Annotated in this window: 35 protein-coding genes and 1 pseudogene; 14 read left to right on the plus strand and 22 right to left on the minus strand. The window is 42.8% G+C overall.

All coding sequences use genetic code 11. The annotated features are described in order from the left end of the window. Positions 1–248: 248 nt before the first annotated feature. The 5 genes from F8S12_RS09765 to F8S12_RS09785 all read right to left on the minus strand — a co-directional run bounded on the left by F8S12_RS09765 (position 249) and on the right by F8S12_RS09785 (position 6,935). Complete coding sequence (locus F8S12_RS09765) at positions 249–2,360, minus strand: xanthine dehydrogenase family protein molybdopterin-binding subunit (protein ID WP_196516104.1); 2,112 nt, start codon at positions 2,358–2,360, stop codon at positions 249–251. Continuing rightward, entirely contained in the window at positions 2,357–3,352 is a 996-nt protein-coding gene (locus tag F8S12_RS09770; RefSeq protein WP_196516105.1) for an FAD binding domain-containing protein, read from the minus strand. The genes F8S12_RS09765 and F8S12_RS09770 overlap by 4 nt, the downstream gene beginning before the upstream one ends. Then, a complete protein-coding gene (locus F8S12_RS09775) occupies positions 3,349–4,065 on the minus strand; it encodes a 2Fe-2S iron-sulfur cluster-binding protein (protein ID WP_196516106.1) in 717 nt (238 codons plus the stop codon). The genes F8S12_RS09770 and F8S12_RS09775 overlap by 4 nt, the downstream gene beginning before the upstream one ends. A 470-nt stretch (positions 4,066–4,535) precedes the next feature. After that, entirely contained in the window at positions 4,536–5,588 is a 1,053-nt protein-coding gene (locus F8S12_RS09780; protein ID WP_196516107.1) for an aromatic ring-hydroxylating oxygenase subunit alpha, read from the minus strand. 174 nt (positions 5,589–5,762) lie between these two features. Then, positions 5,763–6,935 (minus strand): pyridoxal phosphate-dependent aminotransferase, encoded by a 1,173-nt coding sequence (locus F8S12_RS09785; RefSeq protein WP_196516108.1) that lies wholly within the window; start codon positions 6,933–6,935, stop codon positions 5,763–5,765. Between the two features lie 481 nt (positions 6,936–7,416). Here F8S12_RS09785 and F8S12_RS09790 point away from each other — a divergent pair, with 481 nt between their 5' ends. Next, positions 7,417–7,932 (plus strand): hypothetical protein, encoded by a 516-nt coding sequence (locus F8S12_RS09790; protein WP_196516109.1) that lies wholly within the window; start codon positions 7,417–7,419, stop codon positions 7,930–7,932. A gap of 233 nt (positions 7,933–8,165) precedes the next feature. Here F8S12_RS09790 and F8S12_RS09795 read toward each other — a convergent pair whose 3' ends face one another. Both F8S12_RS09795 and nrdJ read right to left on the minus strand, forming a co-directional pair. Continuing rightward, a complete protein-coding gene (locus F8S12_RS09795) occupies positions 8,166–8,384 on the minus strand; it encodes a hypothetical protein (protein WP_196516110.1) in 219 nt (72 codons plus the stop codon). A 138-nt stretch (positions 8,385–8,522) separates the two neighbouring features. Beyond that, positions 8,523–13,013: a ribonucleoside-triphosphate reductase, adenosylcobalamin-dependent gene (gene nrdJ, locus F8S12_RS09800; RefSeq protein ID WP_196516111.1), complete on the minus strand. Its 4,491-nt coding sequence runs from the start codon at positions 13,011–13,013 to the stop codon at positions 8,523–8,525. Positions 13,014–13,365: 352 nt separating this feature from the next. On the opposite strand from nrdJ, the gene F8S12_RS09805 reads away from it, so the two are divergent. The 3 genes and pseudogenes from F8S12_RS09805 to F8S12_RS09815 form a co-directional block, all read left to right on the plus strand. Then, entirely contained in the window at positions 13,366–14,145 is a 780-nt protein-coding gene (locus F8S12_RS09805) for a Uma2 family endonuclease (RefSeq protein WP_196516112.1), read from the plus strand. A gap of 52 nt (positions 14,146–14,197) precedes the next feature. Then, positions 14,198–14,401, plus strand: a complete 204-nt coding sequence (locus F8S12_RS09810; RefSeq protein WP_196516113.1) for a type II toxin-antitoxin system HicB family antitoxin — start codon at positions 14,198–14,200, stop codon at positions 14,399–14,401. 62 nt (positions 14,402–14,463) lie between these two features. Next, positions 14,464–14,625: pseudogene (locus F8S12_RS09815) on the plus strand (type II toxin-antitoxin system HicA family toxin); the annotation flags it as partial. 11 nt (positions 14,626–14,636) lie between these two features. Here the strand turns inward: F8S12_RS09815 and F8S12_RS40465 are convergent. The 3 genes from F8S12_RS40465 to F8S12_RS09830 all read right to left on the minus strand — a co-directional run bounded on the left by F8S12_RS40465 (position 14,637) and on the right by F8S12_RS09830 (position 18,300). After that, on the minus strand, positions 14,637–14,966 hold the full coding sequence (locus F8S12_RS40465) for a hypothetical protein (protein WP_331001378.1): 330 nt from the start codon (positions 14,964–14,966) through the stop codon (positions 14,637–14,639). A gap of 102 nt (positions 14,967–15,068) precedes the next feature. Beyond that, a complete protein-coding gene (locus F8S12_RS09825) occupies positions 15,069–16,991 on the minus strand; it encodes a tetratricopeptide repeat protein (protein WP_230967915.1) in 1,923 nt (640 codons plus the stop codon). Further along, the gene (locus F8S12_RS09830; protein WP_196516115.1) at positions 16,948–18,300 is read right to left on the minus strand and encodes an ATP-binding protein; all 1,353 of its coding nucleotides are present in this window, start codon (positions 18,298–18,300) and stop codon (positions 16,948–16,950) included. The genes F8S12_RS09825 and F8S12_RS09830 overlap by 44 nt, the downstream gene beginning before the upstream one ends. Before the next feature lie 168 nt (positions 18,301–18,468). Here F8S12_RS09830 and F8S12_RS09835 point away from each other — a divergent pair, with 168 nt between their 5' ends. Continuing rightward, entirely contained in the window at positions 18,469–19,053 is a 585-nt protein-coding gene (locus F8S12_RS09835; protein ID WP_196516116.1) for an Npun_F5749 family FMN-dependent PPOX-type flavoprotein, read from the plus strand. A gap of 54 nt (positions 19,054–19,107) precedes the next feature. Here the strand turns inward: F8S12_RS09835 and cysE are convergent, their stop codons facing one another. From cysE to F8S12_RS09875, 8 genes are all read right to left on the minus strand, one after another. After that, positions 19,108–19,872, minus strand: coding sequence for a serine O-acetyltransferase (gene cysE / locus F8S12_RS09840; RefSeq protein ID WP_196516117.1), 765 nt, complete (start codon positions 19,870–19,872; stop codon positions 19,108–19,110). 124 nt (positions 19,873–19,996) lie between these two features. Continuing rightward, a complete protein-coding gene (locus tag F8S12_RS09845) occupies positions 19,997–20,488 on the minus strand; it encodes a hypothetical protein (RefSeq protein WP_196516118.1) in 492 nt (163 codons plus the stop codon). Between the two features lie 164 nt (positions 20,489–20,652). Beyond that, the gene (locus F8S12_RS09850; RefSeq protein WP_196516119.1) at positions 20,653–21,138 is read right to left on the minus strand and encodes a nucleotide exchange factor GrpE; all 486 of its coding nucleotides are present in this window, start codon (positions 21,136–21,138) and stop codon (positions 20,653–20,655) included. After that, positions 21,131–21,745: a molecular chaperone DnaJ gene (locus F8S12_RS09855; RefSeq protein WP_196516120.1), complete on the minus strand. Its 615-nt coding sequence runs from the start codon at positions 21,743–21,745 to the stop codon at positions 21,131–21,133. The genes F8S12_RS09850 and F8S12_RS09855 overlap by 8 nt, the downstream gene beginning before the upstream one ends. 13 nt (positions 21,746–21,758) lie before the next feature. Next, entirely contained in the window at positions 21,759–24,491 is a 2,733-nt protein-coding gene (locus F8S12_RS09860) for a peptidase M, neutral zinc metallopeptidase site (protein WP_196516121.1), read from the minus strand. Continuing rightward, the gene (locus F8S12_RS09865; protein ID WP_196516122.1) at positions 24,491–24,985 is read right to left on the minus strand and encodes a LysM peptidoglycan-binding domain-containing protein; all 495 of its coding nucleotides are present in this window, start codon (positions 24,983–24,985) and stop codon (positions 24,491–24,493) included. The genes F8S12_RS09860 and F8S12_RS09865 overlap by 1 nt, the downstream gene beginning before the upstream one ends. Next, entirely contained in the window at positions 24,982–27,198 is a 2,217-nt protein-coding gene (locus F8S12_RS09870) for an Hsp70 family protein (protein ID WP_196516123.1), read from the minus strand. The genes F8S12_RS09865 and F8S12_RS09870 overlap by 4 nt, the downstream gene beginning before the upstream one ends. A gap of 220 nt (positions 27,199–27,418) precedes the next feature. Beyond that, positions 27,419–29,080, minus strand: coding sequence for a DUF3352 domain-containing protein (locus tag F8S12_RS09875; protein ID WP_196516124.1), 1,662 nt, complete (start codon positions 29,078–29,080; stop codon positions 27,419–27,421). Positions 29,081–29,225: 145 nt separating this feature from the next. Here F8S12_RS09875 and F8S12_RS09880 point away from each other — a divergent pair, with 145 nt between their 5' ends. The 5 genes from F8S12_RS09880 to F8S12_RS09900 all read left to right on the plus strand — a co-directional run bounded on the left by F8S12_RS09880 (position 29,226) and on the right by F8S12_RS09900 (position 35,061). Further along, positions 29,226–29,585 (plus strand): rhodanese-like domain-containing protein, encoded by a 360-nt coding sequence (locus tag F8S12_RS09880; RefSeq protein ID WP_196516125.1) that lies wholly within the window; start codon positions 29,226–29,228, stop codon positions 29,583–29,585. 449 nt (positions 29,586–30,034) lie between these two features. Continuing rightward, positions 30,035–31,195: an HrcA family transcriptional regulator gene (locus tag F8S12_RS09885; protein ID WP_196516126.1), complete on the plus strand. Its 1,161-nt coding sequence runs from the start codon at positions 30,035–30,037 to the stop codon at positions 31,193–31,195. 12 nt (positions 31,196–31,207) lie between these two features. Next, on the plus strand, positions 31,208–31,882 hold the full coding sequence (locus F8S12_RS09890; RefSeq protein WP_196516127.1) for a DUF2834 domain-containing protein: 675 nt from the start codon (positions 31,208–31,210) through the stop codon (positions 31,880–31,882). Between the two features lie 293 nt (positions 31,883–32,175). Beyond that, a complete protein-coding gene (gene psbA / locus F8S12_RS09895; protein WP_196516128.1) occupies positions 32,176–33,258 on the plus strand; it encodes a photosystem II q(b) protein in 1,083 nt (360 codons plus the stop codon). A 429-nt stretch (positions 33,259–33,687) separates the two neighbouring features. Next, positions 33,688–35,061 (plus strand): DUF2252 domain-containing protein, encoded by a 1,374-nt coding sequence (locus tag F8S12_RS09900; protein WP_196516129.1) that lies wholly within the window; start codon positions 33,688–33,690, stop codon positions 35,059–35,061. 156 nt (positions 35,062–35,217) lie between these two features. On the opposite strand, the gene F8S12_RS09905 is transcribed toward F8S12_RS09900, so the two are convergent. Then, positions 35,218–35,541: a threonine dehydratase gene (locus F8S12_RS09905; RefSeq protein ID WP_196516130.1), complete on the minus strand. Its 324-nt coding sequence runs from the start codon at positions 35,539–35,541 to the stop codon at positions 35,218–35,220. 306 nt (positions 35,542–35,847) lie between these two features. On the opposite strand from F8S12_RS09905, the gene F8S12_RS09910 reads away from it, so the two are divergent. Both F8S12_RS09910 and F8S12_RS09915 read left to right on the plus strand, forming a co-directional pair. Further along, on the plus strand, positions 35,848–36,588 hold the full coding sequence (locus F8S12_RS09910) for a dienelactone hydrolase family protein (RefSeq protein WP_196516131.1): 741 nt from the start codon (positions 35,848–35,850) through the stop codon (positions 36,586–36,588). Positions 36,589–36,762: 174 nt separating this feature from the next. Continuing rightward, positions 36,763–38,121 (plus strand): TIGR03985 family CRISPR-associated protein, encoded by a 1,359-nt coding sequence (locus tag F8S12_RS09915; protein ID WP_331001379.1) that lies wholly within the window; start codon positions 36,763–36,765, stop codon positions 38,119–38,121. 482 nt (positions 38,122–38,603) lie between these two features. Here the strand turns inward: F8S12_RS09915 and F8S12_RS09920 are convergent, their stop codons facing one another. Beyond that, the gene (locus F8S12_RS09920; protein ID WP_196516132.1) at positions 38,604–39,281 is read right to left on the minus strand and encodes a hypothetical protein; all 678 of its coding nucleotides are present in this window, start codon (positions 39,279–39,281) and stop codon (positions 38,604–38,606) included. Positions 39,282–39,715: 434 nt separating this feature from the next. After that, entirely contained in the window at positions 39,716–41,674 is a 1,959-nt protein-coding gene (locus tag F8S12_RS09925) for a heavy metal translocating P-type ATPase (protein ID WP_196516133.1), read from the minus strand. Between the two features lie 248 nt (positions 41,675–41,922). On the opposite strand from F8S12_RS09925, the gene F8S12_RS09930 reads away from it, so the two are divergent. Next, positions 41,923–43,260 (plus strand): Nramp family divalent metal transporter, encoded by a 1,338-nt coding sequence (locus F8S12_RS09930; RefSeq protein WP_196516138.1) that lies wholly within the window; start codon positions 41,923–41,925, stop codon positions 43,258–43,260. A gap of 488 nt (positions 43,261–43,748) precedes the next feature. Next, positions 43,749–44,123, plus strand: a complete 375-nt coding sequence (locus F8S12_RS09935; protein ID WP_196516134.1) for a hypothetical protein — start codon at positions 43,749–43,751, stop codon at positions 44,121–44,123. A 244-nt stretch (positions 44,124–44,367) separates the two neighbouring features. On the opposite strand, the gene F8S12_RS09940 is transcribed toward F8S12_RS09935, so the two are convergent. Further along, positions 44,368–47,043, minus strand: coding sequence for a DEAD/DEAH box helicase (locus tag F8S12_RS09940; RefSeq protein WP_196516135.1), 2,676 nt, complete (start codon positions 47,041–47,043; stop codon positions 44,368–44,370). Between the last annotated feature and the right edge of the window lie 115 nt (positions 47,044–47,158).

Below are 47,158 nucleotides of genomic sequence, written 5' to 3' on the forward strand. Positions count from 1 at the left end.
TCCGAGTTCAAAGGTCGAAGTTCCGAGTTCAGAGCTAGTAATGAATAGAAATTGCAACTTCATGCAGACTCACCTTGACATCGCTACTCCTAATACAGTTCGGTTAACGTACTTATTCCTCGAAGATCCCCCCAACCCCCCTTAAAAAAGGGGGGATAATATCTCTTTTACCCCCTTTTTAAGGGGGTCGCCGTAAGCGGGGGGATCTTATCCGAACAGTATTGACAGCGCTACTCCTAATTTTCCAATTACAACAACTTGTCAGGTGTAATGGGTAAATCACGGATGCGCTTACCTGTGGCATGATAAACCGCATTAGCGATCGCTGCTGAAACACCTGTAATCCCAATCTCGCCTACACCTCTTACACCTGCTGGGTTGAAGTTTAGGTCAGGTTCGCCGACGAAGAACACCTCAATGCGAGGAATGTCTGCATGGGTTGGGAAGTGATAGGTAGCAAGGTCATAAACCACGGGATAGCCAATGTTTGGATCAAGATGGCACTCCTCCATTAAGGCTTGCCCGATACCCATGATCACACCACCACGGACTTGACTCGCTGCTGTCTTAGAGTTAATGACTCGTCCGATATCCATCACTGACACCCAGCGCGTCACTCGTAAACGTCCGATTTCTTCATCCACACTGACTTCGCAAAAATGTGCGCCCCAAGACTGAAACGCCCATTTCTTCGCTTCATCATCGGGGGCAGAAGATGCTGTGGCTTCAATTGCTGCCCGGCCAGACTCACCCAGAGTTACAAACGCCTCCTTTGCAGTCTTAGCATTAGCAGTTTTCAAAACTTGCTCACAAGCTGCCATCACCGCCGGGACAAGGGATGCTGTCATCTTGGAACCACCTGCTAAACCCCCATCTGGTAGTAACGAGTCGCCCAACTCTACGTGTATTCCTTCGACAGGTAGCCCCAATGCCTCTGCTGCTGTGGCTGCAACAACTGTATACGCGCCAGTGCCCATGTCATTCCCGGCTGTGAGCAGATGGGCAGTACCGTCTGATAGCAGCCGTACCTTGACTGATGCTTTACCCCGCAAGCCGGGGAAGGTTGATGCTGCCATTCCCCAGCCGACAAGTTTACCATCGCGTGTTAAAGAACGTGGCTGTTTTGGTCTATCTTTCCAGCCAAATTGCTCCGCACCAACTCGCAAACAGTCAGCAAAATGTTTGGCTGAGAACGGCAGATCCTTACGCTGGTGTTCTTTAGCTTCGTTTTTTAAGCGCAGTTCTACTGGGTCGATTTTTAACATCCAGGACAGTTCATCCATTGCCGACTCTAACGCCCACATCCCAGGATTTTCTCCAGGGCCGCGCATGAATGTTGGTGTACCGATGTTCAGCACCGCTAGCTCCTGCTTCAGTTGCAGATTTGGCGCTGTGTACATAACTGGCGTGACCCCAGTACAGGGTTCTGCGTAGACTTCCACTGGTGAGGTACAGGATTTGGCCTCGTGGGCGATCGCAGTTAAAATACCATCAGCAGTTGCTCCTAAACGCATAGTTTGCTCGGTTTCGGAGCGGTGTCCTGAGTTCGCTGTCATTTGTCTGCGGCTAAGGACGACTCTGAGAGGACGCTGGAGTTTACGGGCAGCCGCAGCACAGAGAATACCGTGAGGCCAGGGTAAGGCTTTGCAGCCAAAAGCTCCACCCAGGAAGGGCGTGACGATGCGAACCCGCTCAGATGGCAGTCCGAAGAGTTCCGCATAAGTGCGTTGGCTTCCCAACACCCACTGCGACGGTTCGTAAACAGTGAGTGAATTTGCATCTTGCCAGTGGGCAATGATGGCATGGGGTTCCATCGGCGCGTGCATTTCGGTGGAAGTCTTGTAGGTAGCTGTAAGTTTCGTTGTTGCACTTGCCACCCCTGTCGCAAAATTCCCCTTTTCAAACTTTGACTCCTCACCCATCTGCGGTGGCTCTTTGAAGGTAGCTTTTGCAGCTTCCACCACTGGCTTTTGAGTTGCGTATTCCACCTTGACTAAATGCGCCGCGTCACGTGCCCGCTCAAAGGTGTCTGCCACTACCAAACCGATAATTTGCCCCGCATAGTGAATTTTGTCATCCGACAACGGCAGACGAGCCTCGTAGATTTTCGAGGATACAAAGTCGTTGGTTGGCATAAACACCTTGGGCAAGTTTTTATGCGTGAAAACATCTATTACACCTACTGCCTTTTCTGCCGCACCAGTGTCGATGCTTTTAATTTGCCCATTAGCAATGCTGGCGGTGACAAGATAACCGTGAACTAGACCCGGAATTTGATGCTCTGCGGCGTAGGTTGCCGTGCCTGTAACCTTTGCCCGTCCATCCTTGCGGCTGACGTCAGTCCCAATTACTTTATTCAAGCTACGCCTCCTCCTTGAGCTGAAACCGTGAGTGCGCGACGAATTGCCCGCCTTGCCAAGTCAACTTTGAAACTGTTGTGAGTTAATGGCTTGGCTCCTTGAAGTGCAATTTCTGCCGCTTGTTGAAACGTTGCAGTATTAGCAGTCTTGCCGATTAAAAACTTTTCTGCTTCTGTTGGCCGCCAAGGTTTATGAGCTACGCCACCCAAAGCCAAGCGGACATCCTTAATGCGATCGCCTGCTAAATCAAGAGCAGCCGCTACAGAGATTAACGCAAAAGCATAAGAAGTGCGATCGCGTAACTTTAGATAAACCCCTGATTTGGCAAAGGGCATTGGGGGAATAATCACCGAGGTAATCAACTCACCTGGCTCTAAGTTTGTGTCTCGCTGGGGTGTGTTTTCTGGTAGTCGGTGAAAGTCTGTAAATGGAATCTGCCGCCTACCTTTAGTGCCTTCCACAACAACAACAGCATCCAGAGCCGCAAGCGGGACACACATATCCGAGGGTTGAACTGCCACACATTGGTCACTAGCCCCCAGGATGGCGTGCATTCGGTTGATGCCCGTTGCTGCCGGACAGCCGCTTCCCGGTTGCCGTTTGTTGCAAGCAAAGGCAGTATCGTAATAGTAGGGACAGCGAGTGCGTTGTAGTAGGTTGCCGCCTACGGTTGCCATATTGCGGATTTGCTGAGACGCACCAGCCAGAATCGCCCGGGACAATATTGGATAATCGCGGCGAACATCTTCATGGTCTGCCACTGCTGTGTTACTTACCATCGCTCCAATGCTCAAACCACCCGCGCTTGTCCGTTCAATGCGCTTCATCTCTAATCGAGAGATGTCAATCAGTTGCGATGGCTCATCAAGGAAAACTTTCAAACGGTCAACCAAATTTGTACCGCCTGCAATCAACATTGCATTTTGGTCAGTAGTTGCCCGTTGAACGGCATCTTTCACAGAAGTAGCACGGATGTAAGTGAAGTTCTTCATGTGACCATCTCCTGGGGTTCATTGACCATCACAGTTGCCGCAGGAGAGGGCGGTTTTTGTCCCATTACCTGCTGGACTGCTGCCACAATGCCGTTGTAAGCGCTACATCGACAGAGATTACCACTTAGTCGCTCCTTAATTTCAGCTTCCGAGAGTTCGGCCAACTGTGGAGGACGAGTTAAATCTGGTGTGACGACGCTGGCACAGCCGCGTTTAACTTCATCAAGTAAGGCAACAGAAGCACAAATTTGTCCTGGGGTACAATAGCCGCACTGTAAGCCATCGTTATCAATGAATGCTGCCTGCATTGGATGCAGAGTATCGCCCTTTGCTAGCCCTTCAATGGTGACGATCGCTTTGCCTTCCTGCATCACCGCCAGAGTCAGGCAAGAATAAACTCGCTGACCATCGATCAAAACAGTACAGGCCCCACACTGCCCATGATCGCACCCTTTTTTGCTGCCCACTAGCCCCAGGCGATCGCGCAGGGCGTCTAAGAGTGTGACACGCGGCTCAAGGTCGAGTGTTTGCTGCTCACCGTTAACAGTAAGTTTCACGTTTATCTCACCTGGGTTACTCTGAATAGCGTCTTTTGCTACGGTTGTCTGATTAAGTAATGAGGGAGCGGCTATAGCCGTTCCGGCAGCAGTAAGTGCCCGTCCCAAAAAACCGCGTCGGGATGTTTTTTCTACCCCTTTTTTCTTGTGTTGCATGATTCGTACTTCTAGATTGAATAATGCGGTAATTCTGAGAACTTAGGGATATGCCTAGCTATTTAGTATTGTGTACATAATTAAGTCCGAGTGCAGGTAATAGTCTATGGAAATAAGGAAAAATCAGACAAATATACCTTTTTGAATAGCCGGATTATCTTCTCATGTGTAGATTTAGGATAATATTCATCTTTGCTATTTCATTGACTAGAGCGATCGTTCACTAAAATATATTGACGAAAACGAAATATTGTGTAGTTGGTTCAAATCTTCATCCAAGTATGTTCAGTTTAATTCCCCTACCTCTACAGGCAGTAAGTTTTGCGGTAGGGTTCAAATCCCCAGACGCTTTAGGATGAGCTAACGCTACGTTCGCGGAGCGCGCTGCCCTGAGCTTGCCGTTCGCGGAGCGTCTCGTAGAGAAGGGTCTCGTCGAGAGCCGTCATTACGAATTACGAATTACGAATTATTTAGGCACGCCAACGGAGTATCTGACCCTTAACAGGGTTTACAAATGGTCTTCCTTCAGCCACAGACTTAGCATACTCCCGCTTTAACTGGTAGTACCACTGCGCCTGCATATCTGAGTCCTTAATCAATCGCAGCACAGGATTATATTTAAGTCCAATCTGCTGCTTTTCCACTACAGTTCGATCTTGTCCAATAAAAGTTTGCGCCAATATATGCATCAGTGGCTTGAAAAATCCCACCCAACGCAGTGTCCAGTAAAGAGCAAAAGTTACCTCAGTTTCTGTGTCCGAAATGGGTGTAACTGCCGTTAAATTACAGACTCGATGGTTTCCAATGGTGGTTTCTTCGATTCTGACTCCAGGTAAACGAAAAGAAATCTCCGTTTCCGGCAGACCACCGCCAATTAGCCAGTATAATCGACCCCCATTCTCTGGTAATCGGTGTCGTCGCATTGTAAAACCGTAGGGTGAAGCGTCAAATTGCTTTACTTCTTCGTGCAGTTGCTCATTTCGCCACCACCAAGCGCGATGAACATAGGGAGAATGGGCAGGGTCCATCAGACCTACCACTGCATGATCGATAAAACAAGGGAACCTGACGATTTTTACAAACTGTGGCGATCGCTCGTAAAATCCAGGAATTACTGGAATCTCCATCTCAGAAGCAGGTTGAGCGTTATCTGGATCAGTCATATATATCCAGATATTCCCTTGAGCTTCCCGAACTTCATAGAATTGTACATCAAAACGACTCAAATCAATCTCCTGATCTTCTACAAGAGATGGAATTGCAGTGCAGCGTCCAGCCTGATTAAAGCGCCAACCGTGGTAACAGCATTCCACTTCCTGTCCATTGAATCGACCACAACTCAAGGGCACACCACGATGGGGACAAATATCCCGCATCGCAGAGATTTTGCCATCCTGGCCGCGGATTAACAGCACCGGTTCTCCTAAAAAGATGCGGCTGATCATCATACCTGGCTTGATCTGATAGCTAGGCAAAGCATAGTACCAAGTATTACGTAATACAAAATTGTCATTATTTTTCATAACTAACTGCGTCTGCCTTTGACACAACGAAAGTCATGGTTGATGAAATGGAAGGTTATGCTGGGAAACATTCTTTCAGGTTTTTAATAGCTGTAGGTAAATTCAACTGATGCACTTTTTAGTCATTCTCTCAGATTTGGGATAATCTGCGATCGCTCCGGGTGTGAAGTTGGATTATTCATAACTCCTAACTATATTTTGTAACCCTTGCACTAATCTTTCTATACCTTCTTTTGCCGTCTCTTTTTGCAGTGCCCCATAAGCAACACGTAGATAGCATCCATTATCCATACCAAAGGTTGTACCTGGAATGACTGCTACTTTATATTCTTGAATTAGTCTTTTAACTAACTCAAAAGCATCAATTTGGGTATGAACTTTGAGGAAAAAATAGAACGCGCCATTGGCAGGGGTAATGCTACATAAGCCTTGTAGGCGGTTGAGAGAGTCGAGTACTAGTTGCCGTACTTCGGCGAGCGCTCCTATATTACTCTTCAAATACTCCTGTTTTGCCTGCAATGCTCCTAAAGCTGCATATTGAGAAATTACTGGCGGACAAATCAAAATTGTATCCTGAACTTTTTTGACGGACACAAATAAGTGTTTAGGAATCACCATGTAGCCAATACGCCAACTGGCAAAACCGTATGCTTTAGAAAGGCTATAGAGGGAAATAGTGTACTGATTACTACCAAATGCACCAGGTGAAACGTGTTTTACCCCATTATAGGTAAAGTATTCATAAGCTTCATCGCTGATGTGGTAAATGCCGCGAGTGCCACATATTTGATTTACTTGATACAATGCCGCTTTTGAATAAACAACCCCAGTCGGATTATTTGGTGAAATTGTCACTACAGCCCGTGTTTTGGCAGTAATTGCTTGAGCGATCGCCTCAGGACGCAGTTGATAATTTTCATCCGTTTCCACTAATACTGCACGACAACCAGCCATTGCGATCGCCATTTCGTGGTTGAAATAGTAGGGCGTATTCAAAATAATTTCATCGCCTGGGTTAGTGATAGCAAGAATGGCATTCATAAATCCCATGTTGCTTCCCGCCGTCACGACAATGCAGTTTTCCTCGTTAATTTCAATGCCGTTGAAAGCTTGCAATTTTCCTGCAAGTGCTGTCAGCAAGGGGGGAATTCCTTCAACTGATTTGTATAGATTATTAGTGGGTTCGACTAAGAATTTGGGTAAAAATTCTATGGCTTCCGGTGGTGGACTGTAAGAAACAACACCCTGTCCCAGAGAGATTGTTCCAGGAGAGTTTTTAATTAGTTCCCCAACTATAGGAATAATTGGCGACTGTACCACCTGCATACGAGACGTTAGGGATTCCATGTTTCGATGCTTATACACCTAGCTTTAGTATCTTTAGTAAATATAGGACTATGATTTGATTTCTGAAAAAACTCCGTACAGATCAAAGAGCATTCTTTCCCGTTGCCTCTTGCCTCTTGCCTGTTGCCTGCCTACCCAGATAAGTTCAAAAATCAAATCGGATTGCTATAGTATTTAGATTTACACAGTGCTGTACTAGTATTTTGTCTGATCAGTATGATAAGGTGGTAAAATACGATACGCTAATAGACGCTTTTAGCAGATGGAAAATAAATTCTTTCCCTCTGCTCTCTGGTTTTCTTCGGTAAAGGTTTTATCCGTGATTCGGAGTTACTGATACCATTTCTTCGTGAAGTTGCATATATTTACTCACGACTACGTTCCCCTTACCAAGGAGGGACTAGATAAGGGTCTTGTTATGTGCATCTTCACACAGAATTAGTATGAATCGGGAACAATATAAAACCAAAGGAATAAGAGAATGCGTTTGAGAAAGCTAGTCAGCTTTGGAATTTTTGTGCTGGTGTTAGTCATCGGAGTCGGTTTCACGTCAATTGCCCGTGGTTATGATTATCCTCCCCCACCTCAGCAGGTTGCGATCGCCCAACAAACAAGCGATCTCATGCTCAACACGTTGTTCGCGGCGCTGACACAGGAGTTCGACGAGACAACGCCGGATAATGTGGAGCAGGGTAAGCAGTCTATTTCGCTGATATTTAACGATCATAACAAAGATATGCGGTTGGTCGGCACCATTAATCCGCTACGGGAAAATGATCGCCCCAGGGACAACTTCGAGCGTCAGGCAAACGCGTTGGCGCTGGCGGGGCAGGCATACACGTCCGTCCAGCAGGTGGACGATAAATGGTACTATCGACGCTCGATCCCCCTCAGCAACTTCAGGGCGGAGTGTGCACTCTGCCACGTCAATTTACCAACTGGCCCCACGTCGGACTGGGTGGGCGCGCTCATGCTTAGGGTGCCGGTCAAAAGGTAGGAGTCAATGAGAGGAAAAGGGGCAGGGAACAGGGGGAGAACATAAATAAATTTATTTGCTCTAAAACTCTTGAATCTTAAATCCTCCCCCTGCCCCCCTGTCCCCTTTGGAGTTTAGGAAGCAAGCTACAAATTCTGCGGTGGGGCATTGCGTGAAATTAAAAGTGAGCTTCAGTTAATATTCGACGGAATACCGAAAGCCCCTGAGAGAGCTTACACTACATGGGGAGTATGTCACTCAATCGAAATCTGTTGAGGGCGAGTGGTTTTGCCATTATGTGCGTCCGTTCTGGTGCCAGTGTAACTATTTGAGCGGATCTGTTGGTCTAGCCAGCTTTTAACGGGATCGTCTGCAAGATTGAGCCGAAGCACTCCAGAAAATAATCCACCCACAAATGAGACTGGATGCTGGGTAAATTCTTTGAATATAGGTGACAATTCACTAATGAACATTAAGAGTCTCCTGGCGCTGCCGTAAAAAATTATCACATCTTAATTGATCGTAACCTGTCGAGGGATGTTGGGCATTGGGGAGAGGGGAAAGAGCCTAAGAAAGTTCTCCTCTGCTTCCCAGTCCCTAGTCATTTCGCCTTATAAGCTTGGTTGCTGATCGGGAAACATACACTTATCAGAGTCACAACCACTAGGGCCAGCCTCTGTCATTTCGCCTGAATCGTAGCGGCTTAGAACTGCACAGAAATCATCTGTTTTGCGCCGTGCTTTCACCTCTTGACTTAAGCGATCGCAGGTTGGTTTGTCTATTGGTTCAAACGGCAAACGTGGGAATGATTGCAGATCGTCAAAACGAGCTAAAAGAGCTGCTGAAATATATCCTTCATCATTCTGGATAGTTTCGTAGATGCGCTGTCCAAGGGTTTCTATTTCCTCAGAGCGAAGCTCCAAAGTTGCTGATGTGTTGTGAGTCACATACCAGCGTTGAACCTGGAGGACAAAATCAAATTGGGCTAAGACTGAAAACTTAGAAATATCAATTTCATCAGCTCCAGGTAAATCAGCCCAAGATACAGAAACCGGGATTTCTACTAACCATTCACTTACCCGTGAATCAAAGGGATCGTTAAGCAAATTGCCCTGTTCATCTTTGTCTGATTGAGAGGGAATAACATTGTAGCCATAGTCAATACAAGCTAAGGCTACTGGGTCATTTTTGCCAAAGGTAATGCGGCGAATAAATCTTTGCGCTTTCGGGGGATGCCATCCTGAACTAGCATTAGTTAATAAAGCCTTAGTGCCGCTAGGTTGGACTGTAGTACAGCGATTTGGACGTTTGAGATTGTGGCGATCGCAATAATCCCAAACAACCCGATGTACAATATCTTTCCAATAACTTAAGTATTTCTTTTCCTCACGTTTGAAAGCTAATCCTTGTGCAGTTGCCGGTCTTCCTTGTTCCCACCAGCGCAGCCAATCAACACCAAAAGCATGGACAAAGAAATCAAATAAACCTGTAAAAGAAACTCCCACAATCGGATCTAATTCACGGCTGTATTGATAGCGTGGTTCGAGGAATTTGTGATTTAAAAGTGCTGCTACAGATAAAGCCCCAGCAGTGAAAGCCTCCTCTTGTTCTTTGTAATTATGTGGGTCGATTTGATTCAGGTGAACCTCAGACAAATTGCAGTTACCAGTTAGAGTATTACCAAATACTCCTTTATGATATTCTGGTTCGTTGAAGCAATAAGTATCGTGCAAACTTGGCAATTCTTCCACACTTCTGACTATTTGCCATTTACCTTTGTATTTGGCGTCACACCCTTTGCTCACATCCAAACACTGGCAAGGAATTTGCCTACAGTTAGTAATTTGCAGGTAGTACAAATCTTGGCTGCGAACACCATAATTAGTTACTGAACCTTGATGAGCGCAAAGATTTAAAGAAGAACGGATACCGCATTTAGCTAGTAATAACTGCACTCGATATGCACGTTCGTAATCAGAGATATAAATCCTAATGCCATTGTTATGTGTATTCGAGCCATCTGTATCCGCTAAACCAGCAATAAAGTGCAAAATGGCTTGGCGATTCCAACTAGCAATTACGTTCAGTGACTCTGGATTTGTTTTTAAACTCTTTAAAAATTCTCCAGAAAAACCTAAGTCTGTTACATCTGTAAAAGTCGGTAGGTAGTCATAGTTTCTTTCAGGAGACTTTCTTCCGATTACAGATAAAGCGGCTTTCTGTTCATAGAGTCTAACTTTGGCATTCCCATTTTTATCTGTAGTTCCATCTCCTACAGCTATCCCCAAAGTATAGGCATAACTTGGATCGATATTTAATCCATCTTCATAGTGAATAGTAAAAGGCTCAGTATGAATGGCATATCTACTAACATCCATCAAATCCTTAGTTTGCACTTCTTTGTATTCTTGGTCAAATCTATCTTTCACAAAGAAGCGATGATATGCGGTTACATCCAAGTAAGTACCATCTGCAAATTTGACTCGATATAAATGGCGATCGCTACCAGTTTTAAATGGTGTTACTTGACTCCATTTTTGACCATTCCAAATCTCAGTTTCACACCCAATAACATCTTTGATTTTATGCATTCCATCTCTAGTGATGAGCAAAGTATCACCACTCACACAGTGGAAGTTAGCGCCTATGATTTCTCCACACGGATTTAAAGCATATCGCTGCAAACGATGTTCTAGCTCATTAGCATCAAGATTTGGATAACGTTCTTTTAACCACTGTTTTGCTGTTCCTTGTTCGTAAGCTTTCAAGAAATCAATTTTTAACTTAGGAGTTGGCAGCAAATCAATGTTTGATCGCGCCACAGCTTCACCAGCCCATTGAATCGCTCCTTCGCCACTGTAATATTGTTTGCGGACAGCATCAATACATTCTTCTAATGTTGGCTTGCGGTGAAAAACTCTGGTGTGGTTTGCCATCCTCAGAGCATCGCGCTCTGGATCAATTCGCCAGTTGCCACTTTCATCCTGCTGCCATAAATTATCTTTGGCATCGGCGAACAAACTATCTTCGCTAGAACCTTGCCTCATGCCAGCACTATTATGTGTCAGATAGCCATCACAATAGAAACAATGAGCTTCTTCGACTTCGATATCGTAAGTGTGGACATGATCATAACTGCCCAGTCCTTTAACACTGACTGGAATATCTAACGAGATATCAGCTTCAACGATATAGCGTTCATAATTGGCATCAACAGTGCGAGATCCTTGGAATCCCATATCTCGCATCTCGCTATAGGTGTAAGCTTCCCGCATGATGCTAGCAGGAACAGTGAAACCATACATTTTCAGTCCTTGTTTCACACACCCTTTAACTGAGTGTGGTGCAATGAGTGCGTTGTAACGCTCTTTAAAGGCTGGTATTGTGAGGCTGTATTTAACTTGCCATGTTTTCTGTTGTGGATGGATAATGCTAATTCTGCCAGCGATCGCCAAACTGGATAAAACTGCACTAACTTGTCTAATAAATGACCGATAGACTGAGGTAACTAAGTGAGGGGGTCGGTTATTCACAGCACCGTCACTGTCCATTAATCCAGCTAGGTAAGCCGCCCTGATATCTACTGAACCCTGCAAAATAAAACTAGGAATTGCTAGGGGAATATTTGGCTGCTTGATATAGCGATGGAAGTACTCAGCTAATCGAATAGATGAGCAGATTGATTTAGCAGTATTTTCGCCTTTGATAATGCCATGAGTAGCAGTCAATCCAAATAAAGCTAAAGCAGCATCTATTTTGGCTTGAACTCTAGCTGTGAGTTCCCTATCTAAGCTATTCATTGCCCATTCAACCCGGCCATAAGGCTTATTATACTTATTTCGACCGAGAGCAATATAGCCGTCACCGTGGCTTAACCCAATTAGCCAAGCAACCTCAGATGTCAATTCGGGAATTACAAACGATTTAGCTGTGCGACTGTTTGAGGGTCGAGATTCAGTAAAATCAGGGGGTAGATGGGTAACTGTGCCAGGTAGAACTTGTGTGTTGTGCAGTAGCCGATCGCCCTCAACTAGACTTGCGATCGCCTTCCAGGTAATTCTCCCTTGAGCATCTGCAAGAACTGCTTGTCTGTGGTTTAAAGTTGCTCTAGGGTAAGTTGCATTAGTTTCAATTTCATAAACATCCTGAAATCCTTGGTCGAATTTATCAACAACTCGCCGAAATCCTAAAGGAGTTTGTACTAAATCACCCACTTGGACATCGCAAATGGGAACAAGACCTTTGGAAGTATGAACTAAAGCATCTTCAGGGAGACAGCGCCGAATGTTGCCAGCAACAATTGTGACAGCCGCTTGATCGATTAACAAACAGCATTCAATTGAACTTAATTGTCGTCCTAGAGCTTTATTGAGAATAGAGGCACAACGCTGATAAAGTCCGGGCAATTTCACCGGATTAGCAACTCCTCCAAAGCCGTTGAGAGTTTCTCCGGCTTTTCGGACATCGCTGATATCAACTAATACTTCAACTTCTGTTGAAAATTGTTCATTAGTGGAGAGTTCTAACAGGGTTTGATATGATTCAACCCAACCTTCACGGCTATCTCCAACGTGAATAGTGACGCTGTTGCCTTCTATATTTGTTTCAGTATATTCACGTCGCAGTTGTTGAAGAGTGCTGCCAATTTCACCTTGTACAGTGACATTCAAATGATTACGGATGGGGGGCAACTGATTGATAAATTGTGGTTCTAGAACGGCTCCAGTTCCACAACCCATCATTGCCAAATCCATCATTAATCCGAAGGCACTCCAGTCTTCTAGATTGGTAGAGGTGCAATTATAAGCGCCGGAAAAATTCTTTGGCTTGGTTATCCAGTCTGTACCACCAACCCATAGCCAGCGTCCACTGGGCATAGCTTTCAAGTTGCGCTGCATCTGATCGAGGATGTCGGCTTCTTCTTGAGTTAGCTTCCCCAGCTTAATTAAGCCTAGTAGAGTGCGATCGCATACGTCATCCCATGTTTCCCTTAGTCCCGCCTTGGTACGGCGGCTATAAGTTCTAAAAAATACGGGATTAGCAGCCGGTGCAGTTTCGGGAAACTTTGCACTCTGGCGTTTTCTTTCGAGTTCTCGAACCATATATTAGGTGTCTTGCGTTCTGGTTGCGTGCGGACAGATTATGACTATACGCCAAGTAGTTTTAGGATTAAAGATTGTCAAATTGCCCACTTTGCGCTACCTCTACGCCGTATAGATTTCAACAAAAATTTATAATGTATAATGTCGATTCCCCTCTGACATAGCTAAGTACTACGTTGCGATTAGAACATAAATTAATGCAAATGCGATCGCCTTTGGCGTTGCCCCTTGGGCGATCGCTGGTGGAGAGACAGGATTTAACAACTGATCGCTAGTGCGTAACTTTTGCTAACACTCATAACAGTTAATTACGTCTACGATCTGAAATTAAGAGATAATCACTGAAGCCATCATGCTAGAGTACAATCCCTTGGCTTGCTTGCCCTCATCTGAGGAACTACCAGACTCTGACGATACCCCAGTGGATAATGAATTACAAGATTTGATTCCCGGTTTGCTCAAAGCGATTCTGGCAATGGCTTGGCCAGAACGCATGGATTGGTATTTTGGCGTAGATATGGGTATTTATTATGACCCAGATTTACCAGCAATAGTCCCAGATGGGTTTTTGAGTTTGGGCGTAGAGCGATTTTATGATGAAAACCTCCGTCCCAGTTATGTGCTTTGGGAAGAGAGGAAATTACCGATATTAGTGTTGGAGGTAGTATCTAAAACGTACCGTGGTGAGTACTCGACCAAAAAAGCAGAGTATGCAAGATTGGGAATTTTGTATTATGTAGTTTACAACCCCTTTCGTCGCCGCAAGCCACGTTTAGAAGTTTACAAATTAGTTAACAATGCTTATGAATTACATGATGGGAATCTAGTTTGGTTGCCAGAAATAGATTTAGGAATTGGCATCGAACGAGGAACTTATCTAGGCATACCACGGGAGTGGATGTATTGGTATAACCAACAAGGACAACGGTTTTTAACACCAGAAGAAAAGGAAAAACTTGCTGAACAAAAAGCTCAACAGGCAGACCAAAAAGCTCAACAGGCAGAACAAAAAGCTCAACAGGCAGAACAAAAAGCTCAACAGGCAGAACAAAAAGCTCAACAGGCACAGCAAGAAACCCAATTATTACGAGAACGGTTGCGATCGCTTGGCGTAGATCCTGATTTAATCTAAAAACTTTCTGCTACATTAACAAAGTACACACTAATAGAAAGTCAAGTAATCTATGAATATAAAAGTAGTATTAGAACCAAGCGATGAAGGTGGTTATACAGTTTTCGTTCCTACACTTCCCGGATGTATTAGTGAAGGCGAAACTATTGATGAAGCGGTAGAAAATATTCGAGAAGCGATAAAACTTTACTTGGAACCACTGGAAGAAGAATTGATAGTTGAACAGGGAGCCATAGTCAAGGAATTGGTTTTGTGACTAAAGTTCCCAGTTTGTCATACATTGAGATTATTACAGCTTTAGAGTGAGATGGATGGACAGTTGTACGTCAAAGAGGTAGTCACATTAGACTACAAAAACAAATGCCGGATGAAGTTTTGAAATTGACTGTTCCCGCCCATCGACCAGTCAAACGCACTACACTGGCTAAGATATTAAAACAAGCTCGGATAAACTTAGAAAAATTTTTAGATTTGTTGTAGAGTCCAAACATTTAAATATTTTTATCGTTAGCGATCGCTCGGTGTAGATCCTGATTCTCTGTCCTGAATTGCTGTAAAGACTCATTGACGAAGCTCCGAGGTTCATTAATGGAGTTCAAAGACTCGCTCACGAGTATAAAAGACTCGTTCACGAGTATCAAAGACTCATCCGCGAGTATCAAAGACTCATCCACGAGTATCAAAGACTCGTCCGCGAGTATCAAAGACTCGTCCGCGAGTATAAAAGACTCATTCACGAGTATCAAAGACTCGTCCGCGAGTATCAAAGACTTGTCCACGAGTATCAAAGACTCGCTCACGAGTATAAAAGACTCGTCCACGAGTATTAAAGACTCATTACAGCAATTTTCATTTATTTAGAAAACACTCTCGCGTTCTTCTTTGCGCCTTTGCGTGAGACAAAAAATCTTTCCGTCCTGTAATTACGAATTACGAATTACCCTATCAAGACTTGCACTCACACTTTCAGCATCCGGTGACTTCAATCGCTGCAAAATCTCTAAAGCTGGTTGCAAATAGGATACCGCTTTAGTGTATTCACCCTGTTGTTCTGCCAAATGTCCTAAGCACCACAGAGTTATTGCTTTGCCTTGGACATTACCAATGCGTTCTTCTATTTCCAAAGACTGACTATAGAGTGCGATCGCTTGATCCACATCCCCTTTGTTGGCGTAGATACTTGCCAGTTGGTGCAACGTCGCTGCTTTGCCTTGGACATTTCCAATGCGTTCAGTTATTTCCAAAGACTGATTGTAGAGTGCGATCGCTCCATCCACTTCCCCTTTATTGGCGTAGATATATCCCAGACAGTGCAACGTCGCCGCTTTGCCTTGGACATTCCCAGTGCGTTCATCAATTTCAAGAACTTGATTGTAGAGTGCGATCGCCTCATCCAGTTCCCCTTTATTGACGTAGATATCTGCCAGTTGGTGCAACGTCGCCGTTTTGCCTTGGACATTTCCAATGCGTTCAGTTATTTCCAAAGACTGATTGTAGAGTGCGATCGCTTCATCCACTTCCCCTTTGTTGGCGTAGATATATCCCAGATTGTTCAACGTCGCCGCTTTGCCTTGGACGTCACCAATGCGTTCATTTATTTCCAAAGAGTGATTGTAGAATGCGATTGCTTCATCCAGTTCCCCTTTGTTGGCGTAGATACCTGCCAGACAGTGCAACGTCGTCGCTTTGCCTTGAACATCACCAATGCGTTCAGATATTTCCAAAGACTGATTGTAGAGTGCGATCGCTTCATCCACATCCCCTTTATTGGCGTAGATAATTCCCAGATTGTGCAACGTCGCCGCTTTGCCTTGCACATCACCAATGCGTTCAGTTATTTCCAAAGACTGATTGTAGAGTGCGATCGCTTCATCCACATCTCCTTTATTGGTGTAGATAATTCCCAGATTGTGCAACGTCGCCGCTTTGCCTTGCACATCACCAATGCGTTCAGATATTTCCAAAGACTGATTGTAGAGTGCGATCGCTTTCTCCCATTCTCCCAAATCATTATATATGTAACCGAGTTCGTGGAGAATGCTGGCTTTGATTCCTGCTAAACTTTCATCTTCTTCAGTTAACTTTAAAGCTTCTAGCAAAAAATCTTCTGCTTTTTTCGCCTCACCAATACTCCTGTAAGCAACCCCTAACTCCTTTGAAATAGTAATGCGGGTGCGTATATCAGTTGATTCTTCCATTAGCAAGCGCTCAAGTAAATCAATCCGCTCTTGCCTTTCTAGTAAATCTAAACTTCCTAATATTCTCTCAGACTGAATAGTTTTTTCAATAGCTAACTCTTGAGTAGACTGGACAGTTTGAAAATAAAATACTCCTTTTCTCCATGCCCAAAAATCTGGGGCATATTTTGCCAAACGCATTAGTGCATGATCTGGTAAAAATATCAGTACAGGGTGAGGAACGCTATAAGTAAAAGCGTCTCGCACAAAGTTCAAGTCTTGCAGTACAGGCGGATATTTTCCAGACAAACCAATGGACTTTTCTAAACCGATAACAATTAAGACTAATTTTTTATCCGCCTCTAAATGAATTTCTTTTAAATCACCAATAATCTCATCCCTTAAAAAACGCAAATTCGGATCAGCAAAATTGAGAATTTCAAACTGAATATCTTGACATCGAGGATGCTTGTCGAGGATTTCAATTAAAATATTTCTATCTTCAGCAAAGTTAACAGCAACAAACCCAATCGTTAACTGAGTGTCAGCAAAGTCAACAAAGGTTAATAGTTCCGCTAATGACTGCTGATTGATTTGCACAAAAGTTTCTTTTTGCAAATTTAACTTAGGGGTTACTTGTAGCTGATTTGAGTGCTTCTTGAAAAGCATGGATTTGCCTCACAACTGGATTAACGTAATTCCAGCGATTTATGCCGTTGTATTCAAAAACCCAAAGACTGAACAGCATTAACCTGCCGATTTCATCTTTAGAAACATCCTTATTTACACATACCGCAGCCAACGCAGAATAGTATTCTGTTGGTATACTCCGTTCAAAATTAAACTGCTCTTGCTTAATAGCATAGGTAATATCATCGGCAATAACTTTTTCGCGATCGCGAGTTGCGGCTGTAAGAAATGCTTGTGATGCTATTTGCATCAATTGGCGGATGTGGCCGCCGCTTGCTTTCGCTAAATCTACCAATAGTTGACGCGATTCAAACACTGCATCTACTTCAACTCTTTGTTCAATTAAATTCGTAATTGCTGTTATCCCATCATCATTATGATCTAGATCGGTTTTATCTTGTTCAAATTTATATATGTTGACCATCGGCACAATATTCGGTGTGTCGAAGGTATTCGCCAAATTATTTTCAGAATAGACAATAGAAATTGGCGCTGTATAGATAATTGTACAATGTAGACTTTGTAATTGAAATGCGTAATCACAAAATAAATGTTTAGCTACATTTGGAGGCACTCTGTCTAAGTTATCAAAAATAATTAAAAATCCTTTTTCAAATTCCGGATATTTTGATTTAAGCTTGACAAAAGCATCACCTAATAGCAAATTTATATCTGCTTGTAAACGACCAATATCTTTTTGTAGATTCTGACGAACTGTTTTTCTTTGTTTGTCAGCACCTTTAATTTGAGCTTGTATTTTACCCAATAGCTTTGAAAGAAAGGGAATCGTTATTCCTGCTTCTGCCTCAGCACCGATACTTACTGACCTTTCAACTGTTTGTTCAGTTTCTTGAGTAATTTCTTTAAACCAAGACTCAAAATTATTTAACAGTTTTGCATCAAAATTTAATTCCGATGTGTATAAGACATCAGCAACTTTTTTTATAATTACCAAATATAAATCTGTGTATTCTGCGTCTAATATATCTAGTTCAGCGTCGGCTTCTATATAAATAACTCTATATTGAGATTCCCATTCTTGCTGAATCTTCCTTAATTCGGTACTTTTACCGCATCCCCGATGTCCAGTAAATAGAAGGCTGCAAAATTCTGCGGGTTCAAGAAAATCTAAGCGTTTTTTAATAGTATTAATTGCCTCTGTCTTACGAACTTTTGATAAATTAACATAATAACGTTCAATATCTCTACTACTCACTAAAGGAGCTACATCACAAACACGAAAAGCAGCTTTGAGAGTATTAGCACGATTAGGGGGTAAAGAACTCATCAGGTGTTATTTATATTAAGAATTTATACATACATATTTTACAGCAGCCGACTCCTAAAGCTTCTTGGCGTTAGAGAACTTTTAGGAATCACTGGCGCTCAACCAGGAGTATCGAAGTGGTAGTATGTTCAGGAATACCTAGCGTTAGATTACCAACAGAATTGTATAATGTCCCTTGCTCCTTGGCGAAGCGCGATCGCCCATGCCCTCCATCGCAACCGCAGCCTTGTTTATGCCCGCTACCTGCAACTAGCAACGGTTCAAGCAGGCGATCGCCCCGCTAATCGGACTGTAGTCTTTCGTGGCTTTCTAGAAGATACAAACCAGCTAAAATTTATTAGCGATCGCCGTAGTGCTAAAGCCGATCAGATACAGCAACAACCTTGGGCAGAGATTTGTTGGTACTTCCCCAATACACGAGAACAATTCCGCATCACTGGCTGTTTGACCCTAGTAAGCAGTGATGATTCTCACCAAGATTTACAGCCAGCCCGGATCAGTATGTGGCAAGAACTCAGTGATGCAGCGCGTTTACAGTTTGCTTGGCCTGATCCTGGTAAACCCAGAATCAAGGAAGCAGAAGCTTTTGAGCCACCACCGCCCGACGCTGTGCAGCCAGTGCCTAATTTTTGCCTACTGCTACTTGACCCGGTGCAGGTAGATCATTTAGAATTGCGCGGCGAACCACAAAATCGATGGCTTTACCACCGAGATGACCAGCAAGAGTGGTCTAGCCAAGAAATTAATCCTTAAATATTGTTAGTTAGGAATTAGGAATTATTTTTTATTCTTAACTCCTCACTTTATTTAAATGCCAGCACCATCTAGAAACTCCTGGATAGCCTTATCCTTGAGATTACACCAGCGATCGCCTTCTGATAGTTCAGTTTCTTTGGCAGCTAAAGAACCCGCCAAAACCAGAATTTTTTCACAAGAGTGGGTACTCTGAAGAGTTTGGATTTTTTCTTCCAGCGATTCAATTCGGTCTACTAAAGCACGAATCACTTCGGCTTCTGAATCTGGTAAGTTACTGTGTTCAAGGGGTGCAACCCGCACTCCAGAACGATATATGATCCGCCCAGGCACGCCTACCACAGTACAGTCAGAAGGGACATCCCTTAAAACAACAGACCCAGCGCCAATACGGACATTATTGCCAATTTGGATATTGCCCAGCACCTTCGCTCCAGCCCCGACTACGACATTTTCACCTATAGTAGGATGGCGTTTGCCACATTCTTTACCAGTACCCCCAAGGGTAACACCTTGATAAATTAGGGCATAGTCTCCCACGATCGCAGTTTCACCAATTACTACACCCATTCCGTGGTCAATAAACACACTTTGCCCAATTGCTGCACCTGGGTGGATTTCAATTCCAGTGAAAAACCGAGCCAAGTGAGAAATTAGACGGGGGATAAAGGGAAGGCCAATATTATGCAGCCAGTGAGCCAGCCTATGGAATAGTAGGGCTTGCAAACCAGGGTAACAAAATAAAACTTCCAACCAGTTACGGGCAGCTGGGTCACGTTCAAATATGATACGAAAGTCAGCAAGTAGTATAGATAGCACGAGATAGCACCCTCGGAAAGCACAACAAGCTACTCTCCCATATTATCCTCTCAGGTGTTACAGCTAAAAATTGGGCATTAGGCATTCGTTGGCTCTTCTTCCCCTGCTCCCCTGCTCCCCTGCTTCACGGCTGCTCGACCGTCAGAGTATAATCGCGCTTGACCCCAGGATTAAATGTACCTACCCAAATCCGATAAGTACCATTTTTCCAGTTGCGATCGCCAACACTAGCATCTTTCTTTTTGCCAGTGTCATCGCCGCAACGAATCGTTTTTTCCTCAGGCCCTTGGATGAGTAAAGTGGTGTCGTTGTTGTTGCTATCGACTTGTATTGTCAACTGCGAAAAATCCTTTTCCAAAACCATAATGTGATCTGGATTGGGATCGGCAAAGCCAATACAGGCTTTTTGATCGCGATCGCGGTTAGTTATGGCAGACAATGAGTAAGAACCACCTGTAAACCCCTGCACTGTTCCTTGTGCTGGAGCAAAGTTTGTTGATAAATTGAAAGTACCAAAATTTGCTGTCTCTGCTATTACAGGGGTAGCTGTGATGGCGGTAAGTATAGCCAACAGCCAGCCGTTTCTAAACTGAAGTCGGGGGCGATAGTATTTCATGGTAGCCCTCCAACAGGCTTTTAAATTAGTAATGATATATACATATTCTACTTAAAAAACTCCAGTAAAATTTCAGTTGAATGTGCCACATTAAAATGTGCCACAATTAATGACTTTGAAAGCAGACAGGTAATTGCTAGGTTGTATCTTGATCTAAACAGCAGCTACAATTCCCCAAGTGATGATTTAGATGTGATTACCTCTGTTGGACGCAGGGTCTTTTCTCCTAAAGTAAACCCTCCACGGACGATTTTAGTAATTGTTTGGTCTGCTATATCATTTCTTACTTCACGATCAACAACACGACATAAATTAAAATCTGGCTGTCTACTTTGCAGTTCTATTTTTATAGGTAAGACTTGGCGCTTTCCTATTACACCGAGAAACTTACGATTAACCGCCTCTACAGACTTGGGTAAACGCTGGATAAATTCTAGGCTGGGGTTGGGGTTCTGTTTTAGATAATCCAGTAAGGCTTCTAGTGCATCACCAATTTCTAGCAGTTCTAAGAATAAATCTTCAGTGTTTGCTGCGGTTTGGGTTTGCTGTTCTCGCAAGGACTGTTGTAGTAAAACTTTGTCCTTTTTGAGGTTTTTAATTTCTTGTATAGTCAAGTCGAACTTTTCCTGACTGATAATATAATTAAACATGAGAAGCCTCTTTTGATAACATCGGTAAAGTTTTAGTTGCCCAAGTTTTCACTTGCGGATGAGTATGGTTACTCAAAAGCTGACAAAGCGCGATCGCTCTTTCTAGCTGTCCACCCATTTTATAACCTTTAATTAGCCACATTTGGGCTTGAATGTAATCTTTGCTATTGTGGTCTGTACAACCTTGGCAGTAGTCTTCGAGGTATTTTATCGCTTTGGGATACTGTCCCTCTTTACAAGCTGTCATGCCCTTGGTAAATAATTCTGATAAACTTATTGGCAAAGGCTCTCGCTCTAGATATTCTTCTTGGGTAGCTTGAGCGATCGCTTGCTCCAATCCATCAAATTCTGGCAATAATATCAGTTTAAGGGCTGGTTGAAGCAAAGCCGATAAATCACTATATTTGAAGTGCTTAATAGTGGGTAGTATGGGGCGCAAATAGTCGGCTATAATGCGTTCCTCTGGTTTCAGTAAACTTTTTTGAGCTTTAGCGATGATATCCACAGGATGTTTTTTTTGCTTCATTGCCACTGCTACAGCTTTTGCAATTTCAGCTTTGGATGCTGCTGGGGATACACTCAGAATGTCATAAGGATTATATTCCATTGGATACCTTTAATTAACGAATATTTAGACTATGATAAATTTCTTGAAAAGCAGGTTCGTTTGGACAAAGTTCATAAGCCCAACGACCTAATTGCTGAATTAAATCAAAAGATAAATTGCGGTTTTGGATACCTTTAACCAAGATATTAATAAAAAACTCAGCGACATAGTTACGAATAGAGTTATGTTGTGAGTATTTGGCACGATGAACAGCTTCATCAAAGCGATCGTATTTCATCAGATTTTGAATATCCTTTAGTTCTTGGCTAAACCTGTAAACTTCTTGGACATTTGGATCATCTGGACAGAGTTCATAAGCCCAATAGCCTAATTGATAAACATCTTCAAATCCTAAATCACGATTTTTGAAACCCTTGATTAATATTTCTACACAAATGTCTGACACAATATTACGTAGACGTTGATGCTGGGATTCTTTAGCACGTTGAACAGCTTCTTCAAATTTATTATTTTTTAATAGCTTATCAATTAATTCTAATTCTTGGTTAAATTCAATTCTCTCAATTAGATCAATTACAATAGGATTTTGATTGTCAATTTCTTTAAGTTTTTGTAGTTCTCTCAGGGCTGTTGCTGATGAAATTTGTTCATTAGCAATTTGTTCGCGTATTTGTTCTGCCTTATACTCAGCTAGATAACTTTTAGCATCTCGACTTTCTAAAAGGCCATACCAAAACTGGGCAAACTCTAAATGCTCTTGAAATTCTGATATTGTTTGACGTTGCAATCCACAAAGTCTGTCTATTTCTTGTTGCCAATCTTGACTAGCTTGAATTTCTGGCTTTGCTTGCTTGAGAGGAATAATTGCCTCTCGCCATTTTTGTTGCTGTAGCTGATAATAAACTTCATGATAAGCGACAAATTTCTGAGCAAATGCTGCAATATCAGATTTATCTGTAGTTGAGGGTTTAGGTTTAAGTTGAATTGCTCTTTGATAATCTCCTTCTAAACAAGCTGCCACGGCTAATCCCCAATTTGTATAAAGGGAATTTAAGATTTTTGGATTAGTATGTATTCTATTTTCATAAATACCTTGCCATTGAGGAAGATAATTTTGATAACAAATAGGTGTGATAAATACATCTTTTATTTTCATTCCCCACTTTGGCGGCTCACCCATGAGATTTAGAGATACTACTTCTAATCGGTAGCGATCGCGCAGATACAAATACTCAATAATATTTGTATCTTTCATGTCTATTGCGGTTTCTATTCGACATTTTAATTCTAAAGAGACGGCGGCAAAATCTACAGGTTTATTTTCTAGCCAAGGCACATCTTGAAGGCTAGGATCTTCAGTTATATTTGCTAAAGCTGTTGATAAAGAAAATATTAAATTTATCAGATTGATCGGAGAAGTTTGAGCAAGATAATAATTTGCTACTGCCAAATTATGTAATGTAGTAATATTCGGCTGTGAAATCCAAGCTTCTTCAACTTTATCGGCAATAATTTTCCATTCTTTATCTTTCCATAATTCTGCTTCTAAACGTGGCTGAATATGCTCGTTGAGATTTTCCTCTACTAAAGGATCGGAACCAAATTTTTGGAGAAATTGTGCACTTTCTGTTTTAGCCTTCTCCCAATTTTCAGCTGCTACCAACTGCTCAATATTCTGTAGTTTTAGCAGCCGTTGACGTTGGGAAATATTTTTAATAATCTCTCGTTGCTTGCTAATATTAGCAGTAGATAACCCAAGCCATTCTTTATAAGCTACCTGCAAATCTTCTTGTTGGGCGTAGGCAAATCCCCGCAAATAAGCAGCTTGTTCTCCAGGTATAGCTTCTAGGTGAGTTAGTGCGATCGCCCATTCTTGAGTTTTAATTGCCACAAGTGCTAACCGGATTTGGCAGTATGTAGAGTTGGGCAAAAGCAATCTAGCATTTTTATAAAGAGATGCAGCCGCCTTAAAATCACCCGCTTTTTCTGCTGCTAGTCCTTGGCGAAACTGTTCTCTTCCTTTAAATGTTTTTTGTAGCTTTTGGAGTAAATCAAGTCCGTCAGGGCGAGAAAACTTAGCCAGGGCATTTTTTAAAAGTGCGATCGCTCCCTGTAATCTTCCTTCACTTTCAGCTTGTTGCACCTTTTCAAAAGCAGCTTCATAAATTTCTTCTTGTTGGACTTGAGCAACACTTGCAGCGATCGCCTGTCGTAGAGACTCCGTAGAATAAAGCTTTTCAGCCTCTCGGTAAACTGCGATCGCATTTTTATAGAACCGATTTTCTGCCTGAGACTGTGCCTGTGTCACTAAATTCAAAAACTGCTGTCGCCGTTGCAATTCTTCTTGGCACTGTTTGATTACCCGCGATATGCGATTATCGTGAATAATTTTGGTACAGCGCTGATAAATCGCGATCGCATTTGCAAGCGCTTCCGTTTCTAAAGGATCGCCCGTATCTTGCTTGAGAACGGTTTTAGCATTAGCAGCTAGTTTATCTACTTCTGCCACTTGATAGCGCCACTGCTTTAGTTGCTGAGTAAGGTTATCTAACAGCTTACCCAGTAGCAATTGACAAATCAAACGCTCCCAAAAACCTGGTTTTCTAGACCAGACAGCGAGAGCTTTTTCTGCAATCATTACTGCTTCTCGCAGGTGTTTGTTTTGGGCTAATTGTAATGCTTTTTCGCTGGCTTTTTTAGTCTGTGGTGCTTGCCTCCAGGCATCAATAATACCCACTCCCAGCAAAGTTTTAGTTAAAGCATTGAAACTATCAAGAATGCTCATCAATTGCCTTCCTTGCAGTTGGGGATTTTTAACACCTCCCCTACATCTATATAGTCTTCCCGTCCTTTGAGTCGGGGATTAGCTTTAACCATTACTTGCCAAGAGGTTCCCTCACCACAAAATTGTTGAGCGATCGCGCTGAGGTGATCTCCCAATTTGACAGTATAGGTAATTGGTTTTGGGGGTTCCTTAACTGTCACAGGGGCAGTATTAACTGGTAGTTTTAGAACTGGATTGGGAGAAGAGATAGTTAATGTGTGTAACTGTGGTTGCAGGAAGATAAAACTGCCCATTACACCCAACCCAATGCCGATAATGAGCAGGAGTAAAGCAACTCCTAGTTGCCAATTGGGAATTTTTACTTGTCGTAGAGGGTTTTCCACCTGCGGTAATTCTTGAAGCATCCGAATTACAGAAAGATCGGTATCACAGTTAGGACAAGTGTCACCTTCAATTTCTTGGTAATCACACACAGGACAGTTCAGCTTAATCATCGCGTTAGTCCTGTGAAAATGCTGTTCTTGGGTAACTCCTGATTTAGCCAACGCTGGATATCTGGTTGCAATTCACTCCACAAGCGATTGGCTTCCTGTTGCTCATCACTTTTCATAGCGGCAAGCATCCGAGAAAGTTTGTCAGACATGGCATTTGCTTGAGTCGGTGCAACCGCGTGGGCTTGATGGATTGCTAAAAGAGAAGCTTCAATGATATGGACTTCATTAGGTAGATTGTCAAGTTCTCGTCTTGCATCTTCACTCTTAGACTTGGAGAGGTTATTGGTGTTGATGGCATCTTGCAATTCTTGACTCAGCTTTTGCAATCGTTCCTGCTGTAGTTGGGGAATTATCGATCCGCAGAGTTTAACTACGCGATCGCATTCATTGACAAGAGACTCTACTTCTAGGCGTTCCTTAGACATGGATACCTGGAATTTTTTCAAGTTTGCAATAGCGTCATCGCGTAAATAGCCGCGTTCCTCTCCCGTATCCGGATCGATGATTTTGTTGGCTGACTCCACGACCGTTAAGGCTAACTTCAGCGCTTCTTCCACACCGAGAGGAGTTAGGTTTTGGTTATTGAGTTCTGCGATCGTTTTTTCTAATTCCTCATATATTTTCTGGTCTGCTTTCCCCCGCGAAAAGGTGTGAATCACTCTCTCTGAAGGGGCATTTTTCAATGTAGCGGTCATCTTTAGCTCACTATTTTTTTCATCTAACTCCAAGTTGACTAAAACTTCTGTCCCGCGTGGATAGGATTGCTTTAAACCCAACCAAATATTTCCAATACTTTCATCTTCATATATTCCATCTAAATCTTGCCTTACTTGATCGGGGCTGAGAATTTGCAAGTGAATCAAACGTTGTCCATCAGCAACAGTTTTAAAAGTGTGGGATGTAGTCACTGGTAAGATATCACCCCTCTGAATTACTTTCTCTTTGTTCTCTTCGCCATCCACCAGCTTGATAAAATAATCACGAGAAACTGTTGTTACTTTCTCTGTTAGTCCAGCCGCGACAATTGCTGCACCCTCCGCCACCGCATACATCGGACGGGGATGCACCACTACTTTATCTGCTCCAAAAGCTTCTCTGACTTTGCGTTGGACTACAGGAATTTGACAAGAACCGCCAACCAATAACACTACATCTACCATCTCTAGGTGATGTTCAGCGTCTTGTAGTGCTTGGCGACAAATTTGAATCGATCGCTCTACCAAATCAGAAATCATTTCCTCAAATTGCTCGCGGGTGATTTCTACTTCAATGGGAATGGCAATACCCAATTCATCTAATAATTGAGTCGCAGGAGCAATGTAAGATACTGTAGCAGTGCTTAGTTCAACTTTGGCGCGTTCTACTGCTAACTTCAAATCAGCATTAAATCGCACCCGTTGATAATGGGGCATTTTGGCAATCAAGCCATCAATATCAGCAATTCTTTCTTCCTGGGCAAATTGCTGTTTAACAAATTTGATAATGCGAGAATCAATGTCATCTCCTCCCAACCATAAATCTCCAGCTTTTCCCAGTTCAATAAATGAAGTTCCTGCTGCTTGAATCACCGAAGCATCAAAAGTACCACCACCAAAATCAAAGACTAAAATTGTTTTAAAATCTTCCCCAGTTGGAGAAAAACCGTAAGATATGGCCGCGGCTGTGGGTTCCGCTAGCAGTTCTAAGGGAGTGATTCCAGCTTTGAGTGCAGCTGTGCGGGTAGCATGGCGTTGTTTATCGTTGAAGTAAGCAGGAATGGTAATTACTGCTTGATCTATGAATTCGCCTGTTTTACCAATTCCTTGGCGATAAATTTGGGCATTTTGCACAACTTTTTTGAGAATTTCAGCAGAAATATCCTCTGGCTGATATTCCTTACCTCCTAGCCAAACTGCAATACCGTTGTCTGTTCCCTGACTCGGTTGAGCAATTTTGTAACCAAGTTCTGACTTTTGTTTTTGTACGGCTGGATCGCCAAAACCCCTACCTATCAAGCGCTTGATGGAAACAACCACATTTTCAGGATTAGCCCTGAGTTGGTTGTAAGCTGGATCTCCTACCAAAAATTTATTTTGCTCACAAGCAACAACCGATCGCGTCAGTTTCCTATCTGGGGGCGTGTTATCGTTAGCCGTAACTACTTCCACTTCTGCTAACTTAAAAGCGGCGACAGAATTAGTCGTCCCTAAATCAATGCCAATTGCTTTGCCCATTACCGATCGCTACCTGGGTATTGTATAAATTATTTCTGATGTATTTGATACTCACTGCCCCATCGAACCTAAATTTCTAAGCCAGCAGCCAGTACCTATCCAAAGATTACAAATACAAATAGCAAATGCTACAGAAAATCTACGTAAATATGATGGGACAATAAAATGCAGAAGGTAAAAGAATTTTTAACCTTCTGCACTTTCAACTTTGATGAAAATCTTACGAATTACCGAGTTTGAAGAAAACGCCACCTTTAAGCGATCGCGTGTCAGTTCCATAACTACTGACTGTGAGCGATCGCAGGTTGTTAAAAAATGGTTTACCTAAAACTTCCACTAGCTTAAGAATCGGTACTTGACGCTCTAACAAATTCTGGCTCTTTGTCCAGTCAAGATAGATGTAGCCTTGGTTCGGTTGGGGAATTGCAGCGATATTATCTTGAAAATTGGGATTGTCAATTAAGGAATTGTCCTTAGCTGTGAGGATTTCATTCATAGTTTCTAAGTCAGACGTGAAAATTTCGTAATTTCCTAAAGTTGTATGCAATCCCCGGACTTTTGTTTCAATGCTGAAAGATGCTCCTTCTTTGACATTGGTTTTTTTAGTAGCCGTGGTTAACTCTGTCCAGGCGGAGATTTTTTGCTTATCTATAGTCAGGGGATTGATGCTGAGTCCGTTGGATAAAGCGATCGCATCCAAACGCGCAACGCCTTGTTCTACATCCTCGGATTTTTCCGCCACAAAAATCCAATGGGGCGTTGTTTGCTCTTTCTGAGGTAACAATGCTATGGCATATTCTCCCTGTACCCAGCTAAAAATATCCTTTGGCAAATTTATCCCCCAGCGTTTTTGAACATCCGCCAAAGGTTTTGCTAACCGAGAAACCCCATCTTCCCCAGAACCATATATAGTTGCTGTTACTTGTCTCCAAAGTTTGGCTAAATCGCTGTTATCCAAATTACTCAAATTTGAGCCGGAAATTGCCAAACCTGCCGATGCTGGAATATACTGCAATGCTCCCACAGGTTTAGATAGTGGTGCAGATGGAGAGACAATTTCTGATGAAGTCAGAAAGGTAGTTTCTGCTAGCAATCCTTTGGGATTTAACGCCAAGGATATGATTTGGCTGTTATAAAGTTGTTCTGGTAACTCTAACCCTTGCCATTTTGCCACGATGGGAAGATTCAAGAAAGCTACAGCTAAACCTCCTTTGGGCAGTTCTTTGGTAGCTTTTTGGTATTCAGGGGAGCTAGTCAAATTTAAATCGGGTGCTTGGACGTTATTGATGGCATCTCGCAGCACTTTAGGCTCATTTGCAAACAACACAAAACCTTCTCCGACAACAGCACCAGCAAGCAAGTCTTGCTCTGGTTGAGAATTGTCATAAATCAGCTTTACGCCTTTGTATTTTTCAACAGCTAAGTTTGCCCCAGCTAACGCCCGTTTGGAAAACAACAACTCAACAAACTCGCGGCTTTTCTCCGGTTGCTGGGTTGCCAGTGCCAACAGATACCCAGGCTGCTGTCCATTTTCTAAGTCCCGATCAATATCTAAAGTGGTGATAGCTAATGTAATTTCATTCCCTAACCAGGGTTGAATGTCTTGTTTGTAATCTATGCCACTCTTAGCGAATAAACTGGTTTTGAGTTTAGATAGTTCCTCTTCGCGCCCCAATGCCTGCAAGCTGTCAGGATTTGCCAGTAATGATACCATTACAGGGGAAAGTTTCGACACAAATATGGCTGCATCAGACCCAGAGGTAGAAGCAATGAGTTTAGCCGGACTTTTGGCGAAAAACCAGTAAAAGCCACCGATCGCAATTACTAGCAGTGCGATCGCCCCTGCTACGATAAAACCGATAAATGAACGTTGCCTATTCACATTAAACCTATTAAAAAAGACAATTTACAGCCATTTAAGCAGAAAGCCTACCAGGATTTATCAGTTCTCTTAAGAATGGATACTCATGCCAAGGCAGAGATTTTCTGTCACTATAAATAGTATTAGGACTGTTTACAGAAACCTCATGACCGGGAACTCTTTTAGTCAACCCATGAACCAGATTAGTGTAGAAGAACTGGCACAACGTCTTTCTTCTGGTGATGCAAGCATACAGCTTGTAGATGTGCGCGAACCACAAGAATTAGCGATCGCTAGCATTGAGGGCTTTGTCAACCTACCACTGAGTGAATTTGCCGAATGGGGAGATCAAGTCCCTAACCTCTTCAATCCCCAAGCTGAAACCCTTGTACTATGTCACCACGGCATCCGCTCTGCTCAGATGTGCCAGTGGTTAACTGCTCAAGGTTTTACAAATGTGCAAAATATTTCCGGTGGTATTGATGCTTACTCCCTCTTAGTAGACCATTCAATTCCCCAGTATTAGCTTATGTTTAGGTGCATTACTTAGATGGAAGAATAACTTCCATCTCGCTTTTGCTATGCTGAAAATAGCAGTACATCAACTTAGGGGCTTGCCAGAAAAGCTTGCAACTTTCTCCACTGGCTACATATTTACGAAACTTTTCGACCCAATCTTAGCTGCGATCGCCGCAAAAATACGTATACAATAATACTTTTATAAGTTTAGAATTATGCGAAAATAAGGCGGAAAAGGATGTCGTAAATTCAAACTCTCAGCTTTTGCAGCTAAAGCCTAGATTCTATTTAGAGCGCACTTTTAAAGAGTGGTGTAGGTGAACCTTAAGATTAATTATCACAATATGATTGTATAATTTGTTATCTTAATTAATTATTAATATTCTTTAGTTTTCAATCAAATCCAGAAATTTTTCCAGACTTCGATTAAAATTTGCCTCTAGCAAAACACACCCTATGGAAGTCCAGTTAACAAATCGACAACAGCATATACTTTGGGCAACGGTACGTCACTATATTGCTACGGCAGAGCCTGTTGGTTCAAAAGCTTTGGTTGATGAGTACGATCTGGGTGTCAGCTCAGCGACAATTCGCAATGTGATGGGCGTTTTAGAAAAGTCTGGCTTACTTTACCAACCACACGCCTCTGCCGGACGCATACCTTCAGACTCAGGCTATCGCATTTATGTTGACCAGTTAATTACACCTTCTCTGCATTCGCGCAATGTGTCGCAGACAGACGCTATGCGTAGCTTGCTTCCACGTCCCTTGCGCGTCCCGCAGGGAAGTGGTACGGAAACTTTAGGGCGAGAAGTAGAGATGGCACTGCAAAAGCGCCTCCAGTGGGAAGATTGGAGTTTAGAAACCCTACTGCAAGGAGCCGCGCAAATTTTAGCAACCTTGAGTGGTTGCATTAGCTTGATTACTATGCCACAAACCACTACAGCGCTAGTGCGGCATCTGCAATTAGTGCAAATAGAAGCAGGACGAATCATGCTGATTGTAGTAACCGATGGTTATGAAACACATTCTAAGTTGATGGATTTGTCGTCAGTACCAGAGGAAACACAACGGGATTCAGAGGTAATCGATCGCGAGTTACAAATTGTTTCTAACTTTTTGAATAGTCACCTGCGGGGGCGAAGTCTGTTGGAATTAGCTAATCTCGACTGGAGTCAACTAGATCAGGAGTTCCAACGCTACGGGGAATTCTTGAAAAACTCAGTTGCCGAATTGACTCGTCGGACTCTTGCGCCGACTACAACACAGATTATGGTTCGGGGTGTAGCAGAAGTTTTACGCCAGCCGGAATTTTCCCAGTTACAACAAGTACAAACGATTATCCACTTGTTGGAAGAAGAACAAGACCAACTGTGGCGATTAATATTTGAGGAACCAGATACCGAAGATACAGGTAAACCAAAGGTAACGGTTCGGATTGGCGCAGAAAACACATTAGAACCGATACGCACTTGCACCTTAATTTCTTCCACATATAGCCGAGGTTCAATACCAGTAGGAAGTGTGGGGGTATTGGGGCCAACGCGCCTAGATTATGAAAGTGCGATCGCAGTCGTGGCTGGTGCTGCTGATTATCTCTCAGAAGCTTTTAGTTAGCTTGCTTAAATTATGGTAAGAAAAATTGCTTTTGGATTACTGTGGCTGGGATTCGTTGTCTATGCTTTTTTCCTCACTCCTCCCGAACAACCGGATACATTTGAGTTAATTAAAAACCTTTCTACTGGCGAGTGGCAAGGTATTAACCCGTTAGTCATAGCACTATTCAACCTCATGGGCATCTGGCCTCTTATTTACAGCGCAGTAGTGTTTATTGATGGCAGAGGACAAAAAATACCTGCTTGGCCGTTTGCCGTAGCTTCTTTTGGAGTCGGCGTATTTGCCTTGTTACCCTACTTAGCCATTAGGGAACCAAATAATAAGTTTGTTGGTAAAAAGAATACCTTGCTCAAGCTGCTAGATTCTCGTGTGACTGGTTTTGTTTTGACACTAGCCACGGCTATTTTAGTTGCCTATGGTTTAAGAGAAGGAGATTGGGTCAATTTTGTCCAACAGTGGCAAACCAACCGCTTCATCAATGTGATGAGTTTAGATTTCTGTCTACTTTGCCTATTATTCCCTGTATTACTAGGGGATGATATGACGCGTCGCGGTTGGAAAAATCCCCAGTTTTTCTGGTTAATAGCGTTGATACCGTTATTGGGCCCATTGATTTATTTATCTGTGCGTCCACCTTTACAAGAAGTGGGTGTAGAGTCTATATCGAACCAGCCAGCAGCGAATTGAAGAATAAAATACGTTTTTCATAATCGCTTCTCCTGTCAGAGACGTTGCGCGAACGGGTTACCCTCGAACGCGATGGAAGAAGACCGCACTGTTTCACCAAAATTTAAAATCCAAAATGGTATTACCGAAAGTCCCCTTTTTCAGTGAATTGGGGATTTTCTGTTGTGGGTGCGTAAATCCCAAGAGAAAATTTTTTCTGAAAGTACTTTACAAAACGCAATAAATTCTTTAAGATGTGTAACAGGTAGTCAAACCTACCTAATTCATTCACAAATAATTGCACTTATAAAACAATGACAGCAACCATTCAACGTCGCGAAAGCGCTAACGTTTGGGAGCGGTTTTGTAGCTGGATCACCAGCACCAACAACCGCCTATACATCGGCTGGTTTGGCGTAGTAATGATCCCCACCTTGCTAGCCGCCACCGCTTGCTTCGTAATCGCCTTCATCGCTGCCCCACCAGTAGACATCGATGGTATCCGCGAACCAGTAGCAGGTTCCTTAATCTACGGAAACAACATCATTTCCGGCGCAGTAGTACCTTCCTCCAACGCTATCGGCTTGCACTTCTACCCAATCTGGGAAGCAGCTTCCTTAGATGAGTGGTTGTACAACGGTGGCCCTTACCAATTGGTAGTATTCCACTTCCTGATTGGCGTATTCTGCTACTTAGGTCGTGAATGGGAACTATCCTACCGCTTAGGAATGCGTCCTTGGATTGCGATCGCCTACTCTGCACCAGTAGCAGCAGCAGCAGCAGTATTCTTGGTATACCCCATCGGACAAGGTTCCTTCTCAGATGGTATGCCCTTGGGTATCTCTGGAACATTCAACTTCATGATTGTTTTCCAAGCAGAACATAACATCTTGATGCACCCCTTCCACCAATTAGGTGTAGCAGGTGTATTCGGCGGAAGCTTATTCTCAGCAATGCACGGTTCCTTGGTAACTTCTTCCTTAGTTCGTGAAACCACCGAAAACGAATCACAAAACTACGGATACAAATTCGGTCAAGAAGAAGAAACCTACAACATCGTTGCAGCCCACGGCTACTTCGGTCGTCTAATTTTCCAATACGCTTCTTTCAACAACAGCCGTTCACTGCACTTCTTACTCGCAGCATGGCCTGTAATCGGCATCTGGTTCACCGCCTTGGGTGTAAGCACAATGGCGTTCAACTTGAACGGTTTCAACTTCAACCAATCAATCATTGATTCTCAAGGTCGTGTAATCGGTACTTGGGCTGATGTAATCAACCGGGCTAACTTGGGTATGGAAGTAATGCACGAGCGCAACGCTCACAACTTCCCCTTAGATTTGGCTGCTGGTGATGTTGCTCCTGTAGCTCTAACCGCTCCTGCTATCAACGGTTAATTCTCTTTCTTTAGTTAAATAAAAAGCGCTCTCCTAGATAAGGAGAGCGCTTTTTAGTGTCAACAATTGTAGTGCAATACAGTTCAGTTAAGCTTAAAACTCAACTTCTACGTAGGTTGGGGAGCCACTGCGTTGGGCGGGTTTCCCGACTTGTTCGCGCAGCGTCTCCCCTTGGGAGAAGCAAGTGGCGTTTGAGGAACGAAACCCAACACTTCCTTAACTTTGTTGGGTTTCACTTCGTTCTACCCATTATTCGGTCACTGATATAATAAACAACTTTTATAAGTTTACCTTTTTGAATCCTTTGCTATAAATAGTTGTTTCATTGTGCTTTAAATCACTATCTAAGCTCTAGATCGAGGTGATAAAACAATTATTATTGGATTGTACCAACACAAGAGTCCATTTCTTTACACCTAACAGACTTTCATGCTGAAATACATATCTGCGATCGCAGCCGTCTTAATTTTAACTTTGGGGTTTACATCTACAGTTCAAGCTGCAACTCCCCGTTCAACTTGGGTGGAAAATGAAATTTACCAATACAACCATCCCTTTGCTTCTCAGTTGCCTCAAGAACTAGCAACGAAGATGCAAAAGATGAAAGCTAGCCCCTTCGCATTTTATCGAGGCACGGCTCACATTTTTTATCGTGATATGCAGACCTTACCAAGTTCTGGATTTGTGAATTCTTCAACCTCAGCTATCTGGTTACAGGGAGATATGCATCTGCAAAATCTTGGGGGGATGAGAGATAGCAACGACAATAACGTTTTTGACACCACCGACTTTGATGAAGGATATTTTGGCCCCTACGTTTGGGATTTACGACGGATGGCAGTCTCCATTCTCCTGGCAGCTAAAGAGAAAGGTCTGAGCTCCAGTGATGCTCAAGATATTGTTCGGAATTTCTTGGATGCTTACCTGAACAAGATGAGCGACTTTAAGGGAACCAACGATGAACTGTCATATCGGTTGGAATCCAGCAATACGAGCGGTGTGGTCAAAGATTTGATTCAAGAGGGAACAGGCAAGAGCCGTTCTAGTTTGCTAAATAAGTACACGCTGTTAAATAACGCTAGCAGTCGAGTTTTCCAGACAACCTCGGAACTCCAGCCTGTATCCAACAGCACTTATTCAAACATTGCTGGGGCTATGAGCAGCTACATCACCTCAATTTCTAGCAGTAAGCGCTACAGCAATAGTTATTACACCCTCAAGGATATTCGGCTCAAATTAGGTTCAGGCACTGGTAGTCTGGGTAAGTATCGCTATTTCTTGCTGATTGAAGGGCCGAGTTCAGCAACCGACGACGATCGCATTTTGGAGATGAAGCAGGAAGGAAGTAGTGCAGTTGCGATCGCGGTGCCAGGTCTGCTACCAACTTCAGTTTATGGAAATCATGAAGGGGCGAGAGTGGCGATCGCTACTAAAGCAATGCTCTCTAATACTGATGTATTGCTTGGCTACACTACAGTCAGTAGCATTCCCTTTATGGTGCATGAAAAATCTCCCTACCAAGTGGATTTTGACTATACGTTGCTAACCACTAAGTCAAAGTTTATGGATGCGATGGGCTATGCAGGAAAGGTCGTTGCAAAAAACCATGCAATCTCTGATAAAGACTACGATGCTGCAATTATTCCTGACAGCGTTGACAAAGAAGTTACTGACATTGTGAGCAATAACAAAACTGTATTCAAAGATGAGATCGTTAACTTTGCACTGGACTATGCATCCCAAGTCGAGTACGACTACACGAGTTTTGTAAATGCTTATAACCAAGGGGTGACACTCTACTAAGCTACAATTCTTTAGGATGCGATCGCTATTTTCTCAATTTACCGCCTTGCAGCATCAAAAGTTTAGGCTGATTTGTCAGTTGGGCGTAAACATCGCCCAACTGTAGTAAATTAGTGGCGCGATGCATTATTATTACCCTTCAGTTGATGGCTTTTGTTAGTTCTTTTTGATATCACGCGCCATGTTGAGGTAGTAGTCGTCTATTTTGGTCTTAGGACGACGGCGGGTAGTGGCGGCAATTTTAGCAGTGTTATCCTGATTTGTTTCAAGTTGCTGTTTTGTTGAAGCTTGTTTTATACCTTGTGCATCATTAGATTCCAAGAAATAAGCAGCACTACTATCAGACTTAGTAACTCCGAAAAGCTTGGCGAAAAAACCAAAGAAATTTCCTACAAAATTAAAAAAGCTTTTGAATAAAACACCAAACAAGCCTTCAAAACGCAGGAACAAGTTGCGAATAGTTTGATTTAAACGAAACATAGTAGTACCCTTGATGATTGCATACTCTCATTTTACCTAATTTTGTTGTGATAATAACTATAAGTATTCCACCTTTGGATGGTTCCAATTGTTAATATTAAAATTGCGTAGTTTACCGCCGTAGGCATTGCATAAACTAACTGCTGTCGAATACTAATTGTTTTGTGAGAGCTAGAGTGTCAACATAATTCGTAGTTGCAATTTATATTACGAATTACGAATTATTTGATCGGGACTTATGGCTATTGCGATCGCTAACCACTTGTCTAGAAGTTAATCAAAGCAAGCATTACACGGAGAGAAAAAATGCAAATTACTAAACGCAATATCGAGTTGAGAGTAGATGATAGTTTAATGCGTGTTTATGTAGCAGCTCCCAAAGCAGCAGGAAAATACCCTGGTATTGTATTCTACAGTGATATTTATCAGTTAGGTGGTGCAATAATTCGTCTAGCTAACTACTTAGCAGGATATGGTTATGTAGTGGCAGCCCCAGAAATTTTTCATCGAATTGAGCCAATTGGACTAATTATTGAACCAGATGATCTTGGGCGGATGCGGGGCAATGACGATGCTCGTCGAACTCCAATAGCTGATTATGATGCCGATTGCCGGGCTGTAATTGAATTTCTTCAAGCAGAAAGTTCGGTTTCTCCAAATCAAATAGGCACTTTAGGTTTTTGTATTGGTGGACACCTAGCTTTCCGGGCAGCTTTCATGAGCGAAATTAAGGCTGCTGCCTGCTGTTACCCTACTGGCATTCCAAGTGGTAAGCTGGGTGAGGGAATAGCCGATACAATTCATCGGGTAAGTGAAATCAAAGGCGAGATGCTAATGGTATTCGGTACTCTTGACCCTCACATACCAGAAAATGATCGTCAAACCATAATTAAAGCTTTGGAGAATGCTAACATACCTCATCTCGTTCTTTTATATGAAGCAGAACATACCTTCATGCGCGACGACGGTTATCGCTACGATTCTGCCGCTACTACCTCTGCTTGGTTTGAAATAGTAGCTTTCTTTAAACGGATATTAGCGAACTAAACTCCTTATTCTCTCTGCGTCTCTGCGCCTCTGCGTGAGAAAAATCATCCCGCAGCGCCCGGCAGAGAAGAATTCGTAGGTATACGTAAATCCTACCCATTTTGGAAGCATCTACTCCTACAACCAATTAATCTAAAATAAAAACCCACAGATTAATTAACTCAGACTTTGGAAGTGTTTAATTTCAGCACCATACCGCTTATAGAAGACCCGCCTTATATCGAACTACTGCAATGGTTGGCACGGGGTTCATTAAAGCAAAACCTGCTGCGGGCGATTCGGTTGTGGGTATGGTTGCACTCTCTCTATGGTGATCAGCAAGACCGCCTGTGTTTACCTGACCCTTTTACCTACAAGCACTGGCGAGATACTTTCTTTAGCGTAACTCATCCTAAAGGAGAACTCGCGCCTCATTTGCACCACAGCAATTGTGCTTGTGCCAAAACTACCGCCCAGTGGCTATTTTATCCCAAAACCGGGCTTGTAGAACCAGAGTGGAGGCGATCGCTTCAGCAACATGATGCAATTTCCGATGCAGATTTAGATGAATTGCTGCAACAGCGTTTATTTGCAGTCACTCGCCGTTCCCTGTTTGCCGATTTGCAAATTCTTACTGAACTTGGTTGGTTAAAACTTGCAGACAAACAATACTATCGAGTTCAGAATTTTCCATCTCGACCCAGTGCTAGAGAATTAGAACCTGTAAATAACCGTCTGGGAGTTTATGACTTGGGTTTTCTCAATCCTAACTTAGAAGCGATCGCTCAAAACCTCTCCCAACCCATCCAAAATGTGCAGCGATTCTACCTAGAGGTTGACTACATCATTTCCCAAACCCAAAATCAAGTTGAAAAATGGCTAGATGAATTCCGTAATCTTTGGGAACAAACAACTATAACGCCAATCTGTCTTAGCTACACTAGCGCTAAGTACGGTGTAGTGGAGTGTATTATTTATCCTGTCTGTATATATTACGTGCAAAGAGCCGTATACCTCTGCGGTTTTGGCAAAACTCCCACAAATAAAGGCGAGTGGTACAACTATCGCTTAGATAAAATTCAAAAAATTACTCCCCTGGCTTGGAACGATGCAAAATTGCCCAAACTGCTGCGACAACGGCGAACAACTTTACCCACACCAGACCATATTCGTTTACAAATGCATCAAGCTTGGGGTTTTGATTTTTACTTACCATCCAAGTTGATGCTACTGCGATTCGACCGCACATTTCATGACCGCTACATCAAGGGAACCTCTCGTCATGCTACCTTTAAGGCGATAAGTTATCAGGGGATATTACAACTAATTCCAGAGCAGGTTATCCCAGTAAAACACCGGGAAACTTTGCTAAAAATTTTAAAAAATCGTCCCCAAGATGATGCTTATTATACTGTGATCTATCGAGATGGAGATCCGAATGTGGGTTTGCGTTTGAGGGCTTGGCGACCAAAAGTTGAGGTGCTTTTACCTTGGGAATTGCGACAGGAAATCACCAAAGAAGTGCAAGCAGAGTGGCACTTTTATCAAAATTAACAGAACGATTTGAAGCGGCGTTATAGCGGTTCTCGGTTGAGTTAGGTACAAGAACCCCACCCCCAACCCCTCTCGAAAAGCAAAGCTGTTTTATTTCCTCAAAGGCTCAAAAAAGACTTGTGTTCAGAACAAAAGTACTTGTGTTCTGAACGAAAAGACTTGTGTTCTGAACGAATGAACTTGTGTTCTGAACGAAAAGACTTGTGTTCTGAATGAAAAGACTTGTGTTCTGAACGAATGAACTTGTGTTCTGAACGAATGAACTTGTGTTCTGAATGAAAAGACTTGTGTTCTGAACGAATGAACTTGTGTTCTGAACGAATGAACTTGTGTTCTGAACGAATGAACTTGTGTTCTGAACGAAAAGACTTGTGTGTACACCGTAGGCTCTTCGAGAGGGGACTATGATGTACCTTTTTAAGTTGATTCTTATAGTATCTTCTCCTGAACAGACGAAAAACACAGACTATAACTTTATGTTGCTACTGGCTGGGATTCAGTACAACGATTATTTCTGCTAGTCTAATTCCCAGACGTTTCCAGTGGGGATTGGTGGAGGAAAAAGTGCGATCGCCTGATACTGCTCGATAATGAGTGGGATATTTCTCAGCAGCATTAGGAGCAGTATCTACTCGTAGGATGAGTTTACCCTGATAGGTGGATAATCGGCTACTATCTAACAAAATAGTACCGCCGTAGTCCCACGCCAATCCATAAAGTTTAAAATTACCCAATTTCTTGCGTAATTCGCTCAATGGCGTTCCCACTCCAATACCTTCGCGGGTTTTCCAAGCTGAACCCAAGTCACGTACATCTAGAGGTTTAGTACGAGTATTATCACTCCAGACTATCAACAGCGATCGCCCCTGATTTAGATTTAACTGAGTAGCTGCAAAAGTACCTATTCCTTCGGCGCCTGAAATGGTTTTATCAACAAGATTAGATGCACCAAATAGCTTCACTAAATCTTGCTTGGTGGTTGTGCGTCTTATCGGCCCAACTCTTTCCCCAGGAACGATTAAGGTGTCTGTTAATGGTTGCGATTTAGCAATAGTAACTGGATGATTGATTTTCTGGGGTAGTGCAAAGGCTGGGTTTGCTGAATAGTTTAGCAGTAAAGCTAAAGTAGCTGTAGCAATGCCTTTGATTGATGAATTCATGGGTTCTATTTTGGGTAGCAGAATATGAGTGAGAAGCGTTCCAATACGGTTCGGATAAGATCCCCCCGCCTGCGGCGACCCCCTTAAAAAGGGGGTAAATAGGAAACAAAGCCCCCCTTTTAAAGCTACGGTGTACACACATCTTTCTAAAAAACCAAAATCGTCGTAGATCCCCCTAAATCCCCCGATAAATTGGGGGACTTTGAGAGCTTTTTGCCCCCTTTTTTAAGGGGGGTTGGGGGGATCAAAAGCCTGTGGGCCAACTCTAAAAGACTTGTGTGTACACCGTAGCTTTTTAAGGGGGGTTGGGGGGATCTCCCAGAGCCAAATATGTTAACCGAACCGTATTGAGAAGCGTTCTATAAATAACTCCTTGCTCTTCAATTTTAACTACTACAAATTCTCAATTACAGATTCCCGATTTTCCAAAACTTTTATTTCATCGCTCTAGTTGCGTTGAAAATTGCTAACAAAGCTACTCCGACATCAGCAAATACAGCTTCCCACATCGTCGCTATACCTAAAATACCCAATCCAATAAATACACCTTTAATTGCTAAAGCAAACCCAATATTTTGCCAGACAATTTGGCGAGTTTTTCTGGCAATTTTGATTGCTTCTGCCACTTTTGACGGTGCATCTGTCATGATCACAATATCAGCAGTTTCTATGGCTGCATCTGAGCCTAACCCACCCATTGCTATACCAACATCTGCTCTAGCAATCACTGGCGCATCATTAATACCATCTCCAACAAAGGCAACTTTACCATGCTTGCCGGCGGTGCTGAGTAACTTCTCAATGGCATTAACTTTTTCTTCAGGTAATAACTCTGCTTCATAGGTATCTATGCCAAGCTGTTGAGCAATCAGGGAAGCGATCGCTTGATTATCTCCTGTCAACATTACTGTTCTATCTATACCCATTTGCTTGAGTGCTTGAATAGCTTGTTTGGCATCTTCTTTGAGTTCATCAGCAATGACAATATACCCAGCATAAATATTATCCACTGCTAAATGAATAACTGTTCCCTTTAACTGGCAATTATCATGAGCAATCTTCTCTCTATGTAATAGGCGATCGCTTCCCGCTATTACTACCCTATTTTCAACCTTGGCTCTAATTCCATAACCTGCGATCTCTTCATAATTTCTCACGTCAGATGCATCAATTTTTTCACCATAAGCATTACGGATAGATTGAGCGATGGGATGGTTTGAGTGCGATTCTACCTTGGCAGCTAATTGCAGCAATTCTTGTTCATTCAAGCCATTTAATGGTACTACCTTCGCTACTTTAAAGACCCCTTTAGTCAACGTTCCAGTTTTATCAAAAACAACTGTATCGACTGCATTTAAAGTATCTAAAAAAGTAGAGCCTTTAACCAAAATACCTCGTCTAGCCGCACCTCCCACACCTCCAAAGTAACCTAATGGAATACTGATAACCAGTCCACACGGACAAGAGATAACTAATAAAATTAGGGCACGATAAATCCATTCCGAAGAAGTTGCGCCAGAAACGAATAAAGGAGGTAATAAAGCAACTGCCAGAGATGTAAAAACTACTATCGGTGTATAATATCGGGCAAATTTAGTAATAAATTTTTCTGTTTCTGCTTTTTTACTTTTGGCATTTTGCACTAAGTCTAAAATCTTGGCAATGGAAGATTCATCAAAAAGTTTTGTGACTTTAATGCTGATAACACCCATTTTGTTAATCATCCCAGCCAAAACTGTTTCTCCCAGCCTCACTGTTCGCGGCACAGATTCTCCAGTTAATGCAGATGTATCAACTTGCGAATTCCCATCTATAATTTCACCATCTAAGGGAATCTTTTCTCCGGGTTTGACAATAATAATATCTCCAATATTTACTGTCTTTGGCGATACTTTTTTTATTTCTCCCTCTGTCTGAATATTTGCATAATCTGGGCGTACTTCCAATAAAGCTTTAATAGAATTACGTGAACGACCGACGGCAATATCTTGGAACAATTCCCCAATTTTATAAAATAACATTACTCCGACAGCTTCGGGTAATTTATGAATTGCGATCGCCCCTAATGTCGCTACTGTCATCAAAAATGTTTCATCAAATACTCTACCTTTGAGTATATTGCGCCCAGCAGTTTTTAAAACACTCCATCCACTTAATAAATAGGCTGGGATGAAAACTAGAAATTCACCTATTGAATAGAATGTATTATGTAATTGATTTTCAAAAATTACACCAGGCGCATATAAACTTAAAATCATCACCAAGGGTAATATTTCATTTTTCAGATTGAATTCTCCACCGTGGTCGTGATTGTGGTCATGATTATGATTCTCGTGATTGTCATGTTCACAGTTGGAACAACCGGAAGATTCTGAATGTAGTTTTTGCTTCATTTTTTCTGTTGAGGCTAGTAAGTTATTTGATATATGATTCTGTTTTCAAATGTAATGAAAAAAAGAAGTTTTTACAAGTTGATAATTTAAGAACGATAATCTATATCAATAGTAAAAGTTAGTTGATTGTTGAATCTTTCTACTAAGTTTTAGTGAATATTAAAATTTATAAATTTATAAATATAGCTATTATTGTCAGTATTTTATAAAATTATGAGAGAATTATGAAAAATTTAGAGTGTAAACGAATGCCCTTTCCAGAAAATTCCTCGAAAAAGCCCAGTCTACCTGAAGTTTACCGTAGCATTAGAGTTCCTAATACCAAAAGCTTCTGGCGCAAGATGCTGGCTTATGCAGGGCCAGGATATCTCGTGTCTGTAGGTTACATGGACCCTGGTAACTGGGCAACTGACTTAGCTGGCGGGGCTAAATTTGGTTATGCGTTGCTAACGGTGATTATGCTTTCCAACTTGATGGCGATTTTAATGCAATCGTTGTGTGTGCGGTTGGGAGTAGCAACGGGGCGAGATTTAGCCCAAGCTTGTCGAGATAACTTCAGTCCGCGTGTCAACTTCGGGTTATGGGTACTTTGTGAGATAGCGATCGCAGCTTGTGACTTAGCGGAAGTTTTGGGAAGTGCGATCGCGCTACAACTGCTTTTTGGTATTCCCCTGAGTTGGGGCGTGTGTATAACAGCCCTAGATGTATTTTTATTGTTACTGCTACAAAATAAAGGCTTTCGTTATACAGAAGCTTTGATAATCTTGTTAGTAGCAACTGTAGGCATCTGCTTTGCAGCAGAAATCATCTTTTCGCGTCCTGATTTGGGCGGAATTTTATTAGGTTATGTTCCCAAAATAGAAATTCTACAGAATCCCGAAATGCTCTACATTGCTATTGGCATTTTAGGGGCAACTGTGATGCCGCACAACTTATATTTACACTCATCAATCGTGCAGACACGGGATTGGGAAACAACATCCCCAAAGAAATGGGAAGCTATTACATTCGGTACAATCGATTCTACCGTTGCTTTATGTTTCGCCTTATTTATCAACTCAGCAATTTTGATTATTGCTGCTGCCACTTTTCATTTTTCTGGTTATCAGGATATTGCAGAAATTCAAGATGCTTATAAATTGCTCTCTCCCTTATTGGGTGTGAATGCCGCCAGCGCAATTTTTGGCTTGGCATTACTTGCTTCTGGACAAAGTTCAACTCTTACTGCAACCTTAGCAGGGCAAATTGTCATGGAAGGCTTTTTGAATCTGCGTCTAAAACCTTGGTTACGTAGGTTAGTAACTAGATTAATTGCGATTATCCCAGCATTAATTTCAATTATAGTTTTGGGAGAAAAGAGTACAAGCAGCTTACTAATTTTCAGCCAAGTTATTTTGAGCTTACAACTGTCATTTGCCGTAGTGCCGTTGGTGATGTTTACAAGTAATAAACGCTTAATGGGTGAGTTTGTCAATCCTTTGTGGTTGCAGATTTTATCGTGGTTAGTAGCGATTATTATCGGCAGTTTAAATGCTTGGCTATTATTGCAAACTATTTCAAGCTGGCTGTTTGGGAGTCCTAGCTAGAATGTTTATGTATAGTGAAAAAAGAATGTGATAAATAAACCATCTGTAGAGACGCGATGAATCGCGTCTTTATCCAAGGATGTGTTGCAATCATTAATTAAATCGATGTGGGTATGATGCAAAAATATTTATGTCATCGCAAACGTTCGCGGAGCGTCTCTAAGAGTTGCGATCGCGTCCTTTTGCTTTGCTACACTTGCAATGACAATGTATACCTAATTTTGCATAACTACTTATAACCAGGGATTGCAAAAGCTTGAACAGGATAATTTTAACGAAGCGATGTCTGACGACAAGCCCGGATGCGGAGCATCTACGCAGACTTTAACCAGGTAAGTAGATAAATCTAATTTGTGATCAAACTGCATAGATATGAAACTTTCTTGGGTAACAAGTGTCAAGCTAACTATTCTTAGGAAAAATTCACTTGAAGTTTGAAAATGAATCGAATACCCTAAGCTAGTAGGCAACATTTCTCAAGGAGATATATGAACAAAAAAATTATTCTGAATTTGCTTTCCAGCTCCTCAGTTTTTCTGTCGCTGATGTCTACCTTGGCAGTATTTAATCCTGCCCATGCTAGTATTACTCAGCGATTAATGCGTACACAAGATGGTCGTACCTGTATCACTAACCCACATGGTGGAACAGATTTTGTATGCATTCGAGATTCAGAGACAAAGCAAGCGTATACCTCTACCCGTTCCTCAACCATTGCTACATCAGTATCAGATGAAAATGTTGCGATGTTAGACTTTAGTGAGGAGGAAAGCGATGCTGCAATTAACTTATTTAAATGTGACTGTCCATTTTGTATAAATTCTTTGCGTCAGTTGCGCGGGACTGGAAACTTGGTGTACTAAGACTGAAGAAGGCTGATAGAGACTATGACTTCTGTAGGATACACGCGATTAATCACGTACAGAAGATATACGAAACCAAAAAAGCATTTTTAAGTACGTACAACTACTATTATTTGGTCAAATGTAAATTCATTGTTGGGACGGTTTGTATTACTACTCCAAACTCATCGAATTAATGTTGACGAAGAGGACGCAAAGAAATTATCAAATCCTCTCTGTGCGTCCTCGTTTAAGAACGTCCTGTTTATTCAACTACCTCATTGACAGGGAATCTATCAATCAACTGCATTGCTCGATGGGCGTTGCGCTGGAAAGAGTCTGGCAAATGGGGAACGTGGGGTATTTGCGATAATAAATCCAACGTCCGCCGTAAAATTCTCACTACGTCGCCTTCATCCAAGGTGGTGTTCTCGCAGAGTTCTGTCCACTCCATTCCCAGCGCCCATTGTTCCACGATCGCAATTAACTCAAACTCCAACCATATAGGCAATGCTACGTTATACCGCCGTTGTAGTTTGAACATTTGGTGACGAATTCCCCGCAATTTTGCTAAGGCTTCTGCCACTTCATTACTAAGGTCAAAGTTAACCTTGCTATCTGGACGGGGCGTTTCCATCACCAAAGCGGCTGCTGCTGCTGTTAAATGGTGCGGATCTAAGTTGTCCAATTCACCACTAGCAAATACTAAACCCAGCCACAATTCATTCTCCCCTCGAATGGCGGCAGCGATTCGCCCTAATACTGTGGGGACTAAATTATCCAAACCGCCGAAATGTTGCAGAATTGAGATTAAATTGAGAAACTCTTCCCAATGACGTTGTGACTGTTGCTCTACTTGCCCTTGCAATTGTTCGAGTTCGGCTTCTAGTTCGACATAGCGGGCCCTACGCTTGAAAAGGGTTGCAGCATTACCTGATTCATGTAGGGGATGAGTTTCTAATTGCTGTTGGACGGCGGTAAGACGACTGAGTTGTTCTGCTACTTCTGGTGCTAGATTCAAAGATTCTACCGGATCGGGAATACGTGTGGCGATCGCAAAGCTTTCTTCATTACCACGGCGCGACTGTCCAGGTTTCAAGGGCATCTCTGGAGGTGGTAGCACATCAGGCGGCACCTCAACTCGCGGCAGTTCGGCATACAAATCGACTACATCCCCTGTCGTTGCCACATACCAGCGATTATCATGTCCCAAACATACCAAGTAAGGAGCTTGACCAGAACCAGGCGATTTTCCTACTAACACTGCGGTAACAGGTGAAGACACTGTGATGTTTTTCCCCTTGAGACTTAACAGAGTTCCTGACACTGCAAAGCCCAACATCATCACCAATTCTTCTTGGCGGTCTGAAAGCGCTTGCTCTTGCAGGGTTTTCAATATCTGGCGTTCTACTTTCAGGCGTTGCCGCAATTTCTCATAAACAGCTAGTTCATTTTCATCAACTGCGGCAATTTGCTCATTAAGTTGAGCTAATTGTGTTTGCAGTTCGGCAATCTCATCGTATTCTGGTCTTAAATGCAAGGTAGCCATGTACTGCCCAAAGCTGCGTTCTATGAGTTCCCTGGTTTGCTCTAGGGTGTGGGTTTGCAGCAAGTTGAGTACCATGCCATAACTGGGCGTAAACTGGCTAACTAGGGGATCTGGCTTGGATGTTCCCAAATATGCGGCTTCTTTGGCTCCTTCAAAGGGAGTTTGGACTGTCACCACATGACCTTGTTTATCCATCCCCCGGCGGCCTGCCCGTCCTGCCATTTGCAGAAATTCGGAAGCGTTCAACAAGCGGTGTCCGGTGTCAGTCCGCTTGGAAAGGGTAGAAATTACCGTTGTCCGGGCGGGCATATTAATTCCTGCCGCCAGTGTCTCGGTGGCGAATACTACTTTAATCAACCCTTGCTGAAATAGTTCTTCTACCAGTGCTTTCCAAGCAGGTAAAATTCCGGCGTGGTGGGCAGCAATTCCCCGGTATAGGGGTGCAATTTGTCCAGAACGCCCTGCTTCGGGATTGCGGGCTAAAAAGTCATCAATTTGTTGCCGTAAAATCTGGGACTCTTCATTATTTACCAGCCATAAATCACCAACTTCCGCCACTGCTTTATCACATCCCCGACGGCTGAAAATAAAGTAAATCGCTGGTAGCATATCCCGTTGCTCTAACTGGCTCAAGGTATAAATGATCCCTGGAGCCTCTGGTCTACCACTTCTCCCCCTATCCCTTTCTCCCCCTTTCCCCTTCTTTTTCTGAAGGCGGGGGTTAATTTTGGTTTTGCTATCATTCAGCAGGGGAAATAACCCTTTGGGATTGCAAAAGTGAAATTCCAAGGGAACTGGGCGAAAATCGGAGTAAATCAGGTCAGTTGGGCCGTGAACGCGATTTAGCCAGTCGGTAAGTTGATCGCTGTTAGCAACGGTTGCTGAGAGGGCTGCCAGTTGAACTTCACGAGGGCAATAGATGATTGATTCTTCCCAAACTGTCCCCCGTTGGCGATCGTTCATGTAGTGGCACTCATCAAGTATCACCGCTTCAACGTCTACTAATGAGATGCCGATTTGGCCAATGGGTGTGCCATAAAGCATATTTCGGAAAATTTCTGTGGTCATCACCAAAATCGGTGCATCCCTATTAATGGAAGCATCTCCAGTTAACAGACCGACTTGCTCAAAACCGAATTTTTCTCGAAAGTCACGTAATTTTTGATTCGATAGCGCCTTCAGGGGAGTAGTGTAAAATACACGTTTTCCTTGCGTCAGGGCGCGATAAATGGCATATTCCCCGACTAATGTTTTGCCCGAACCTGTGGGCGCACATACGACTACGGAGCGTCCGGCGTTTAGGGACGCGATCGCTTCTTTCTGGAACTGATCCAGTTCAAAGGGAAATATAGACCCTAAGTCAAGTTCTGGAAACGGCGCAGGATAATTCACTCAATCACATTTGCAACCAGATTGTTTACTATATTAACGAGTCTTTTGTCAACTTTGTTAGGGGGAGAAGGGAGTGGGGAGTAGGGAATAGGGAGTAGGGGACTAGGAATAGGAT

Origin of the sequence: Nostoc sp. WHI, assembly GCF_015714725.1 — a bacterium.
Taxonomy (GTDB): Bacteria; Cyanobacteriota; Cyanobacteriia; order Cyanobacteriales; family Nostocaceae; genus Nostoc.

Coding starts and splice junctions, on each gene's coding strand:
- F8S12_RS09935 (WP_196516134.1), top strand. CDS start 43,749: ATGAACAAAAAAATTATTCTGAATTTGCTTTCCAGCTCCTCAGTTTTT.
- F8S12_RS09880 (WP_196516125.1), top strand. CDS start 29,226: ATGACCGGGAACTCTTTTAGTCAACCCATGAACCAGATTAGTGTAGAA.
- F8S12_RS09780 (WP_196516107.1), bottom strand. CDS start 5,588: ATGAAAAATAATGACAATTTTGTATTACGTAATACTTGGTACTATGCT.
- F8S12_RS09805 (WP_196516112.1), top strand. CDS start 13,366: ATGCTAGAGTACAATCCCTTGGCTTGCTTGCCCTCATCTGAGGAACTA.
- F8S12_RS09795 (WP_196516110.1), bottom strand. CDS start 8,384: ATGTTCATTAGTGAATTGTCACCTATATTCAAAGAATTTACCCAGCAT.
- F8S12_RS09770 (WP_196516105.1), bottom strand. CDS start 3,352: ATGAAGAACTTCACTTACATCCGTGCTACTTCTGTGAAAGATGCCGTT.
- F8S12_RS09825 (WP_230967915.1), bottom strand. CDS start 16,991: ATGCTTTTCAAGAAGCACTCAAATCAGCTACAAGTAACCCCTAAGTTA.
- F8S12_RS09845 (WP_196516118.1), bottom strand. CDS start 20,488: ATGAAATACTATCGCCCCCGACTTCAGTTTAGAAACGGCTGGCTGTTG.
- F8S12_RS09855 (WP_196516120.1), bottom strand. CDS start 21,745: ATGGAATATAATCCTTATGACATTCTGAGTGTATCCCCAGCAGCATCC.
- F8S12_RS09785 (WP_196516108.1), bottom strand. CDS start 6,935: ATGGAATCCCTAACGTCTCGTATGCAGGTGGTACAGTCGCCAATTATT.
- F8S12_RS09865 (WP_196516122.1), bottom strand. CDS start 24,985: ATGATTAAGCTGAACTGTCCTGTGTGTGATTACCAAGAAATTGAAGGT.
- F8S12_RS09850 (WP_196516119.1), bottom strand. CDS start 21,138: ATGTTTAATTATATTATCAGTCAGGAAAAGTTCGACTTGACTATACAA.
- F8S12_RS09830 (WP_196516115.1), bottom strand. CDS start 18,300: ATGAGTTCTTTACCCCCTAATCGTGCTAATACTCTCAAAGCTGCTTTT.
- F8S12_RS09775 (WP_196516106.1), bottom strand. CDS start 4,065: ATGCAACACAAGAAAAAAGGGGTAGAAAAAACATCCCGACGCGGTTTT.
- F8S12_RS09890 (WP_196516127.1), top strand. CDS start 31,208: ATGGTAAGAAAAATTGCTTTTGGATTACTGTGGCTGGGATTCGTTGTC.
- F8S12_RS09810 (WP_196516113.1), top strand. CDS start 14,198: ATGAATATAAAAGTAGTATTAGAACCAAGCGATGAAGGTGGTTATACA.
- F8S12_RS09835 (WP_196516116.1), top strand. CDS start 18,469: ATGTCCCTTGCTCCTTGGCGAAGCGCGATCGCCCATGCCCTCCATCGC.
- F8S12_RS09790 (WP_196516109.1), top strand. CDS start 7,417: ATGCGTTTGAGAAAGCTAGTCAGCTTTGGAATTTTTGTGCTGGTGTTA.
- F8S12_RS09930 (WP_196516138.1), top strand. CDS start 41,923: ATGCCCTTTCCAGAAAATTCCTCGAAAAAGCCCAGTCTACCTGAAGTT.
- F8S12_RS09905 (WP_196516130.1), bottom strand. CDS start 35,541: ATGTTTCGTTTAAATCAAACTATTCGCAACTTGTTCCTGCGTTTTGAA.
- F8S12_RS09900 (WP_196516129.1), top strand. CDS start 33,688: ATGCTGAAATACATATCTGCGATCGCAGCCGTCTTAATTTTAACTTTG.
- F8S12_RS09920 (WP_196516132.1), bottom strand. CDS start 39,281: ATGAATTCATCAATCAAAGGCATTGCTACAGCTACTTTAGCTTTACTG.
- F8S12_RS09885 (WP_196516126.1), top strand. CDS start 30,035: ATGGAAGTCCAGTTAACAAATCGACAACAGCATATACTTTGGGCAACG.
- F8S12_RS09925 (WP_196516133.1), bottom strand. CDS start 41,674: ATGAAGCAAAAACTACATTCAGAATCTTCCGGTTGTTCCAACTGTGAA.
- psbA (WP_196516128.1), top strand. CDS start 32,176: ATGACAGCAACCATTCAACGTCGCGAAAGCGCTAACGTTTGGGAGCGG.
- F8S12_RS09910 (WP_196516131.1), top strand. CDS start 35,848: ATGCAAATTACTAAACGCAATATCGAGTTGAGAGTAGATGATAGTTTA.
- nrdJ (WP_196516111.1), bottom strand. CDS start 13,013: ATGGTTCGAGAACTCGAAAGAAAACGCCAGAGTGCAAAGTTTCCCGAA.
- F8S12_RS09870 (WP_196516123.1), bottom strand. CDS start 27,198: ATGGGCAAAGCAATTGGCATTGATTTAGGGACGACTAATTCTGTCGCC.
- F8S12_RS09860 (WP_196516121.1), bottom strand. CDS start 24,491: ATGAGCATTCTTGATAGTTTCAATGCTTTAACTAAAACTTTGCTGGGA.